At 65.2% G+C, this 53,241-nt stretch carries 65 protein-coding genes and 2 pseudogenes (2 of these 67 running past the window's edge); 43 read left to right on the top strand and 24 right to left on the bottom strand.

Going from position 1 to position 53,241, the window contains the following annotated elements; translation table 11 throughout:
* Both NXY83_RS17200 and NXY83_RS17205 read left to right on the top strand, forming a co-directional pair.
* Positions 1 to 109, top strand: the final stretch of a protein-coding gene (locus NXY83_RS17200) for a GAF and ANTAR domain-containing protein (RefSeq protein WP_258806312.1). Its footprint begins 635 nt before the window's first position; the window shows 109 of its 744 coding nt (coding positions 636-744); its start codon lies beyond the left edge, outside the window; it ends in the stop codon at positions 107 to 109.
* Between the two features lie 84 nt (positions 110 to 193).
* The gene (locus NXY83_RS17205) at positions 194 to 601 is read left to right on the top strand and encodes a response regulator transcription factor (protein ID WP_258803424.1); all 408 of its coding nucleotides are present in this window, start codon (positions 194 to 196) and stop codon (positions 599 to 601) included.
* Between the two features lie 124 nt (positions 602 to 725).
* Here NXY83_RS17205 and NXY83_RS17210 read toward each other — a convergent pair whose 3' ends face one another.
* From NXY83_RS17210 to NXY83_RS17230, 5 genes are all read right to left on the bottom strand, one after another.
* A complete protein-coding gene (locus NXY83_RS17210) occupies positions 726 to 1,562 on the bottom strand; it encodes an alpha/beta fold hydrolase (RefSeq protein ID WP_258803425.1) in 837 nt (278 codons plus the stop codon).
* 100 nt (positions 1,563 to 1,662) lie between these two features.
* Positions 1,663 to 1,860, bottom strand: coding sequence for a hypothetical protein (locus NXY83_RS17215; RefSeq protein ID WP_258803426.1), 198 nt, complete (start codon positions 1,858 to 1,860; stop codon positions 1,663 to 1,665).
* 210 nt (positions 1,861 to 2,070) lie between these two features.
* Complete coding sequence (locus NXY83_RS17220) at positions 2,071 to 3,240, bottom strand: fatty acid desaturase family protein (RefSeq protein ID WP_258803427.1); 1,170 nt, start codon at positions 3,238 to 3,240, stop codon at positions 2,071 to 2,073.
* 13 nt (positions 3,241 to 3,253) lie between these two features.
* Positions 3,254 to 4,351 (bottom strand): ferredoxin reductase, encoded by a 1,098-nt coding sequence (locus NXY83_RS17225; RefSeq protein WP_258803428.1) that lies wholly within the window; start codon positions 4,349 to 4,351, stop codon positions 3,254 to 3,256.
* Between the two features lie 223 nt (positions 4,352 to 4,574).
* Entirely contained in the window at positions 4,575 to 5,609 is a 1,035-nt protein-coding gene (locus NXY83_RS17230; protein ID WP_258806313.1) for an LLM class flavin-dependent oxidoreductase, read from the bottom strand.
* A 75-nt stretch (positions 5,610 to 5,684) separates the two neighbouring features.
* Between NXY83_RS17230 and NXY83_RS17235 the strand changes: the two genes are divergently transcribed.
* From NXY83_RS17235 to NXY83_RS17245, 3 genes are read left to right on the top strand one after another with little or no spacing between them, the layout of a single operon-like run.
* Positions 5,685 to 6,023 carry a YnfA family protein gene (locus NXY83_RS17235; protein WP_258806315.1) on the top strand — a complete coding sequence of 113 codons (339 nt, stop codon included), beginning with the start codon at positions 5,685 to 5,687 and terminating at the stop codon, positions 6,021 to 6,023.
* 55 nt (positions 6,024 to 6,078) lie between these two features.
* Complete coding sequence (locus tag NXY83_RS17240) at positions 6,079 to 6,483, top strand: YidH family protein (RefSeq protein ID WP_258803429.1); 405 nt, start codon at positions 6,079 to 6,081, stop codon at positions 6,481 to 6,483.
* Between the two features lie 3 nt (positions 6,484 to 6,486).
* Positions 6,487 to 6,825 (top strand): DUF202 domain-containing protein, encoded by a 339-nt coding sequence (locus NXY83_RS17245; RefSeq protein ID WP_258803430.1) that lies wholly within the window; start codon positions 6,487 to 6,489, stop codon positions 6,823 to 6,825.
* 37 nt (positions 6,826 to 6,862) lie between these two features.
* On the opposite strand, the gene NXY83_RS17250 is transcribed toward NXY83_RS17245, so the two are convergent.
* On the bottom strand, positions 6,863 to 7,261 hold the full coding sequence (locus NXY83_RS17250) for a hypothetical protein (RefSeq protein ID WP_258803431.1): 399 nt from the start codon (positions 7,259 to 7,261) through the stop codon (positions 6,863 to 6,865).
* 93 nt (positions 7,262 to 7,354) lie between these two features.
* Between NXY83_RS17250 and NXY83_RS17255 the strand changes: the two genes are divergently transcribed.
* From NXY83_RS17255 to NXY83_RS17265, 3 genes and pseudogenes are all read left to right on the top strand, one after another.
* Positions 7,355 to 7,591: a DUF2630 family protein gene (locus NXY83_RS17255; RefSeq protein WP_258803432.1), complete on the top strand. Its 237-nt coding sequence runs from the start codon at positions 7,355 to 7,357 to the stop codon at positions 7,589 to 7,591.
* 127 nt (positions 7,592 to 7,718) lie between these two features.
* A complete protein-coding gene (locus tag NXY83_RS17260; RefSeq protein ID WP_258803433.1) occupies positions 7,719 to 8,513 on the top strand; it encodes a carbon-nitrogen hydrolase family protein in 795 nt (264 codons plus the stop codon).
* A 260-nt stretch (positions 8,514 to 8,773) separates the two neighbouring features.
* Positions 8,774 to 9,312, top strand: a pseudogene (locus NXY83_RS17265) (ammonium transporter); the annotation flags it as partial.
* A gap of 27 nt (positions 9,313 to 9,339) precedes the next feature.
* On the opposite strand, the gene NXY83_RS17270 reads toward NXY83_RS17265, so the two are convergent.
* The gene (locus NXY83_RS17270) at positions 9,340 to 9,954 is read right to left on the bottom strand and encodes a PadR family transcriptional regulator (protein ID WP_258803434.1); all 615 of its coding nucleotides are present in this window, start codon (positions 9,952 to 9,954) and stop codon (positions 9,340 to 9,342) included.
* Positions 9,955 to 10,136: 182 nt separating this feature from the next.
* On the opposite strand from NXY83_RS17270, the gene NXY83_RS17275 reads away from it, so the two are divergent.
* Entirely contained in the window at positions 10,137 to 12,305 is a 2,169-nt protein-coding gene (locus tag NXY83_RS17275; protein ID WP_258803435.1) for a transglycosylase domain-containing protein, read from the top strand.
* 25 nt (positions 12,306 to 12,330) lie between these two features.
* Here NXY83_RS17275 and NXY83_RS17280 read toward each other — a convergent pair whose 3' ends face one another.
* Positions 12,331 to 13,320, bottom strand: coding sequence for an HNH endonuclease (locus NXY83_RS17280; protein ID WP_258803436.1), 990 nt, complete (start codon positions 13,318 to 13,320; stop codon positions 12,331 to 12,333).
* A gap of 80 nt (positions 13,321 to 13,400) precedes the next feature.
* On the opposite strand from NXY83_RS17280, the gene NXY83_RS17285 reads away from it, so the two are divergent.
* Positions 13,401 to 13,946: a GNAT family N-acetyltransferase gene (locus NXY83_RS17285; RefSeq protein WP_309484145.1), complete on the top strand. Its 546-nt coding sequence runs from the start codon at positions 13,401 to 13,403 to the stop codon at positions 13,944 to 13,946.
* Between the two features lie 61 nt (positions 13,947 to 14,007).
* Here NXY83_RS17285 and NXY83_RS17290 read toward each other — a convergent pair whose 3' ends face one another.
* Positions 14,008 to 14,616: a DUF1992 domain-containing protein gene (locus NXY83_RS17290; protein ID WP_258803438.1), complete on the bottom strand. Its 609-nt coding sequence runs from the start codon at positions 14,614 to 14,616 to the stop codon at positions 14,008 to 14,010.
* 177 nt (positions 14,617 to 14,793) lie between these two features.
* On the opposite strand from NXY83_RS17290, the gene NXY83_RS17295 reads away from it, so the two are divergent.
* Positions 14,794 to 17,109, top strand: a complete 2,316-nt coding sequence (locus tag NXY83_RS17295) for a beta-galactosidase (RefSeq protein WP_258803439.1) — start codon at positions 14,794 to 14,796, stop codon at positions 17,107 to 17,109.
* Positions 17,110 to 17,187: 78 nt separating this feature from the next.
* Here the strand turns inward: NXY83_RS17295 and NXY83_RS17300 are convergent, their stop codons facing one another.
* Both NXY83_RS17300 and NXY83_RS17305 read right to left on the bottom strand, forming a co-directional pair.
* A complete protein-coding gene (locus tag NXY83_RS17300; protein WP_258803440.1) occupies positions 17,188 to 17,685 on the bottom strand; it encodes an SRPBCC family protein in 498 nt (165 codons plus the stop codon).
* A gap of 14 nt (positions 17,686 to 17,699) precedes the next feature.
* The gene (locus NXY83_RS17305) at positions 17,700 to 18,032 is read right to left on the bottom strand and encodes an ArsR/SmtB family transcription factor (protein ID WP_115523877.1); all 333 of its coding nucleotides are present in this window, start codon (positions 18,030 to 18,032) and stop codon (positions 17,700 to 17,702) included.
* A 101-nt stretch (positions 18,033 to 18,133) separates the two neighbouring features.
* Here NXY83_RS17305 and NXY83_RS17310 point away from each other — a divergent pair, with 101 nt between their 5' ends.
* Positions 18,134 to 18,880 (top strand): Type 1 glutamine amidotransferase-like domain-containing protein, encoded by a 747-nt coding sequence (locus NXY83_RS17310; RefSeq protein ID WP_258803441.1) that lies wholly within the window; start codon positions 18,134 to 18,136, stop codon positions 18,878 to 18,880.
* A gap of 58 nt (positions 18,881 to 18,938) precedes the next feature.
* Here the strand turns inward: NXY83_RS17310 and NXY83_RS17315 are convergent, their stop codons facing one another.
* On the bottom strand, positions 18,939 to 19,673 hold the full coding sequence (locus NXY83_RS17315) for a GAF and ANTAR domain-containing protein (RefSeq protein ID WP_258803442.1): 735 nt from the start codon (positions 19,671 to 19,673) through the stop codon (positions 18,939 to 18,941).
* A gap of 64 nt (positions 19,674 to 19,737) precedes the next feature.
* Between NXY83_RS17315 and NXY83_RS17320 the strand changes: the two genes are divergently transcribed.
* The 16 genes from NXY83_RS17320 (at position 19,738) to NXY83_RS17395 (ending at position 31,061) form a co-directional block, all read left to right on the top strand.
* The gene (locus NXY83_RS17320; RefSeq protein WP_258803444.1) at positions 19,738 to 20,187 is read left to right on the top strand and encodes a GAF domain-containing protein; all 450 of its coding nucleotides are present in this window, start codon (positions 19,738 to 19,740) and stop codon (positions 20,185 to 20,187) included.
* On the top strand, positions 20,184 to 20,456 hold the full coding sequence (locus NXY83_RS17325) for an ANTAR domain-containing protein (protein WP_258803445.1): 273 nt from the start codon (positions 20,184 to 20,186) through the stop codon (positions 20,454 to 20,456). Before NXY83_RS17320 ends, NXY83_RS17325 begins: the two co-directional genes overlap by 4 nt.
* A 9-nt stretch (positions 20,457 to 20,465) precedes the next feature.
* On the top strand, positions 20,466 to 20,801 hold the full coding sequence (locus NXY83_RS17330) for a hypothetical protein (RefSeq protein ID WP_258803446.1): 336 nt from the start codon (positions 20,466 to 20,468) through the stop codon (positions 20,799 to 20,801).
* Positions 20,802 to 20,984: 183 nt separating this feature from the next.
* A complete protein-coding gene (locus tag NXY83_RS17335) occupies positions 20,985 to 21,713 on the top strand; it encodes a GAF and ANTAR domain-containing protein (RefSeq protein ID WP_258803447.1) in 729 nt (242 codons plus the stop codon).
* A 2-nt stretch (positions 21,714 to 21,715) separates the two neighbouring features.
* The gene (locus tag NXY83_RS17340) at positions 21,716 to 21,967 is read left to right on the top strand and encodes a hypothetical protein (protein ID WP_258803448.1); all 252 of its coding nucleotides are present in this window, start codon (positions 21,716 to 21,718) and stop codon (positions 21,965 to 21,967) included.
* Positions 21,964 to 22,731: a GAF and ANTAR domain-containing protein gene (locus NXY83_RS17345; protein ID WP_258803449.1), complete on the top strand. Its 768-nt coding sequence runs from the start codon at positions 21,964 to 21,966 to the stop codon at positions 22,729 to 22,731. The genes NXY83_RS17340 and NXY83_RS17345 overlap by 4 nt, the downstream gene beginning before the upstream one ends.
* A gap of 289 nt (positions 22,732 to 23,020) precedes the next feature.
* Positions 23,021 to 23,203: a hypothetical protein gene (locus tag NXY83_RS17350; protein ID WP_258803450.1), complete on the top strand. Its 183-nt coding sequence runs from the start codon at positions 23,021 to 23,023 to the stop codon at positions 23,201 to 23,203.
* Positions 23,204 to 23,401: 198 nt separating this feature from the next.
* Entirely contained in the window at positions 23,402 to 23,599 is a 198-nt protein-coding gene (locus NXY83_RS17355) for a hypothetical protein (RefSeq protein ID WP_258803451.1), read from the top strand.
* Between the two features lie 91 nt (positions 23,600 to 23,690).
* Positions 23,691 to 24,635 (top strand): tetratricopeptide repeat protein, encoded by a 945-nt coding sequence (locus NXY83_RS17360; RefSeq protein WP_258803452.1) that lies wholly within the window; start codon positions 23,691 to 23,693, stop codon positions 24,633 to 24,635.
* Between the two features lie 87 nt (positions 24,636 to 24,722).
* Positions 24,723 to 25,568, top strand: a complete 846-nt coding sequence (locus tag NXY83_RS17365; RefSeq protein WP_258806316.1) for a CPBP family intramembrane glutamic endopeptidase — start codon at positions 24,723 to 24,725, stop codon at positions 25,566 to 25,568.
* A 91-nt stretch (positions 25,569 to 25,659) separates the two neighbouring features.
* The gene (locus tag NXY83_RS17370; RefSeq protein ID WP_258803453.1) at positions 25,660 to 26,688 is read left to right on the top strand and encodes a LacI family DNA-binding transcriptional regulator; all 1,029 of its coding nucleotides are present in this window, start codon (positions 25,660 to 25,662) and stop codon (positions 26,686 to 26,688) included.
* 186 nt (positions 26,689 to 26,874) lie between these two features.
* Positions 26,875 to 27,417: a TetR/AcrR family transcriptional regulator gene (locus NXY83_RS17375; protein ID WP_258803454.1), complete on the top strand. Its 543-nt coding sequence runs from the start codon at positions 26,875 to 26,877 to the stop codon at positions 27,415 to 27,417.
* A gap of 111 nt (positions 27,418 to 27,528) precedes the next feature.
* Complete coding sequence (locus NXY83_RS17380; protein ID WP_258803455.1) at positions 27,529 to 28,008, top strand: carboxymuconolactone decarboxylase family protein; 480 nt, start codon at positions 27,529 to 27,531, stop codon at positions 28,006 to 28,008.
* A 73-nt stretch (positions 28,009 to 28,081) separates the two neighbouring features.
* Positions 28,082 to 28,246, top strand: a complete 165-nt coding sequence (locus tag NXY83_RS17385) for a nitronate monooxygenase (RefSeq protein ID WP_397427508.1) — start codon at positions 28,082 to 28,084, stop codon at positions 28,244 to 28,246.
* Between the two features lie 105 nt (positions 28,247 to 28,351).
* Positions 28,352 to 30,484 carry a penicillin acylase family protein gene (locus NXY83_RS17390; protein ID WP_258803456.1) on the top strand — a complete coding sequence of 711 codons (2,133 nt, stop codon included), beginning with the start codon at positions 28,352 to 28,354 and terminating at the stop codon, positions 30,482 to 30,484.
* Entirely contained in the window at positions 30,471 to 31,061 is a 591-nt protein-coding gene (locus tag NXY83_RS17395; RefSeq protein WP_258803457.1) for a GNAT family N-acetyltransferase, read from the top strand. Before NXY83_RS17390 ends, NXY83_RS17395 begins: the two co-directional genes overlap by 14 nt.
* A 13-nt stretch (positions 31,062 to 31,074) precedes the next feature.
* Here NXY83_RS17395 and NXY83_RS17400 read toward each other — a convergent pair whose 3' ends face one another.
* From NXY83_RS17400 to NXY83_RS17410, 3 genes and pseudogenes are all read right to left on the bottom strand, one after another.
* Positions 31,075 to 31,254 (bottom strand): hypothetical protein, encoded by a 180-nt coding sequence (locus NXY83_RS17400; protein ID WP_258803459.1) that lies wholly within the window; start codon positions 31,252 to 31,254, stop codon positions 31,075 to 31,077.
* 49 nt (positions 31,255 to 31,303) lie between these two features.
* On the bottom strand, positions 31,304 to 31,819 hold the full coding sequence (locus NXY83_RS17405) for a hypothetical protein (protein WP_309484092.1): 516 nt from the start codon (positions 31,817 to 31,819) through the stop codon (positions 31,304 to 31,306).
* A gap of 411 nt (positions 31,820 to 32,230) precedes the next feature.
* Positions 32,231 to 32,371: pseudogene (locus NXY83_RS17410) on the bottom strand (alcohol dehydrogenase); the annotation flags it as partial.
* Positions 32,372 to 32,536: 165 nt separating this feature from the next.
* Here NXY83_RS17410 and NXY83_RS17415 point away from each other — a divergent pair.
* From NXY83_RS17415 to NXY83_RS17440, 6 genes are all read left to right on the top strand, one after another.
* Complete coding sequence (locus tag NXY83_RS17415; RefSeq protein ID WP_258803461.1) at positions 32,537 to 32,929, top strand: cupredoxin domain-containing protein; 393 nt, start codon at positions 32,537 to 32,539, stop codon at positions 32,927 to 32,929.
* A gap of 11 nt (positions 32,930 to 32,940) precedes the next feature.
* Positions 32,941 to 33,399: a hypothetical protein gene (locus tag NXY83_RS17420; protein ID WP_258803462.1), complete on the top strand. Its 459-nt coding sequence runs from the start codon at positions 32,941 to 32,943 to the stop codon at positions 33,397 to 33,399.
* Positions 33,400 to 33,542: 143 nt separating this feature from the next.
* Entirely contained in the window at positions 33,543 to 34,313 is a 771-nt protein-coding gene (locus tag NXY83_RS17425; RefSeq protein ID WP_258803208.1) for a CHRD domain-containing protein, read from the top strand.
* A 24-nt stretch (positions 34,314 to 34,337) separates the two neighbouring features.
* The gene (locus NXY83_RS17430) at positions 34,338 to 35,045 is read left to right on the top strand and encodes a class F sortase (RefSeq protein ID WP_258803463.1); all 708 of its coding nucleotides are present in this window, start codon (positions 34,338 to 34,340) and stop codon (positions 35,043 to 35,045) included.
* Positions 35,046 to 35,093: 48 nt separating this feature from the next.
* Entirely contained in the window at positions 35,094 to 35,717 is a 624-nt protein-coding gene (locus NXY83_RS17435) for a hypothetical protein (protein ID WP_258803464.1), read from the top strand.
* Between the two features lie 61 nt (positions 35,718 to 35,778).
* Positions 35,779 to 36,231, top strand: coding sequence for a cupredoxin domain-containing protein (locus NXY83_RS17440; RefSeq protein WP_258803465.1), 453 nt, complete (start codon positions 35,779 to 35,781; stop codon positions 36,229 to 36,231).
* A gap of 29 nt (positions 36,232 to 36,260) precedes the next feature.
* Here the strand turns inward: NXY83_RS17440 and NXY83_RS17445 are convergent, their stop codons facing one another.
* Positions 36,261 to 36,614, bottom strand: coding sequence for a sigma factor-like helix-turn-helix DNA-binding protein (locus tag NXY83_RS17445; RefSeq protein WP_258803466.1), 354 nt, complete (start codon positions 36,612 to 36,614; stop codon positions 36,261 to 36,263).
* A gap of 121 nt (positions 36,615 to 36,735) precedes the next feature.
* Here NXY83_RS17445 and NXY83_RS17450 point away from each other — a divergent pair, with 121 nt between their 5' ends.
* From NXY83_RS17450 to NXY83_RS20940, 5 genes are all read left to right on the top strand, one after another.
* A complete protein-coding gene (locus NXY83_RS17450) occupies positions 36,736 to 38,058 on the top strand; it encodes an ISL3 family transposase (RefSeq protein WP_425327178.1) in 1,323 nt (440 codons plus the stop codon).
* A gap of 493 nt (positions 38,059 to 38,551) precedes the next feature.
* Positions 38,552 to 38,752, top strand: coding sequence for a hypothetical protein (locus NXY83_RS17455; RefSeq protein WP_258803468.1), 201 nt, complete (start codon positions 38,552 to 38,554; stop codon positions 38,750 to 38,752).
* The gene (locus tag NXY83_RS17460) at positions 38,749 to 40,377 is read left to right on the top strand and encodes an urea amidolyase family protein (protein ID WP_258803469.1); all 1,629 of its coding nucleotides are present in this window, start codon (positions 38,749 to 38,751) and stop codon (positions 40,375 to 40,377) included. Before NXY83_RS17455 ends, NXY83_RS17460 begins: the two co-directional genes overlap by 4 nt.
* Before the next feature lie 11 nt (positions 40,378 to 40,388).
* Positions 40,389 to 42,164, top strand: coding sequence for an acetyl/propionyl/methylcrotonyl-CoA carboxylase subunit alpha (locus NXY83_RS17465; RefSeq protein WP_258803471.1), 1,776 nt, complete (start codon positions 40,389 to 40,391; stop codon positions 42,162 to 42,164).
* Positions 42,165 to 42,221: 57 nt separating this feature from the next.
* Positions 42,222 to 42,359 carry a GntR family transcriptional regulator gene (locus NXY83_RS20940; protein WP_309484093.1) on the top strand — a complete coding sequence of 46 codons (138 nt, stop codon included), beginning with the start codon at positions 42,222 to 42,224 and terminating at the stop codon, positions 42,357 to 42,359.
* 267 nt (positions 42,360 to 42,626) lie between these two features.
* On the opposite strand, the gene NXY83_RS17475 is transcribed toward NXY83_RS20940, so the two are convergent.
* The 4 genes from NXY83_RS17475 to NXY83_RS17490 all read right to left on the bottom strand — a co-directional run bounded on the left by NXY83_RS17475 (position 42,627) and on the right by NXY83_RS17490 (position 47,266).
* Positions 42,627 to 43,769, bottom strand: a complete 1,143-nt coding sequence (locus NXY83_RS17475; protein WP_258803472.1) for a PQQ-dependent sugar dehydrogenase — start codon at positions 43,767 to 43,769, stop codon at positions 42,627 to 42,629.
* An 83-nt stretch (positions 43,770 to 43,852) separates the two neighbouring features.
* Positions 43,853 to 44,875, bottom strand: coding sequence for a DUF808 domain-containing protein (locus tag NXY83_RS17480; protein WP_258803473.1), 1,023 nt, complete (start codon positions 44,873 to 44,875; stop codon positions 43,853 to 43,855).
* 98 nt (positions 44,876 to 44,973) lie between these two features.
* The gene (locus NXY83_RS17485) at positions 44,974 to 45,792 is read right to left on the bottom strand and encodes an oxygenase MpaB family protein (RefSeq protein ID WP_258803475.1); all 819 of its coding nucleotides are present in this window, start codon (positions 45,790 to 45,792) and stop codon (positions 44,974 to 44,976) included.
* Between the two features lie 115 nt (positions 45,793 to 45,907).
* On the bottom strand, positions 45,908 to 47,266 hold the full coding sequence (locus NXY83_RS17490) for an MFS transporter (protein WP_258803476.1): 1,359 nt from the start codon (positions 47,264 to 47,266) through the stop codon (positions 45,908 to 45,910).
* Positions 47,267 to 47,546: 280 nt separating this feature from the next.
* Here NXY83_RS17490 and NXY83_RS17495 point away from each other — a divergent pair, with 280 nt between their 5' ends.
* Positions 47,547 to 47,972 (top strand): universal stress protein, encoded by a 426-nt coding sequence (locus tag NXY83_RS17495; protein WP_258803477.1) that lies wholly within the window; start codon positions 47,547 to 47,549, stop codon positions 47,970 to 47,972.
* 289 nt (positions 47,973 to 48,261) lie between these two features.
* Positions 48,262 to 48,591 (top strand): hypothetical protein, encoded by a 330-nt coding sequence (locus NXY83_RS17500; protein ID WP_258803479.1) that lies wholly within the window; start codon positions 48,262 to 48,264, stop codon positions 48,589 to 48,591.
* 76 nt (positions 48,592 to 48,667) lie between these two features.
* Here the strand turns inward: NXY83_RS17500 and NXY83_RS17505 are convergent, their stop codons facing one another.
* A complete protein-coding gene (locus tag NXY83_RS17505) occupies positions 48,668 to 48,970 on the bottom strand; it encodes a helix-turn-helix domain-containing protein (protein WP_258803480.1) in 303 nt (100 codons plus the stop codon).
* 63 nt (positions 48,971 to 49,033) lie between these two features.
* Here NXY83_RS17505 and map point away from each other — a divergent pair, with 63 nt between their 5' ends.
* A complete protein-coding gene (gene map, locus NXY83_RS17510; RefSeq protein ID WP_258803481.1) occupies positions 49,034 to 49,816 on the top strand; it encodes a type I methionyl aminopeptidase in 783 nt (260 codons plus the stop codon).
* A gap of 3 nt (positions 49,817 to 49,819) precedes the next feature.
* Here map and NXY83_RS17515 read toward each other — a convergent pair whose 3' ends face one another.
* The 3 genes from NXY83_RS17515 to NXY83_RS17525 form a co-directional block, all read right to left on the bottom strand.
* Positions 49,820 to 50,056 carry a hypothetical protein gene (locus NXY83_RS17515; RefSeq protein ID WP_258803482.1) on the bottom strand — a complete coding sequence of 79 codons (237 nt, stop codon included), beginning with the start codon at positions 50,054 to 50,056 and terminating at the stop codon, positions 49,820 to 49,822.
* 163 nt (positions 50,057 to 50,219) lie between these two features.
* Positions 50,220 to 51,167, bottom strand: coding sequence for a polysaccharide deacetylase family protein (locus NXY83_RS17520; protein WP_258803483.1), 948 nt, complete (start codon positions 51,165 to 51,167; stop codon positions 50,220 to 50,222).
* Positions 51,168 to 51,235: 68 nt separating this feature from the next.
* Entirely contained in the window at positions 51,236 to 52,774 is a 1,539-nt protein-coding gene (locus tag NXY83_RS17525; protein ID WP_258803484.1) for a purine-cytosine permease family protein, read from the bottom strand.
* A 108-nt stretch (positions 52,775 to 52,882) separates the two neighbouring features.
* On the opposite strand from NXY83_RS17525, the gene NXY83_RS17530 reads away from it, so the two are divergent.
* Positions 52,883 to 53,241, top strand: partial view of a PucR family transcriptional regulator gene (locus NXY83_RS17530; RefSeq protein ID WP_258803485.1) — the 5' end (the start) only. It continues 1,210 nt past the right edge of the window; 359 of the gene's 1,569 nt are visible here — the first part of the coding sequence; the start codon lies at positions 52,883 to 52,885; its stop codon lies off the right edge, out of view.

Below are 53,241 nucleotides of genomic sequence, written 5' to 3' on the forward strand. Positions count from 1 at the left end.
GATCCTGAAGACAGCGTCCAGCACCCGCAATTCGAAGCTGCACGATGTGGCCGCCGCCGTAGTGAACTCCCTGGGCCAGGGTCCGGCACGCACGCACTACGACGGCTAGCACGTTTCGGCTGCACTGTTACGGTGCCACGGCCAAAAAAGCCTGTCAGCGGTAGACTTAGGCAACTGTGGCCGGGGGGCTTTGATGGAAAAGAAAAGTGTTTGCCTCGTCGTGGAAGACGACAGTGATATCCAGGGACTCATTACCGTTGTCCTGTCGCGAGCAGGATTCGAAGTAAAGGCAGTCTCAACCGGGGCCGAAGGAATCGCCGCTGCGGCTGATCCCGCCGTTGCCCTGGTCACCCTGGACCTTGGCCTGCCGGACATGGACGGGCATGTGGTGGCCCGGGCCATCCGTGAGCTGACCACGGCTCCCATGCTTTTCCTGACGGCCCGGTCCGAACCAGACGACCTCCTGGCCGGGGTGGCGTCAGGAGCCGCGGCCTACCTCACCAAGCCCTTCCGCCCCACGGAGCTCCGGGAGCTGGCCATGCAGCTGTGCCCCGGAGACGGGGCACAGGCCCCGCACACATCCGGCAAGTCCTTCTGCTAAGTAAGCCCGGCGGCCCCCGCTGGTAACCCTGGACGCTCTCTCACATCCTGCAGGCGAAACCCCAACGCCCGCGCATTTCCGGCGACGGCGGAATCCCGCCGTCGCCGGAAGTTTTTGTTGACCCCTACTTGGCGAGGAAGCGCAGCAGCGCTTCGTTGACCTCGGCGGCGTGGGTCCACAACAGGCCGTGCGGAGCACCCTCGATTTCCACGTATTCCGCGCCCGGCAGGGCCTTGGCGAACAGCCTGGCAGTGGAATCGATGGGAAGGATGTTGTCGGCGGTGCCGTGGAGGATCAGCGCAGGAACGTCGATCTTGGGAATGTCTTGCCGGAAGTCCGTGAGCCAGGTGGGCTGGGCAGCCACAGAAGCCGTGGCACCGGCGCCGGCTGCCAGGTTCCAGCTGGCGTTGACGGCCTCCTGGCTGAGGCGGGGGGTGCCGAGGAACGTGTCCGCATTATAGAAGTTCTTGAAGAACTCGGTGAAGAAAGCATACCGGTCTGCCGTGACTGCCTGGGTCAGCCCGTCGAAGACCTCCTGCGGGACACCGTCCGGGTTGTCGTCGGTCTTGAGCAGGAAGGGTTGCAGGGACCCGAGGAAGGCAGCCCGGGCCACGCGGGTTGAACCGTAGTTGGACAGGTAGCGTGCAACCTCACCGGTGCCCATTGAGAAACCGACCAGCACCACGTCGCTCAGGTTCAACGTGGTCAGTACGGTATTGAGATCGGCAGCGAAGGTGTCGTAGTCGTAGCCTTCGGTTGTCTTGCTCGACTTGCCGAAGCCCCGGCGGTCGTAGGTGATGACGCGGTACCCGGCCGCCAGGAGGGCGGCGCTCTGCTTTTCCCAGGAGGACGCGTCAAGGGGGTAGCCATGTATCAGGACGACGGGCTGGCCCGAACCGTTGTCCTCGTAGTAGAGCTCGATGTCGGTGCTGTTTTCATTTCCAACGGTAATGAAAGCCATCGCGGCAATTCCTTTCGAGACTGATCGGAGCGGGCGGACGACATGCCGAGCCCGCGCACTCCCTACTCTAGGGTGGTCCGCTGCTGAGCACAGGCCCCCGCTACTGGGACGGTTGCGGAAGCTCACAGGAGATTTGGGGATTGGCTCCCATGTAATTCAAGGGACCTGCGACGATGGTGATCGCTACGGTTCCCGCCTGCGCACAGTTCCCCGGCGCTGCGCCGAAGTAGCCCCGCTGCCAAGCGGCAATACCGCCGATGATCAGCCAGATAACAACGAGTACTCCAAGAATCCGCATGATTCCTCCATTGGCCGCGGCGGCTGTGGGATCAATTATGCGGCGTCATTTGCAGGAAGTGCGAGAGGGTCGTCGGAAAGTGAGAGAGCGTCGCCGGAAAGTCTGCGGAAAGTGAGAGAGCGTCCGGAGGATGGCGGCAAGAAAAGCGCCTCCGGTTCCGGGATGATCCCGGAACCGGAGGCGCTTTTCTATGTGGTTATAGGTCCTTCATCAGGCCTTGGCGGCCTTGCCCGGGAGGGCCAGCTTGAAGACCTTGGCCCAGGAGGAGCCCACCTGCTTCAGCAGCGGCCCTGTGGTGTACTTCAGGCCGTAGCGCTGGCAGATCTCGCGGACCCTGGGAGCCACCTCTGCGTACCGGCTGGAGGGCAGGTCCGGGAACAGGTGGTGCTCGATCTGGTGCGACAGGTTTCCGGTCATCAGGTGCATGAACTTGGAACCCGAGATGTTGGCCGAGCCAATCATCTGGCGGACGTACCAGTCACCGCGGGTCTCCCCCTCAACCATTTCCTCAGTGAAGGTGTCGGTGCCTTCGGGGAAGTGGCCGCAGAAGATGACGGCGTGGGCCCAGACGTTGCGGACGGCGTTGGCAGTGAGGGTGCCGTAGAGCGCCTGCTTGCCGGAACCGGTGAGCATGGCAACGGCCGGGGTGGCGGCGTAGTCCTTGGTGAACTGGGTGACAACCTTCTTGCCCAGGGCCTTGAGGTCCTTGAGCAGGGCCTCCTTGGACTTGGTGCCTTCCTTGTACTCGGTCAGCTCAAGGTCGTAGATGGCGATGCCCCACTCGAAGACGGGAGCGAGGATGGCGTTGAACAGCGGGTTGGCCAGGTTGATGGGCTTCCACGGCTGGTTCTCGTCCATGCGCAGGAGGTTGTATCCGACGTCGTTGTCCTTGCCCACCACGTTGGTCCAGCGGTGGTGCAGGTCATTGTGGGTGTGCTGCCAGGAGCGCGAGGGGGTGACGAAGTCCCATTCCCAGGTGGTGGAGTGGATGTCCGGATCACGCATCCAGTCCCACTGGCCGTGCAGGATGTTGTGGCCCAGTTCCATGTTTTCCAGGATCTTGGCCAGGCTCAGGAGGGTGGTGCCGGTGACCCAGGCAGCCTTGTTCTTGCTGACCAGCAGGGCGGCACGGCCGGAAATCTCAAGCCCGCGCTGGATCTTGATCATTCGGCGGATGTAGGCCGCATCCTCGGCGCCGCGCTTGGCCAGGATCTCGTCACGGATGGCATCGAGTTCGCGTCCGAGTTCGGCTACCTGCTCGTCGCTGAGGTGGGCGGCGGCCGGCGGACGCACCGTGGGGCTGCCGGATTCGGCAAGCTTTCCTGGGCGCGTTCTCGCACTTCCGGACTGAGTGGCCTTGCTGGGTGATATTACAGACATACCGTGGTGCTCCTCAGATTTCGAGGTTGACGGGTCCGGCGGCTGCCGAGACACACGTTTGGATCAGTTGACCGGGTTCGCCGTGGACTTCCCCTGTGCGGAGGTCCCTGACTTGTCCGGCCAGGAGTGGCGTAAGGCAACTGTGGCAGATACCCATCCTGCAGCCGCTGGGCATGAGCAGCCCGGCGTCCTCGCCGACGTCCAGAATGGGCGTGTCGCCGTCGGCCTGGACCTCACGGTCGGACGTTTCAAAGGTGACCAGGCCGCCGTCATGCCCGACGCCGGCCTCGAACGTGGTGTTGAAGCGTTCGATCATGAGGTTGCCGGCGCCGCCGGCCACGGCGATCTCCGTACCCGGCGCTGCCGTTGTGAGCGCGGCACGCTTCCACAGCGCCTCCGCGTCGTCCAGGAAGCTGTCCGGGCCGCAGGCGTAGGCCGCGCGTTCCTTCCAGTCCGGGCAGATCTCGTCCAACTGGGTGGTGTTGGTGAGGTCCATCCGGCCCTGCTCACCGGTGAACCAGTGGGCGAGCCGGAAGTTGGGGAACTGGTCGGCAAGCTCGGCGAGTTCCTCGCGGAAGAGGCTGTCACCTGGCGTGCGGGCTGAGTGGACCAGCACGACGTCGGCATCGGGACGCCGCGGAACAAGGGTGCGGATCATGGACATCACCGGGGTGATGCCGCTGCCCGCCGTCACCATCAGCAGCGGCCGGGGGTGCTCGGGAAGTACGAAATCACCCTGCGGGGGTGCGAGGAAGAGGACATCGCCGGGTTTAGTGGTGCGCACCAGCGTGCCGGAGACAGCTCCGACGTCGGTGACTGTGATGGCCGGGTCCTTACCGGCCGGAGTACTCAAGGAGTAGGACCGCCAGTGGCGGACGCCGTCGAGTTCGACGCCGATGCGCGCCCACTGCCCTGCCAGGTGGGCATGCCAGCCGCGGCCGGGGCGGAAGAAGATAGTGGCCGATTGCGCCGTTTCCTGCACCACGCGCGTTACCACGCCGCGGAGCTGCCGCGCCGAGTAGACCGGGTTGAACAGGGCGAGGATATCCTCCGGCGCCAAGGGCGTCGTGAGTACAGAGGCCGCCTGGGCCAGCTGTCGTAGCCGGATCATGCGATTAAGCCTAGAGCGGCGCGAGCCATAGTTCTCTCTCTCCGTCATATGACCGTTCCGCAGTCACTCTGTAAATGGGCGCTAAGCCCCCAAGCCGCACTTAAAGAGTAACGCTTGCGGTACCCGGATCATTCCTCCACATTTCAGTAAGCATGCTGAGTATATCGCTGGTGCATGCCTGGGCGCACAATTTTTCGTTCATGACCGAACACGTTACGGCTGGTCAAGGGCGGGACTGGCTCCAGCCGAGGGCGGGGGCCACGTGGTGGACTACGGTGCCGAGGAGCTTTGCATTGAATTCAACACCGAGCTGGTTGGGCACGGTCAGAAGCAGGGTGTCCGCGGCCTGGACAGCAGTATCGGCGGCGAGTTGCCCGGCCAGCTGGTCCGGCTCACCGACGTAGCTCTTGCCAAACCTGGCTGTCAGCCCGTCGATGATGCCCACCTGGTCCCTGCTGTCACGCAGGGCGCTGCCGGCAAAATAGCGGCTGTCCTCGGCATCCACGATGGGAAGTACGCTGCGGCTGACCGAAACCCGGGGTACGTGGGCATGCCCGGCAGCGGACCAGGCGTCCCGGAACAACTGGATCTGCTCCGCCTGCAGTTCATGGAACGGCACTCCGGTGTCCTCGGTCAGCAGTGTGGAACTCATCAGGTTCATGCCCAGTTCAGCAGCCCAGACCGCCGTTTTGCGGGTCCCGGCTCCCCACCAGATCCGGTCGGCAAGGCCGGGTGACTGGGGCTGTACGGGCAGGAGCCCGGTGGCGCCGCCGGCATACCGCGGATCGGCTTCAGCAACCCCGGCCCCGCTGATCGCCTTCCGGAAGAGGGCAGTGTGCCTGCGGGCCATATCGGCGTCGGTCTCTCCCGGCTGGGGAACGTATCCGAACGCTGCCGCGCCCTGCCGGGCGGGCTCGGGTGATCCGCGGCTGATGCCCAGCTGCAGCCTGCCGCCGCTGATCAGGTCAGCTGCTGCGGCTTCTTCAGCCATGTACAGGGGGTTTTCGTACCTCATGTCGATGACGCCGGTGCCGATTTCGATCCGGCTGGTGCGGGCAGCAATGGCGGAGAGCAGCGGGAACGGGGAGGCCTGCTGGCGGGCGAAGTGGTGGACGCGGAAAAACGCCCCATCCACCCCCAGTTCCTCAGCCGCCACCGCAAGCTCGATGCCCTGCAGCAGTGCTTCGCCGGCGGTCCTGGTGCGGGAGCCCTGGCCGGGGCCCCAATGGCCGAATGAAAGGAATCCGATGCGCTCCATACCTGCCCCAACCTTTGTGGCGCTGCCCGCATTCCCGGCTGGCATGATGGCTGCGTGGCTACTCCTGTTGAAACACTGACCATCGGCAAAATCGTCCTGCTGTTCGCGCTGGCGGCAGCGGCGGAAATAGGTGGTGCCTGGCTGGTGTGGCAGTCCGTGCGCGAAGGCAAGGACTGGTGGTGGGCCGGGCTGGGTGTCATTGCCCTGGGCGCTTACGGCTTCGTTGCCACGCTCCAGCCCGACGCGCACTTCGGCCGGATCCTGGCAGCCTATGGTGGCGTGTTTGTGGCAGGTTCGCTGGCCTGGGGCATGATCTTCGACGGTTTCCGCCCCGACCGCTGGGATCTGGCCGGATCCCTCATCTGCCTCCTGGGCGTGGCAGTCATCATGTTCGCCCCGCGGAGCGGCAGTTAGGAATGGAGAAGGACCTACGGAACAGGGGCAGCGCCGCTCCAACTAAACTGGCACCGTGACGAACAGCCAGCAAGCGCCCAGGGAACCCATGCCGCCGTCGCGCGGAAAACTGGCTGAGCTCCTGCTGCCGGGCGGGGAAGAGCCTGACCCGCGGTTCACCCTGGCCAACGAGCGCACATTCCTGGCCTGGATCCGAACTTCCCTTGCACTGCTGGCCGGCGGCATCGCCATTGAGGCGTTTACCGCGGACCTGTTCCTGGAGCCGGTCCGCAAAGGACTGGCCGTGGTCCTCCTGCTGCTCGGCATGCTGCTCAGCGCCGGTGCAGCGGTGCGGTGGCTCCGGGTGGAACGCAGCATGCGCAACAGGGCGCCCCTGCCGCTGCCGCTCATTGTGCCGCTGCTTGCCGGGGCAGGCGCGCTGGCCGCCGCCGTCGTCCTGGTCTTTATCCTCTGGCGCTGACGCATGGGACCTTCCCCCCGCCCTGCCGGCCCGCACAGTGATCCCGGCCTGCAGCCGGAGCGGACCACCCTGGCCTGGGGCCGGACCATGATGGCACTGGCGACGGTAAGCGCCATCTTCCTGCGCTGGCTCCCGGCGCACGGGCTTCCCATCCTGCTGCTCTTCGCCGTTTCCTCATGCGCAGCGCTGGCCATCTACCTCACCCAGCGCAGGCGCTACAGCGCCAGCTCCCGCGGCATCTCCCGGGAAAACGTCGACGCCGACATCCCCGCGGTGCTGTGGACCGCCTTCGCCGGGGTGGCCCTGGGAATCCTGGGAATCGGCGTCGTCCTTACAGGCTAGGGGCAGGCCAGCGGCATGGCGCTGGTGGCCTCCCGGCCTAAATCATGGGCAGGACAAAGCCTGCCAACAGCGCCACTGCGCCGATGCCGGTCAGGGTCCGGCCCAGAACAGAGGCCGTCCTGCCCGCTTCCTCCGGCACGGCCGTCTGCCACTGTGTGGGGCGCTTGGGGTGATAGTAGATGGGGAGGGTGTCCCCCACGGCCAGGTCCTTGATGTCATGGGGAGACATGGGGGCATGGTGCACCTGGTATTTCCGGTCGAACCAGCGGAAGCCCACGCCGGACGTGTCGGAGTAGACCACTGCTTCAGCCACGGCCCACGGGTGCACAAAGCGGCGGAGGAATCCTGTGTAGAACAGCAGGCCAAGCCCCGCGGGCAGGCACAACCAGGTCAGCATTTCCAGAATTGGACCTGCCATATCAAGCACAGTGGGCATGGACTTGATGGTACAGCGCAGGGGTGGTGCCTTCAGCGGCTGCTACGTACCCTAGGGGGACCAGACCGACCGGTCTGAAGTAAGGGGAAAACCATGAACGATCAGGATATTCTGGCGCGCATCCAGGCGCTCGTGGAGGAGGAACATTTGCTCCGCGAAGTCCCCGCCGACGGCCAGGTGCCGGACCAGGCCCGGCTCAAGCAGGTGGAGGAAAGCCTGGACCAATGCTGGGACCTGTTGCGCCAGCGCAGGGCCAAGGCCGAATCCGGAGAGAACCCCAACGATGCCGAGGCCCGTCCGGTCAGCGAGGTGGAGAGCTACAAGCAGTAGCTGAACCCCGGCAATCCCTGCCCGGTTCCGCCGCCAGGCCGCGGGACCGGGCGCGTTGTGCCGGCTGGACGCAGTCGTGGCCGAAATTTCCGGATACATTATGGATAAAACAGAGCGGGGTTCTTCCATGCGTCTTGCAGTCGCCCAAATCATCAGCAGCGCAGATCCGGCATCAAACCTGGAACTGATCCGGGACTACGCCACGCAGGCCAAGGCGGCCGGCGCCGGGCTCGTCGTCTTCCCCGAAGCCGCCATGCGCGCTTTCGGCCATTCCCTCACCGGTATCGCGGAACCGCTTGACGGCCCGTGGGCGGAGAAGGTCCGCGGCATCGCCATGGAGCTGGACATTGCAGTCGTAGCGGGGATGTTCACTCCCGGGAAGGACGGGCGGGTCCGCAACACCCTGCTGGTCACGGGCCCCGGCGTGGACACGTCCTACGACAAGGTGCACCTCTTCGACGCCTTCGGCTTCACGGAGTCGAAAACCGTGGACGCGGGAGAAAAACCCGTGACCTTCGAGGTCAACGGGACGGTCTTTGGCCTGGCCACGTGCTACGACGTCCGGTTCCCGGCTCTTTTCACGGCCAATGCCAAGGCAGGTGCGCAGGTCAATATTGTGTGTGCTTCCTGGGGCGCAGGTGAGGGCAAGGCGGAACAGTGGGACCTTCTGGTCCGGGCACGCGCACTTGACAGCACCACTTTCGTGGTGGCCTGCGGGCAGGGCGACCCCGAGACCATAGGGGCGGGACCGGCCGGATCTGCCCCCACGGGAATCGGGCACAGCGCGGTCATCTCTCCGCTGGGATCCGCCCTGGCGTCCTTGGATGGAAAACCGGGGCTGGCCGTCGTGGACATCGATCCCTCGCTGGTGGAGGAAGTGCGTACCAAGCTTCCGGTGCTGGCTAACGCCCGCCAGTTCTAAGCCCTTTTTGGTTCACGCCTCCCTCTTTTTATCCGGCAGAGCGCAGGAAGCTGTGGAGGGCTTGCACCCAGTCTTCAAACGAATCCAGGTGCGCATCGTGTGACGCGCCGGGCAGATCCATCCTGCGGACGTTGTGTCCACGCCTCACGAACTCGTCCTTCAGCTCCGGCTGGAACATCCCCTCTCCGGCAAAGACGGCCAGCACGGGGATCCGCAGGGATTCCCACTCAGCCCACCGGGCTTTGGCCAGGCCAGCGGCTGCCGCAATCGGCCTGGGCCTGGTGGCCGGCGCCGCGTGTGCCGTCTTCGTGGACCTCAAGTACCGCTTTGGACTGGATGACTCCCTGGACGTACTGGGCGTCCACCTGGGAGCCGGCCTCATCGGGACCCTGGCACTGGGATTCATCGCCCTCCCCGAGGATGGCCAGGGCGGCGGGCTTTTCTACGGCGGCGGGGTGCAGCAGCTCATCGCCCAGACCGCGGCGGTGGTCATCACCCTGTTGCTGTCCGGCCTCGGGACTCTAGTATCGGACGGAACATCAACAGGACCATCGGGTTCCGGGTCAGCCACGAGGCTGAGACGGCCGGCGTGGACCTGTCCGAGCATGCTGAGAGCGCCTATTCCTTCGGTGAAACAGGAACAGGATTTAGCCCCTCCCGTCCGGTTGTTGTCCCTGTCCCGGCTCCCGTTGTTCCCGCCACTGCTGCCCCTGCCACCGCCAAGGAACCCGCCACCACCGCCGCTGCCACCGCCAAGGATCCGGCTGCACCGCATGCCAAGGAAGACTCCTGCGCATAGCGTGCTGCGCTGACGGGTTTCAAAAACCTAGTCCGCCAGGATTTTGTACAGGGCACGCCTGGTCTCATCCAGCTTTTCGAGGGCGGCCGCCCGCTGCTCCTCGGTGACGCCGCTGCGAAACTGGTGGATTACGCCCATCAACTTCCCGATGCTCTGGTGGAAGTCCCGGTCGGAGCTGTCCGGACCGGCGTTCCACGCGTTTTCCAACTCCTCGGCGCGCTCGGCCACGTAGGCCCTGCCGGAGTCACTGAGCGCAAACTCCGTGCCGCGGCCTTCGCTCAATGGCGTTATCAAATCCTCATCCACGAGTTGTTGGAGGGTGGGATAGATGGATCCTGGGCTGGGCCGCCAGGCGCCGCCGGTCTTTTCGGCAATGGTCTTGATCAACCCGTAACCGTTCGACGGTGATTCGGCCAGGAGCGAGAGAATGGCGGCGCGGACATCACCGCGATTGGCCCGCCTTGAGCCACGTCCGAATCCGGGACCAAAGCCGGCCCCGAACCCCGAGCCAAAACCAGGGCCAAAACCGGGCCCAAAGCCGCCTCCGCGGTGTCCGTGCGGGCCCCTGCGGCCTCTTCCCCGCTCGAACCGGCCCCTATTGAACTCCGGGCCGGGAAATTTTTGGTCAGAAAAGCCTTTCATGCCGGCATCGTCCTTTCAAAGATGATGGTTACGCAGACTCGTTCAGCGATAGTTTACGATATATCGTTAACTATCGCTTGGGTCAAGGCTAAAAGCTTGATCAAATCATGACCTTCCGGACTAGGGATCAACCGGGCAGCGGCGTATTCTCAATTCACACCTCCAATCTTGAGGGCTGATGAATGGCGAAGAAAAGGAAGCGCAGGCGCGGTTTCGGCGCCGCCCTGGGACGATTCCTGGGGTTCCTGGCCGCGAGTGTAATGTGCGGAGTTCTGGCTGCCAGCCTGGTGGTTCCGGCGGTGGCAGCAGCAGGGTTCGGAGTCAGCAGTTCCATCGGCTTCTTCGAAAAGCTGCCCGAGGAACTGACCGTGCAGCCGCCGTCGCAATCCACCAAAGTCCTGACCGCTGACGGCCAGCCCATTGCTACTTTCTATGCCGAGAACCGGGTCAGGATTCCCCTCGACCAGATGTCGCCGTACATCAAGGACGCGGTCATCGCTATCGAAGACAGCCGGTTCTACGAACACGCCGGCATTGACCCGCAGGGGATCGTGCGTGCGGTGGTGTCCAACCTGTCCAAGGGTGACAAACAGGGCGCCTCCACCATCACCCAGCAATACGTCACCAATGTGATCAACGAGGCACGGCTCTCGCAGGACCGGCCGGACGAGGTGATCCTTTCCGGACAGAAGGACGTTGGCGACAAACTGCGGGAGATGAAACTGGCCATTGCCCTGGAGAAGAAGTTCAGCAAGGAGCAGATCCTCGAGGGCTACCTGAACATCGTCTTCTTCAACAGCGACGCCTATGGTGTTGAGGCCGCTGCGCGCTACTTCTTCAGCACCACAGCCAAGGACCTCACCCTGCCGCAGGCAGCCCTGTTGGCGGGGCTCGTGAACAGCCCCACGTTCTACAACCCGGCGCTTAACCCGGACAAATCCATCGTGCGCCGCGACCAGGTGCTCGGTGAGATGCTCCGCATCGACAAGATCACCCAAGCCCAGCACGACGAGGCAGTGGCCACCCCGGTCGAACTCAAGATCAACCCTGAGCGGCAAGGCTGTGCCAACGCCACCATGGCCCCGTACTTCTGCGATTACATCTCGCACCTCATCCTCAACGACCCCGCATATGGGCCGAACGAGGCTGAACGCCAGCGCAAGCTGTACCGCGGCGGGCTCACTATCGTCACCACGCTGGACAGCAGGCTTCAGGCTGCAGCACAGACCCAGGTGGACGGTACCGCCGGGCCCAATCCCGACAGGTGGGGCGCAGCCCTGGTATCGGTGCAGCCTGGAACCGGCAAGATCCTGGCCATGGCGCAGAACACGGTGTTCCTCCCGGAGCCGGGCAAATTCGACACCCACCTGAACTTCAATGTGGATGCCAAGGACCCGCAGGGCAACAACTTGAACGGGGCCGGCGGATTCCAGACTGGATCCACCATGAAGCCGTTCACCTTTGCCCAGTGGCTGAACGAGGGCAAGCCCCTGACGGCCGAGGTGGACGCCTCACGCCGCGTGTACCCTCTGGGGTTCCCGTGGAAGTCAACCTGCGGCAAGGTGCTGGGCGCCTACAGCACCGCGCAGAACAACCCGGAACTTGGTGCTGCCGATGACCTGCAGAACGCCGAAGAAGGCTTCTACCGGAAGATGCCCATCAACTACGGCCTGTACAACTCCATCAACACCGCCACTTTCGCTTCGGCTACGCAGCTTGATTTCTGCGGGATCCAGAAGATGGTGGATGCGGTGGGACTGCACAACGGCTTGGACGGCTCCCCTATCAATATGCACCAACTGGGCAACCTGCTGGGGGCCACTAACGTGGCGCCGCTGCACATGGCAAACGCCTTTGCGACCTTCGCCAACGACGGCCGCTTCTGCACCCCCGTCGCCCTGGTGGACGTCACCGACGCCAACGGCGGGAAACTTCCCGTGCCGCCCGTGCAATGCCGGGATGCCGTGAAGCCTGAAGTTGCCCGTGGTGTGAACTCCGTGCTGCAGGATGTGATGAAGGTTGGGTCCGGCGTCTGGATCAACCCTAAGGTCCATGACAAGGTACCTGTCGCGGCAAAGACCGGCACGTCCAACAACAACGGTGCAACCTGGGTAGTGGGCCACACCACCGGGCTGGCCACGGCGTCCTTCTTCGGAGACGCACTTGAGGGCCAGAAGCGGGCCGGCCAGAACGTCACCATCAACGGAACGTTCTACCCCCGGCTGGACGGCTTCATGATTGCCGGGCCGCAGTGGGCCAACTACATGGTGAATGTCGCGCCACTCTACCCGGCCGCTCCATTCCCGGGGCCGCCCCCGTCGATGATCGGCCCAAACCCGCCCAAGCCCTAGGTTTTGAGCACCAGCGGTTCGCGGATCACCAGTTTCCTCTGCAAAGGGGGCGCGGCCAACGTGGGCAGAGGTAACGGCGGCGCGGTCCCGGGTAGCGGGGGTGGGGTGGAGTGGTAGGTGTGTCCGGTGGGGTGGAGTGGTAGGTGTGGCCGGTGGGGGTTCGGGTTTCGACCGTGTGCCGGCCGCCGGAGAGAGGTTTTGCATGCCAGCGGGGGTTTTCTTTGGTGTGGTTGCAGGCTTCGCAGAGTCCTTGGCCGTTGCCGGCGGTGGTTGGGCCGTTGTTGTGCCGGGGGATGATGTGGTCGTGGTGCCGGATCGGTGCGTCGCAGTAGGGGGTGCGGCAGGTGTCGTCCCGGATCTGGAGGAACCGGCGGAGCCCGGGCGGGAAGATCCTGGCTTTTGAGTCCATTGCGACGAGTTCGCCGGTGCCCGGGGCGGTGTAGAGCCGGCGCAGCCAGACGGACAACCTGGCATTTTCAGCTGGACCGGTTTCGGCGCCCGTTGACCCGTTCAGAACTGTTTCCCGTGCCCATTGGGCCGGGACGGTGCCGTAGCCGGGGAGCCGGGCGGGTTTGCTGTCGCCCTGGAGGAGGGTGCGGTCGGTCATGACGAGCTGGATCTCGATGCCGGTGATCCCGGCCGGGGTTCCGGTGAGGCGTTCGACCAGGGCGTCGGCCATGATCTGGCCCCTGGTGCGTTCATCGCCGGTGGAGCGGAGGGTGTCGGCGTGCCGGGTCAGGGCGGCGTGGGCGGCGACGCCCGCGCCCAGCCCAGCGGCAGGAACCCCCGCCGCAGCCTGGGCCCGGCGCTGGGACAGGTCAAAGGCCACAGCGATCTGCGCCTGCTTGGCGGCCGCGGCAGACTTCAAATCCTCAAGCTCCCGCAACTGCCCAATCATCCCCGCACCGTCAGCACAAACACGGACAGCAGACAGGCCCTCCAGGACACCCGCAACCGACGGAACAGCAGGGTTTCCCGCTGTTCCTGCCCTTGCCAGTGCCCCCACCGCTTCCATAACCAAAGTCTTCCAGCAGGGAAAACTGCCGCGAAGAACCCTATGTGGAAAACCGGGGATCACCGCAGCTCTCTGCCACAATGAACCGCGTGAAGACCCTCGAAACGGAGCGGCTGATCCTCCGGCAGTGGGAGCCGGCGGACGCCGACTTCGTGCTGGACCTCTACTCCCGGTGGGAGGTGCAGCGGTTCATCGGGAACCCGCCGCAGGTGATGACGGACCGCGCCCAGGCCGAGGAACGCATCCTCGCGTGGCGGGCTATGGATCACCCCGTCCACGCCGTGTGGGCGGTCCAGGTAAGAGCCAGCGGGGAACTCGCCGGAACGCTGCTCCTCAAGTCCATTCCTGCCTCAGGCGGTTCACTCCCCCTGCAGCCCTCCGGGGACACTGAGATCGGCTGGCATTTCCACCCCGACCACTGGGGGCACGGTTACGCGACGGAGGCTGCGGCAGCTGTCCTGGCATACGCGTTCGAGGGCGGCCTGCCGAAGGTGGTAGCCGTGACGGCCCCGGCCAACACCGCGTCACAGAACGTGTGCACCCGGATCGGGCTGGTCCACCAAGGCCAGACCGGACGCTACTACAACACGCTCTGCGAGCTTTTTGAACTGCCTGTGCACCCCTGAAACGCGGGACGACGACGGCGGGAAGCGCCGGCGTCGTCCGCTCGCCTGGTAAGGGGCCCGGCTAGCCAGCGCCGGCCTGGTCCGTCCCCTTCCAGATCCGCTGCCACCACGAGCGCGGCGGTTCAGGCTCCGGCTGTTCCTCGGCGGTTCGGGAGGCGCGGCGCTGGCGCCAGCGCTCCACCTCCTGCTCCACGTCGCGGGTCTTGGTGATGACGGGCGGGCCGCCCTGGAGCTGCCGCCGGGCGTCGACGACGCGCCGGTTGAAGTCCTGCAGGATGTCCCGGACCTGCTGCTCCATGTACTGGTCATCGATCTTGGCATCCAGTTCTGCGTCCTCGGTCCGCAACAGGATGGCCGGCGGGCCCAGACCACTGATGTTTTCCCGCTGGAGAAGGCCCTTGACCCACCAGTCGGGGTCGTACGACTCACCCAGGCCCGGAATCGGCTTGCCGGCATATTTGAGGTTGTCGAACTTCCCCTGCGCCATGGCATCCCGGACCAGGTACTCCGCCCGGGCGGCGTCGCTCACCTTGCGGCGCTTCTCGCGTTCCTTCTCGTCGAGGGCATCGAGTGCGGCTTCCTCCTCCGCGCTGATCCCGGCTCCCCGGTAGGAACGGAGCTCGGCGGCCCGCTCCAGCCGCTTCCGGATATCCCCCGGCCCACTGCTCATTCCACCCACCGCCTCACCTCGGTTTGCTGCCTCTCTTCAAGTATTTCGAAGCCTTCCGCGCCGTTCAACGCTTGCCCCCACACACCCACGGAAAGCGCTTCCCGGATATGCAATACTCGGTCCTATGCCCAACCCGGCCAATAGTTCCACTGCTGCCCTCCGCGCCATTCACCAGCCATGGGATTCGCCGCTGACCTCGCCGGCCATGAGCAACACGCTGGACCGGCACGAAAGGTTCCGCGTGACCAACCGGTACGTGGAGACGGCGGGAAGCCGCGAATTCCAGTCTCCGGCGAATTGCATTTCAGCAGGCTTCCCCGCTCGCGCTGGGAAGAGCGGCTGCGGCTGATGAAGGCCGGTGGCATCACGGTGGTGGCGTCCTACGTTTTTTGGATCCACCACGAACGCACCGAGGGCAAGGTCAGTTTCCACGGCGGCCTGGACGTTGCCACGTTCGTCCGGACGTGTGCGGAGGCAGGACTGGACGTAGTGCTGCGCATCGGTCCCTGGTGCCACGGCGAGGTCCGGAACGGCGGCTTCCCGGACTGGGTGCAGGCTGCCCCTGTCAAGCACCGCACCAATGATCCCGCCTATCTTGAACTGGTGAAGCGCTGGTTCGGTTACCTGGGGCAGGAGCTGGACGGGCTGACGGGCAGCAGCAGCAAGGTTATTGGCATCCAGCTCGAAAATGAGCTGTACAACCAACCCGGGCACATCGCCGAACTCAAGCAACTTGCGCGGGACGCCGGCCTGTCCGCGCCCATCTGGACGGCAACCGCGTGGGGCGGCGCGGAACTTCCCGGCGGCGAGGTCCTTCCCCTCTTCGGCGGTTACGGTGACGGATTCTGGGTCGATGCAGGCGCTCCATGGGACCCCACCTTCCGCGAGCACTATTTCTTCAGCCACGCCTGGGATGATCCCGGCATCGGCGCGGATCTTCGGGAGCATCTCGGAAACAACACCTGGGCACCTGCGCCACGTACGCCGTCGGCCCTGTTCCCGCCTGCCACCTGCGAGCTCGCGGGCGGCATGGCCACCGCCTACCAGCGCCGGCCGTGGCCGCGGGGGCTGGATGTGGCAGCGGTGGCGCACAACAAGATCGGCAACGGTTCAGCGTGGCAGGGCTATTACATGTTTGCCGGCGGCATGAACCCGGCTGACGGGCTGCAGGAGTCCCAGGCCACGGGCTACCCGAATGACCTGCCCCGGTTCGATTACGATTTCCATGCCCCGATCGGAGCATCAGGCCGCCTGGCGTCCAGCTTTGCAGCCCTGCGGAAACAGCACGCATTCCTGGCGGCTTTCGGCGAGCGCCTGGCGGAGATGCCGTCCACCCTGCCCGAGGTGCTGCCGGAGGGCATCGACGACACCGCTACCCTGCGCTGGGCGCTCCGCAGTGACGGATTATCAGGCTTTGTTTTCGTCACCTGGCACCAGCCGCATATCCCGCTTGGCACCTATCACGGTGCCCAGTTTGAGGTAACGCTCGACGGCGGCCCGGTCACCTTTCCCGAGGTTCCCGTCGATGTGCCGGCGGGAACCATCGCCCACTGGCCGGTGAACCTGCAGGTGGCCGGCGTGATCCTGGAGTGGGCCACTGCCTCCCCGTTGACCGTGCTCGAGCCGGCTGCGGGGACGCCGGATGCTGTGCCCACCTTGGTCCTGGCCGCCGGGTCCGGCATTCCGGTGGAGCTCCGTTTCGCCAGGGGCACCGAGGTCAGCGGGGCGGGCTGGGTACCGGGCCGCACCCAACGGCTGACCGTCAACGAACCGACAGTGCTTACAGCCCAGTCAGGGGCCGCCGTCGTCGATATCCTCGTCCTCCCCGCTGAAGACGCGGACCGGACCTGGGTCCTCGACACCAGCCACGGCCGCGATCTGGTCCTCTCCACCGGGCCGCTGTGGCTGGACGGAGCAGGCCGCCTGGCAGGAAGCGCGCAGGGGGAACCAAAGGTGAGCCGCTACATCCCGGTGGCTCGCTCCTTCAGAGCCGTGCAGACCCGGCCGGCGGAGGGTCCACTGGGTACCCGGAGCGTCCAAGTGCAGCCGGTGCGCCAGGCCCTCCCCGTTCCCGCTTCAGACGGAGAAGTTGCGAACCGGGCCTCCGCACCTGCCCCGGAGGTGATCAACGAACTGGCACAGATGTATGCCCTGGAGCTCCCTGCCAATGTCTTCGCCACTGCCCACGCGGAGCTCGGGATCCAGTGGGCCGGCGACGTGGCCCGGATCCTGGTGGACGGCCTGCCCGTGGCGGACCGGTTCTGGGACGGCTCGCCGTGGTTCCTCAATATCTCCGACTGCGGGATCCGGTCCGGCGCCGAGGTAGCCCTGCAGATCCTCCCGCTTTCCCCGCAGGCCAAGGTGGGGCTGCCCGCGGAAGCACAGCAGCGGAGGGAAACGGCGCCCGGTGACCTGCTGGTGCTGGACGCTGTGACGCTGACCTGCTGGAGCGAATGGCAGGAGAGGACGGAGCAGACCGCACCCAAGGAATAGCGCACCAAAGGAATGCGGACGGCGACGGGAGGTCCCGCCGTCGTCCACATTTCCGCTTGCTGTGCCGCGGCCCGTGCGTCAGGCGTTGGCGTGCTCGGCCAGGATTGCGTCGATCTGGCCGACGGCCTCCTTCATGCCTTCCTCCATGCCCATCTGGACCATCTGTTCCATCTGCTCTTCGCTCTCGAAGGTGGACAGGAGGGTCATCCTCGTGCGGTCGCCGACGCCCTCGAGGTTGACGGAGGCGTGGGTGGTTCCCATTGCCTCCACGGGCTCGCCGTTGTCATCGGCAAATCCGTCGTCGAAGGCGAGCCTCTTGGGGCCTTCGATCGTGCTGAAGCGCCACCAGCCACGTGCCTTTTCGCCATCAGGACCGGTCATGTAGTAGCTGGCCTTCCCGCCCGGCCGGAAGTCGAACTCTTCGAAGGTGGCCGGCCAGGTGGGCGGACCCCACCAGCGTTCCAGCTGGCGGGGGTCTTCCCAGATCTGCCAGACCCGCTGGATGTCTGCGTCGAATTCTGCGATCAGTGTGAAGCTCAGCGCTTCAAGATTCTTGGTGGAACTGATGACGGTCATTGCAGGACCTTTCCTTATCCTTCAGCCAGAATGTCCGCGATCCGGTCGACGCGCTGCCGCCAGATCGCCTCGTACTCATCGAGCAGCCGCCGGGCTTTCTGCAGCCCTTCATGATTGCCCCGCACAATCTGCTCCCTTCCGCGTTTCTCCTTGGTGACCAGGGAGGCGCGCTCCAACACCGCCACATGCTTTTGGACTGCGGCGAAACTCATGGCATAGAGGGCCGCGAGACCGGAGACCGAGTACTCGCCGACCGTCACGCGCCGGACAATGTCCCGGCGGGTGGAATCGGCGAACGCCTGGAAGAGGCGGTCAAGTTCGGTTTCGCGGAGCTGATCTACAACCATTTGGTTGTACGATATCCCCGGGTGCCAGCGGGTGTCAATGACTTTTCCCCGCTCTTTATGGTTAGCGGATAAAAGCGGGGCGCGCCGCTATCTTGAAGGCCATGAGCATTTTCCTTGTTGGTGCCGGGCCGGACTATGTGGCTTTTCCTGAAGTCTTTGACCGCTTCGCGGAGGAGGTCTCCCGGCATGTGCGGCCGGAAGGGCCGGTCCGGGTGGCCGTGGTGGTCCACGACCGGGGCGGAAACCCGGCGGCCCGCCTGCCGGAGTATGCCGAACCCTTGAACGCGCGTAATTCCTGTGACGTAGTGCCGGTGCTGCTCGGCCGGGAAGAGGCGGTGAACCCTGCAGTCTTCGACGGCGTCGACGCGGTGGTTGTGGGCGGCGGACTGACGCCTGCCTATTGGGAAGCCCTGAAGGGCGCAGCGGCCGCAATTCTCCGCCGGGTGGCGGACGGGGCTCCCTACCTGGGCTTTTCCGCCGGCGCAATGATCACCCCGGAAAGCGCACTGATCGGCGGGTACCGGGTGGACGGGAGGGAAGTGTGCGGCGAGGAGTGCTCCGAGGGTTTGGACGACGTCGCGATCCGTGACGGCCTGGGCCTGGCCCCGTTCGCGGTGGACGTCCATGCCGCGCAGACCGGGACACTGAGCCGGGCGGTAGGCGCTGTGGCGGCGGGACTGGCAGCGAGGGCAGTGGCCATTGACGAGAACACCGCCATCGTCCTGCCCGCAGCCGGCTCCGCAGACTTCCAGGTGATTGGAACAGGCAACTGCTGGGATATCCGCACACTGCCCGGCGGCCCGGAAGGCTCCTCCGCCGTCACCGTCACTGTCCTGGGTGCCACCTGATTTCCGGCGCCAGGTGACTGCCCCAGCGAGCTGACTGCGGCGCCGGCCCTAAAGGCAGTTACGCGTCGAAGTGGGTCTGGATGCCGCTGCCGGTCAGCTGTTCGATCAGCTCCCGGGCAACATCGCGCAGCTTGCGGTTGCGGTTGCTGGACACCTTCGTGAGGATTTCCATCGCTTCCGCCTGCGAGCAACGGTTCTGCGCCATGATCACGCCGCAGGCCAAATTGATGGCGGTCCGGCTTTCGAGCGCTGCTTCCAGGTCTTCCGCCCGGTTTTCGGCCGTTTTGATCCGGACGGACAGGTGGAGCGTGCTGTGGGCGGCGGCGGCGAATCCAACGGCCTTCTCGTAGACATCAGCGGTAAAGACCCGGGGCTTGGTGGCGAAGAAGTTGAGTGCGGCGCTGGCGGCGCCGCTGATCTCGAGCGGCACGCCCAGGGTGCTGTGCACATTCCGCTCGGCGAGCGCCTGGTTATACGCAGGCCAGCGGGGATCGCTGGCGACGTCGTCAATCATCACTGCTGACATCTCACGCAATGCCTTGACACAGGGCCCATCACCGATTGCCTGCTCCACGTGGTCAAGCTGCACCGCCCGTTCGCTGCTGCCGGCAGCGGTAGCGGGTCTGCGCCTCAGCTTCAGGGTGACTGCGCATTCGATCCGGTCGTTGGCGGCTTCGGAAACTGCCGCGGCAGCCAGGCCCGAGAGCCCGGAGAGGAATTCCACCACGTTCTCGGCGCCCACCAGGATCTCCTGGAGCTGAAGTACCGACTCTTTATCCGCAGAACTCGACATGGGCTCATCTTACTGTTGCTCCCGCAGCGGGGGCGGGGGAAGACGGTGGCATATGCTTGGGCATATGTCGCAGCACCTTCCCCTTGACGAGCTGAGCACCGTTATTGCTCGAATCCAGGGGCTGCTGCTCACCGAGGAAAAAGTCACAACGGCGGTGCGCCTCCTGGCCCAGGCTGCTAAGGAGTCGGTGCCCGGAACCATTGGAGCGGGCGTTTCCCTCCTGGACCCCCGCGGCCGCCGCACCAGCAGCGGCTACACGGACGGAATCGTGGAACAGGCCGACGCCGCCCAGTACGAACATGGCGAGGGCCCATGCCTCACGGCGTGGGCCGCGGAGAAGCCAGTCCTCATCGACGACCTCCTGGTTGACGGGCGGTGGCCTGCGTGGCGGCATGCCGTAAGGCAGTTGCCCATCCGTTCAGTGGTCAGCGCTCCGCTGCTCGCCAGCAAGGAAGCCATCGGCGCCCTGAAACTTTATGCCGCCGCCCCCACTCCTACGACGCGTCCAGCATGAAGTTGCTCCAACTCTTCGCTGTGCCTGCCGCAACCCTGCTCGCGCATATCCAGGCCAGCGAGGCCCCACAGAAGATGACTGAAGGACTGCAGTCATCCCTGCACAGCAGGGACATCGTTAACCGCGCTTGCGGTGTCCTGATGGAACGCCTGCATGTCCCGCACGAGGACGCGCTTCAACAGCTGATGAAGCAGGCCAGGGACAACGGCACCACCCTGCAACACGTCAGCGAATCCGTCCTGGCCCGGACGCCGGCATCCGGGAACTAGGCGCTACCCATGGGCTTCGATCCAAACGAACCGGAACAAAGGCGACGGCTCCGCGCCGCAATCAGGGCGGCCGACGTCCCAGTATCCGAGCTCTGGTTAAAGTACTTCAGCTTGTCGGGAGACGCCGGCGAGTACGAGGTGGAAGCTTACCTCCAGGGACTTCTCTCCTTGCCGCCGGTCCAGCGTGACTTGCTGGCTCTTGCGGCGAACGAACTGATCGATGGGCTCCCCCGGCCACGCGCCCCATACTCTGACGATTTTGGCTCCGGCCGCGTGGAATCCGAAAGCCGGGACGGCCACAGTGGCGGCAGCGCTGACGGGCGCAGCGCCGGGCGGGACGAATAGGACCTGCTTCCGGGCACAGCTCCTCCTGCTGTATCGGAAACCCCTGCAGGGGCGTAGTGTCGAAAGTAGGAGATTTCGGGATGACAACGGGATCCAGGGGTTGAATATACGGGCCATACTGCACCGAGAGCAGGGCCGAAAGCCAAAGGCCATAGCCTTGGCGCAATTTGGGATCGAGGCCTCATGGCCGGGAACGATGCACTCACCACCTCCGATGGATATCAGGACCTGCTGCTCGAAAGTGCCGGATTTGCTGACTTCCTCCTGGGCCTTGCCACCATTTCCGCATCGTTACTGAACGCCTGCACGGGTACCATGCTCTGCACCATCACCGTAGAGCGGGACGGTGCCCCGTCCACCGTTGCCAGCAGCAGTGAACGGGGCCGGCGGCTGGATGAAGCACAATATGCGGCCGGCGCCGGACCTTGCCTTACGGCAACCCGGCAGCAGAGGGCCGTGTTGGTTGAGGACATGGCCAATGACCAGCGGTGGGGCAAGTATCCGCAGGTCGCCCTTGATGCAGGCGTGAAATCAATGCTTGCTGTCCCCATTCCTGCCGGTTCCTCGTCCAAGGCAGCGTTGAACTGCTATGCGCAGGAGGCACACGCATTCGACCAAGACTCCATGGGCATTATTGAAGAGCACGCGGCGTCCTTGTCCCGTATCCTCCGGCTGGCCCTTCGGGTGCACGCGCCGGGAGCCTATCCGGATCACCTGCGGGATGCGTTGAAATCCCGTGCCGTGGTGGACGGGGCTGTCTCCCTCATCATGCTCCAGCACCGAGGGGGACGGGACGGTGCCCTGGAGCTGCTCCAACTGGCTGCCAAGTCCAGCAACCGCAGGATTCATGAAATAGCGAACGAAATTATGGACGGAGGCACCTTCTCCGCCGCCGGTTTGAATGGAGGGTAGGCATGAATTCGGATGGGACCGGGGGGCCGGAACAACTGGATGAGGCCGCCGAACAACGCCGGGGAGCAGCCCAACGATTCCGGGAGACTGAACTTCCGCTGGTCAAGCTGTGGACGTACTACTACGGGATCGGCGGGGACATCGACGAGGTATCCCTGGATGCATACCTCAACGAAGCCCTGGACCTGCCGGCCGCCCAGGTCGGACTCATCACCACAGCGATGATGGAAATGACGGAAGGCGATACGCAATGAAGGACCACGACAGATCTTCGGACCGGTCCCAAGCCACGGACCCCTTGGCCAACAGTGACCTGACGCTGCAGGAAATGGTCCTGCACAGCGGTGCGATAGGGGATTTCCTGGCCGAACTGGCGGTGCTGGCCGCAACCAGGATCTCCGTGCCGGGCAACGCCATCCACAGCGGCGTAACGGTCCTTCGCCGGAAGAGGCCGGAGGCGGTTGCCTCCAGTGATGAGACAGCCCACGCCCTGGACGAAATACAGAACGGGTTTGGTGATGGCCCCTGCCTCACCGCCCTGCGGAGCAAAACCACGGTGATGGTGCCCGATCTCGCCGAGGAACACCGATGGACACCATATGTCCGGGCAGCCGCGGAGAAGGGAGTTTCATCCATCCTTGCCGTTCCCCTGGATCTTGCGGGCGAGGCAGAAGCAGTCCTGAATCTCTACTCCGGGCACAGCAACGGATTTTCCCCAGAGGACATTGCCATGGTGGAAGCCTTCACTGGCCAGGCGGCAAGCTCGCTGCGGCTGGTGCTGCGCATTGCCCAGCTCAGTGAGGCCAGGAACGACTTGGCCACGGCAATGCAGTCCCGCACGGTGATTGACATGGCGGTGGGGGCCATCATGGCGGAGAACAGGTGCAACCGGGAAACCGCCTTCAAGATCCTCACCAAGGCCTCCAGCACCCGAAACGTAAAACTGCGCGAGGTGGCAGCGGCGGTGATGGCCTCCATTTCCGGAGAAAAGCACATTACTGCCCATTTCGACGCCTGAAGCCCACGCGCCCGCAAGGCCGGCTCCGGGCTTACCGGCACCCGGATTGTGAAACATGGGGTCCAGCTCACATGTGATGAGATTCACTCGCAACAATAGGCATTTTGGTTGAGGGCGCTCTTTCGGTTTGGGCACCATGGATGGATAGGGCAGGAGCACCTCCGGCCCCATCCATACCTGGTGACGCAATGAGGCCCACCGGTGTGCCCTCGGGCCGCCGACGCCGCAGTGCGCGAGCAGGCCGTTCCCCGGCTTCCACGGCCGGACCGAAACAAGGAAGCACTGAACAATGACGTTTGAAACTGCCGACTCCGTGACGCTTAAGATCTGGGACCGCTCCACCGTGCACCACACACTGGACGCGATGGTTGAGGATCTTTGCACCCGCCACAACACCACCAAGGGCAGCATCGCCGTGACCTGCAGCGGCCCGAACACCTTCACGCTCAGCCTCAACTCCGCCACTGCGTAGCAGCCCTCCTTCAGCCAGGACCGGGCAGGGCCATCACCGGTGTGCTTGGTCACATCGTCCGGGAACTGGTTGCCAACCACCCCAGCAGCATGCACCATTGAATTACGGGAATGCGCTTTCCCACTTTGCTTGTCCTCATCGACGAGGACACGGCCGGATATACCGGGCCGCTACGCCGCAAGAAATGGAAGTTGAATAATGACGTTCGATGCCACTGATTCCGTGACCCTGAAAATCTGGGACAAGGCCGCCCTGCACCACACGCTCGATTCCGCAGTCAGCGATCTCTCGGCCCGCCACAACACCACCACGTGCCGGATTGCCGTCACCTGCAGCGGCCCCAACACGTTCACCCTCAGCCTGCGCGGCGAGGACCGGGTGCTGACCAACGCCTAGGCGGCAACCCCTTCTTAACGGAAGCGGACGACGGCGGAACATCCCGCCGTCGTCCGCTTCCGTTAAGGCCGTCCACGCGCATACTTGACACGTGACGGTAAGCAAGTGGCCGGGGTTCAAAAGGCAACGCGGACCCCGCGAGGTGTGGTCCGAGTGGACAGCCGCAGATGAGTCAGGAGAGGCGGAAAGGGCAGCGATCCTTGCCGCCGAGATGCTGCAGATGGCCCCGGGTTCCTTCGACGCCTGGTTCCATGCCGGACTCCTGTCAAAAGCACTGGGCGAGTGGGGCCAAAGCATGGAACGCAATGCGCGCGCACTCGAGCTCTTTACCCCCGAGGCCGCCGAAGAGTTCGACGGCGTCAATCCGGCCGCGTGGAACCTGGGAATTGCAGCAACAGCGCTGGGTGACTGGGCAACGGCCAGGAGGGCGTGGGAAGCCTACGGCGTCCAAGGCATCGGGGGTGGGTCCGGACCCATCGATTCCGATTTCGGCGTCGTGCCAATCCGGCTTAATCCGGACCAGCCTTCCCTTCCCCATCAGGTGCCTCCGTCAGCCGGGGCCACCGAGGTGGTCTGGTGCTGGCGAAGGAGTCCGGCCCATGCCGTCATAGCGAACGTTCCGCTCCCGGAATCCAGGCACAGGTTCAAGGACGTCGTCCTGCACGATGGCGAGCCGAAGGGGTTCCGCAGGCTCGGCGCACAAGCTGTTCCCGTATTCGACCAACTCCAGCGCCTGGAGGATTCAGGCCTGCCCACGTGGGAGGCCCGGATCACGGGAGCCGCGCCGGACGACATACGGGAGCTGTCCAGCCACTTGGAACAGCGGGGACTGGGCCTGGACGACTGGTCCGGTATCCGGGTGATGTGCTCACAGTGCTCGCACGGCACTCCCGACCACGCCCACCATCACGAACCCGCACCGTCCGACGTGGCACGGCTTGGACTCGCCGGCCACGAAGGTGAGCTGAACCGGATATTGGAGGCCTGGATGGGCTCCAGGCCTGCGGTGGACCTGGATCTGACACTGCTCGGCTGATGGAGCGGGTCCTCCCTCGTTTCGCTTCCGGTAAGTAAGTAAACTGTCTGGCATCCACCGGAAGCGCCACTGAAGCATAGGGACGTGATGAGGCAGCAATCCCAGGCGCAAGCCGAACTCCACGGAGCGGAAACAGGAAAACCGGCCCGCACAACACTGGCCGTCATTCCGGCAGCCCTTGTATCGGCGTCGGGGTTCCTGCTGTTTGCGCGGCAGGACCGGCTCTCCGGGTTCCTCCTCCTGGCTGCGGCACTTGTCCTCGCAGGCTTCATCAGCAGGCGCCTGCTGATTGACCTGGCGCTTATCGGGGTGGGCTTGACAGCCATGAGCCTGGTCCCCATCACCACGGACATCAGCACCGAACATATGGCCGTGATGGGAACGGCGATGATCCTGGCCGTGGGCATGCCGTACGCCGTGTCGCGCTTCATCACCAAGGACCACGCCATCCGTTTCCCCATCAGGACCGGACAACCGTGGACCCGGGCGGAGAAGTGGTACCTGCCGGCCGTCCTGGTGATCGGCTACGCGCTGATGCCGGTCTACATGATCCGCACCGGCGTCTATAACAACTGGCCGGCCGTCAACGACGTGGACGGCATTGCCCGGCTCTTCCTGGGAACCAACGCGCTCGGCATCTGGGATGAGCTGTTCTTCATCTGCACCGCGTTCACCCTGCTCCGCCGGCACCTGCCCGACTGGCAGGCCAACCTGCTGCAGGCCGTACTCTTCACGTCGTTCCTGTGGGAGCTCGGTTTCCATGCCTGGGCGCCCTTCTTCATCTTCCCGTTTGCCCTGCTGCAGGCGCGGCTGTTCACGGTGACCAAGTCCCTCTCCTACATCGTCAGCGTCCACCTGCTGTTCGATTTCGTGCTGTTCCTGGTGCTGATCCACGCCCACAACCGTGAATGGATCAACATTTTCCTTTACTGATCCCCGTCTTCAGGAGGGTTTAGGCTGAAGCGGATCCCTCCCGCGGCTGCAAAAACATTACCGGGGCCGCCACAACCAAGGCAGGAAGCAGATGGTGCAGGAAGCAGTTGAGCGCGGCAGGCCCAAGGCCGCCACGATTTACGACGTCGCTGCGCTGGCCGGGGTGTCGCACCAGACCGTGTCCCGCTACCTGAAGGACAAAAGCGCGCTGAAGCCGAGCACCCTGGAACGGGTGGAAAAGGCGCTCTTGGCACTGAACTACAGCCCCAACCTGGCTGCCCGGTCGCTGCGGTCCCGGGAACTGTACCGCGTGGTTGTCGTGGTTCCTGAAGCGTCCTTGTACTTCCCGGCGCGGATGCTCAACGGCGCCGCGGCTGCGGCCCATGCGGCCGGCTACCGGGTGGACGTTGTGGCGATGGAGGGAACGGCTGATGCCCGCGGCCAGCAGCTGAATACCTTGCTGGCGGCCGAGGACATTGCGGGAATCCTTTCCTTTGTCCCCCAGCCGGGGTCCGCAACTGCCGGGCAGTCCGGCACTGCCGCTTTGGTGGTGGCCGGTGAATATGACAACCAGATGCGTGCCCTGGGCAGCATTGCGGACGGATCACCCGCGGCAAGCATCGTCCAGCACCTGGCGTCCCTGGGGCATCGGAACTTTTTCCATGTGGCAGGCCCCCCGGGCTGGCCGTCTGCACATAACCGCCGCAAAGTTTATGAGGATACCGTCACGGCACTGGGGTTGAATTCACTGGGCATCAGGGCCGGCGACTGGTCGGCCTCGTCCGGCTATGAGGCCGGACTCGAAGTGGCCGCCGCGAAGGACGTCACCGCTGTGGTCGTAGCGAACGACCAGATGGCCATCGGCGTCATCCGCGCCCTGCACGATCACGGAATCTCCGTACCCGGCCAGGTGAGTGTGTTCGGCTGGGACGACACGCCGGAATCGAAGTTCCACATCCCGTCCCTGTCCACCGTGCACATGGACCTTGAAGCACTGGGGGCCCGGAGCATGGCCGAGCTGATAGCCCGGATGCGCGGCGGGGAGTCCCGGGCGAAGCCCCTGGCGCTTCCGCCCATGGAACTGCTGTACCGGGAATCAACGGGGCCGGTTCGCAGCTGACATTGGTGTGAAGGCAAAGGACGACGCCGGAGGTGCCATGGGTGCGGCAGGAGACAGCGCGGGCGGTGCCGGGGGGTGCGGCAGGAGTTGCCGGTTGCGCGGCGCAGGGCCGCTGATCCCGCCCGTCCTCCGGCCGGTTCACGCGGGTCGGAGGTCCGCCTGCGGGTTTTGAAGGCGGTCAGTGAGTTGATTGACCGCCTCAGCTACGACGATGTCACCATCGATGCGGTTGCCCGGGCGTCCGGCGTCAGCAAATCCACCCTTTACCGTCATTGGCCCTCGCGCCAGGTCCTGGTGCTGGAGGCCTTCACCTACAAAACCAACCTGCTGACCCACATCGAGGACACGGGTGACGTTGGTCGGGATCTGCACTCCTACCTGGTGGCGCTGACCCGGTGCCTGGACGAAGGACAAACGGCTTCCACCGTGGCCAACCTGCTTTCGGAAGCCATCCGCAGCAGCGGGTTCGCAGGCCTGTACCGGCAGACGCTGCTGCGGGACCGCCGCGACGGCTTCCTCACGGTTCTGCGGCGGGGGCGCGAACGTGGGCAGATCCGCCAGGACGCCGACCTCGAAACGGTGGTCGATGCCTTATACGGAGCGATCTACCACCGGCTCGTGGCCAGCGGGGAGTCCATTGATGGCCCCTTCCTTCGCCATCTGAATGGACTGGCAGTCCGAAGCTGCGCCACACCCGCCTACTTCCAGAAGCTGGCCGGACAAGGATGAGACGTTGAGTGCCACTTCGTTCCACTTCCTCGCCCCTGGTATCCGGCCCGAACCATAGTTGAAGCAGCGCCGCTCCAGGCGCTGCAAGACTCAACAGAAGGATCGAAAGCCATGACCATCACCACAACTCCGGTGCGAACAAACGTCGGCACCAGGCACCCGGAGCTTTACAACACCCTCGCCGCCATGGCCCAGGCGTCGGACCAGGCGGCCCTCACCGAGGGCATCTCCCCGCTCCTGCTCGAACTTGTCAAGATCCGGGTGTCCCAGATCAACGGCTGCGCCTACTGCCTGCGGATCCACCCGGCTGACTCATTGGCCAAGGGTGAGACACCCGAACGCCTGGCCGTCCTGCCGGCATGGCGGGAAACAAGGTACTTCGACGGGCAGGAGCGCGCCGCCCTGGCACTGGCCGAATACGTCGCCGGGATCAAGGACTTCCACGGGGACGCCGGCCTGTACGAATCCACCGTCGAGCACCTCACCCCGGGACAGGTGTCAGCCCTCACCTGGGTGGCCATGTCCATCAATTCCTTCAACCGCGTTGCCATCAGCAGCGCCTACAAGGTGGCACCCGGCAGGCAGCGGTGAGCCTACGCTACCTTGGCATGCGCCCTGCAGACCGGCGTAGCGTTCGCCTGGCACCAGCTGGAAACGCGGACCGATGAACAAAGCGCCCGGTGGCAACCACAGCTTCGATATCGCCTCCCTGCCCGTGCCGGTCATCCAGGCTCCCATGGCCGGCGGACCCTGCACCCCACAGCTTGCGGCAGCCGTCAGCGACGCGGGCGGGCCGGGCTTCCTGATCCTGGCGCTGCTCAAGCCATAGGTAACGTGTTTTTGGGGAAGCCGGAACCGGCCCGTACCCTTACTTAGGATTACCTAAGAAGAAGGAACCCTACCGTGCCCTCCACCTCCCCGGCCTACCCAGACCATGCCCGCTGAGACTTTCCGCGACCCCTGGGGCATTCCGCACCTCCGCGCAGGCTCGGTACATGAGCTGGCGTTTTTGCAGGGGCAGAACGCCGCAACGGACCGGTCCTGGCAGATCGAATTGGAGCGCTGGCGGTCGGAGGGCAGGACGGCCGGGCAACTGGGGCCCGAAGGCGTGCTGTGGGACCGCTTCGCGCGGCAGGCCCGCATCAATGACACTGCCCGCTTATGCTTCGGGAACCTTGACCCGGCCACGCAGCAGTGGTGTACCGCCTACGTGGACGGCGTTAACCAGGCCCTGAGCTCCGGCCGCCGGGACGCACGGGAGTTCAGGGACACAGCCACGGCACCCGCTGCCTGGGAGCCGTGGACTCCGCTGGGCGTGTTTTTGGTCCACCACATCCTGTTCAGCACCTTTCCCAACAAGCTCTGGCGGGAGCAGGTGGCGCAGGTTCTCGGTCCGGATGCCGTGGGGCTGTTCAGCATTGAGGCGCCGGTCTGGGCCGGCAGCAACGCGTGGGCTGTTTCAGGTGGCCTGACTGCCACGGGTTCGCCCCTGGTTGCCGGCGACCCGCACCGGCTCATGGAATTGCCCGGCGTGTACCAGCAGGTGCGGCTCGCCTGTCCGGAGTTCGACGTCGTCGGGCTGGCTTTTCCCGGCGTGCCCGGCCTCCCCCACTTCGGCCATGCAGGATCAGCGGCCTGGGCCGTCACCAATGCCATGGCGGACTACCAGGACCTGTACAGCGAGCAGCTGCGGCAGGAGGACTCCGCCCTGTTGGCGATGGGACCCGACGGGTGGGAGCCGGTTGTTGCGAACCATGAGGAGGAGATCCTGGTGCGCGGCGCCGCCGCAGAGACGGTCACCGTCATCGAGACCCGGCGCGGGCCAGTCATTTCCGGAGGGGCCGACGGCGGCGCGCTGAGTCTGCGGACCCCGTCCCGGGCTGCGGGACGGCTGGGTTTCGAGGCCCTCCTGCCGCTCCTTCGGAGCCGCTCCGCCGCTGACGTCGAGTCAGCCCTGCAAGCCTGGGTGGAGCCCGTCAACTGCGTGCTGGCCGCGGATTCCAGCGGTGACGTCCGGCAATTGGTGGCAGGGAGGGTTCCCAAACGCAATCCCGGGAACCGCGTCCGCCCCGTTCCCGCGGAATCTCCGGACCAACAGTGGTCCGGAGATTGGGTGGACTTGCCAAAGTCCTCCGTGGACAGGCTGGCCGTGAACGCCAACGACCGTGATTCCGGCGGCGGAGACCTCACGGGACTCGAATTCGCCCCGGCCCACAGGGCACGCCGGATCCGGCGGCTTTTGGAGGAAGCCGGCCCCGGGCGGAACAGCGACACTGGCCTGGACAGTGACTCCAAACTCAACAGTGACGACATGCAGCGCATCCATATGGACACCCAGCTCGGATCGTGGCCGCTGCTGTGTAATGTGCTGCAAGAGCTGGAGGAACCTGCCGTCCACCTGTCTGCCGATGCCAGGGATCTGCGGGAGCGTTTGCTGGGCTGGAACGGAGTTATGGACGCCGGCAGTGGAGAAGCCGCAACCTTCGCGTCCTGGCGTTCGGAGCTGGTCCTGGCACTGGCCGGCACTCCCCTGCTGGCACCGCTCGCGGCCCCTGCCCGGCACTCTCCCCTGTTCACGCCATGGCTGAACCCCGTGGCAAGGGTGGGTTTCGCGCTCGAAACCATCCTTGCCAAAGGTGCCGCCTTCGGCATCGATGTTGCCGCAGCGGTGTGCAAGGCACTCGAGGCGGCGGCAGCGTCGCCGTCGTCCGCCACCTGGGGCGAACACCATACTGTCCTGCCGCTGCATGCGGTGGCTGACTACCCGGCAACGGGCGCCGCTTCGCTTTCCGTCCCGCCGACCGCCCTGTCCGGCGACACCGGCTGCGTGCTCTCAACGGAGAGCCTGCCGGGCGTCACCGACGCATCATTCCGTGGGCCGGTGGCCCGCTACGTATGGGACCTTTCAGACCGGGCGAAGAGCCGGTGGATCGTGCCGTTCGGTTCCTCCGGCAATCCGGACAGCAAAGACTTCGCCAGCCAGCTGCCGCTCTGGGCCGCCGGCCAACTTCTCCCTGTCGTCACCGACTGGGACCAGCTCATTAAGGAGACGCATGAACAGCGCTGACGCCGCATTCGAGGCCAGGGACGCCTTATACGAGGAAGACCTGCCGGGCCTGGGCAAGCTGCGGCTGCTTCGCCTCGCGCCGGACGGGGACGCCGACCTGGTTCACGGCTGGGTGAAGGAGGAACGCGCGCGGTTCTGGGGCATGAACGGCATGGGCCGGGACGAAGTCAGGGATATCTACCTGTTCCTGGACAGCCTGGACACGCACCACGGGTACCTGATGACGGTGGCGGGGCAGCCGGCCGGTATCTTCCAGACCTACGAACCCCGGCAGGACCCCGTGGCTGATGCCTACCCTGCACGGGCCGAAGATACCGGCATGCATCTGCTGCTCGCCCCGGCCACGCAACCGGTACCCAACTTCACGACCACCCTGCTCTCCGGCCTGGTCCGGTTCCTGCTGTCGGATCCGGCCAAGGACCGGGTGGTGGCTGAACCGGATGCCCGGAACAACAAGGCTATTGCCCGCTTCACAGGGTTTGGGTTCGAGGCCGGTCCGAAGGTGCAGCTGGCAGGGAAGGAAGCCCAGCTCGTGTTCCTGAGCAGGGAAAAGTTCGAATCACGGCCGGCCGGGTAGGGTAAGGCGCGCCCTACTCTTCGCCGGTGTCCTGGGCTTCCAGATATTTCGCCATCGCCTCGCAGGCCTGCTTCCAGCGGGCGTCCAGCGCGTGCCGGTTCAACGGCGAAAACATGCCGTCGAGGACTTTTTCCACTGCGTCGTATGCGGCGTCCTTGGCTCGTTCCTGCGCCGCCGGGGTGTAGTAGTTCATGACAGTAATTCGTTGTGGCCTTGGACTCGGATGGCGGAAACTGTTGGGATTAACCGGCTGGCCGGAGCGAAGTGATCATCCGCCTGATGTTCTGGTACTCGGTGGTGTCCATGTACTTCCGGGCCTGTTCCAGGTACGGCAGGGACTCGCCCCCTGGCGTCCTGTTGTTGTCCGGGCTGTAGAAGGCACCAAACATGGCGGCAGTGGGCGGCCACGTGAAGAAGTGGAAGATGGGGCAGGCTGAATCACCGGGGGGAGCTTCAACGGTGGTGATGCCGTAGGCCGCAGCCGGGGTATCAGCGGGGCCGGGAGTGGAGGCATCGCCGCGGGTTTCAAACACGTACCGGGGCACGTCGCCGTTCCGGGCCAGCGCCGGGAGTTCCTGCGACTCAAACTCCGAGAAGGGATACTTCTCCGTGCAGATGGACCCGGTTGCCATGTTGGTCCTCAGCGTGGCCAGCGGCCTGCCGGCCTCGTTGGTGACCTCCGCAAATGCCCCGCCGCCCTCGGGCAGTTCCCCTGCCGGGTCCTGCACGCTCCAGGCGGAAGGATAATCGAAGGCCAAGTCTCCATCCGCCGTCGTAAATGTTGTCCAGGCCGCCTTTGTGGCGGGAGGGGCAGGCGCCGTGGTCGCCGTCGTAGTGCCTGGGGCGGCAGGCGCCGGCGACGCGGCGGAAGGGCTGGGGGCCGTCGTTGCCGGCGAGGTGGCAGAGGGCGGGGCTGCCTGGGGTCCGCACCCCGCAACCGCAACACCAACCAGAACCAATGCGGGAAGCAGTCCGCGCAGTCTTCTCATCACACCCTCCCAGGGCACGAAAAACCTGACCCTCCCATTGTGGAACCGCCAAGGCTTTCCGTACCGGGACAGTCCTGATTGCCGTCGAACCGTTGCGGTGGATAACAAAACTGCTCCCGGCCTTCCACGCACGGCGGGCCGGTCCCACAAGGGAACCGGCCCGCCGCCGCTATTCCTGCGTTACAGGGTGGCGACGCCGATCACGAAGCGGTACCGGACGTCCGGGAACAGGACGCGCTCGTAGGCGTCGTTGATCATTTTCGGCAGGGTCACCTCGATCTCCGCTCCGATGCCGTGCCCTGTGCAGAAGTCCGGCATCTTGGGTTCCACGGATGCTGCTGCTTCCGGTTGCCCGAGCCTCTTGGCCAGATTCATGAGTCGATCGGCCGTCCGTGGAAGCGGGGGTGACGAATAGCATGTGGGGTAGTTTCCTGATGGGCGCGCCGTCCGGTGTGTGCAGGACAACATCCCTTGAAAGGGATTGTCATGAAAAGGATCAACCGGAGTCTGACCCTGGTCACCGCCGTGTCGTTGGTGGCCATCACCGGGTGCGCGGCTCAGGGCGGGGACTCGTCAGCCCCGCCTGCGGCCAGCTCCGCTGCCCCGTCAGCGAATGGATCAGACCAGGCCGCCGCACCGGTCATCACCATTAAGGATTTCAAGTATGAGGTTCCGGGCTCGGTGAAGCCGGGGTCAATGGTAACGGTGACGAACGCTGACAGCGCCCCACACACCGTCACTGCCAAGGACGAGGGCGGGTTCGATGTGGAAGTCCCGGGAGGCGGAACGGCGATCGTCCAGGCGCCTGATGCCCCGGGTGAGTACGAGATCATCTGCACCTTCCATCCGCAGATGACCGGGTCGCTGGTCGTGAAATGAACCACCCTGGAGTGAAAGCGCATGACCGGTCCCTGTGGGTGTTGCGTGCCGGTGTCGCGGCGGGTCTGGTGGTCAGCGCCGTGATCCATGTCCAGCTCGCCCCGGGCTACCAGCAGGCGGCCCCCGGTGGCGTCGGCCAGGGCACCTTGTTTTTGGTCCAGGCCGGAGCCGCTGCCCTGGCAGCCGTGTTCGTGCTGCTCAAAGGCTCCCGTACGGCTTTCGCCGCCGCTGCTCTGGTGGCGTTGTCATCGCTGGCCGCGGTCATCCTTTACCGGTATGTCCAGGTTCCCGCTATCGGCCCGTTGCCTTCGATGTATGAACCGGTCTGGTACACGGCCAAGGTCATCACTGCCGTCGCCGAAGCGGCCGCCGGGGCCCTGGCAGTGGCCGGGTACGCCCTGCTGCACAAGAGCCGGGCTGGATCAGGGCGGGTTGCCCGGAATCGGCAACGCGGCACCTCAGCTGCCTGACCCTTCGTCTGGTGGCGTGCAGGAAATATTGTGAACCCGGCCACATCCGCACCCATCCTTTTCCGGAGCGGGTGCGAAGTACTGTATGTCCCCTACTGGGGGCATCAACATCACACGCGCGTGTATGAGGAGACTGCTTTCCGATGAACAAGACACTCCGCTTTATGGCTGTTCCCACTCTCGCTTTGGGCGTCCTTGCCCTTTCCGGTTCCCCGGCCATGGCCGCCGACCAGTCCTACCAGACCACCCTGGGCCAGCTCAACGGCAGCTCAGCGTCTGGCACCGTCACCGTTGACGTCACGGGCAACCAGGCCCACGTTGTCCTGAATGTTTCCGGCCTGCCGGCAACGTTCATGGACGCCCCGTACCCGCACGTCCAGCACATCCACGGCGGCAAGCAGGGCACCTGCCCGGACCCGTCCGCTGACAAGGACGGTGACGGCGTCATCAACACCACCGAGGGTGACCCGGCCTACGGCCCCATCCTCACCACGCTCTCCACGAGCGGGGACACCAGCCCGGCAGCCGGTACGGACCTCAAGCTCGCCGGCCAGGGCGCTGCCTACACCGTTGACCGGACGTTCGAACTGAACGCCGAGACCAAGGCTTCCCTGGAAGCAGGCACCGCAGTAGTGGTTGTCCACGGCCTTGACCCGGCCACGTTGAGCCCTGCCGCGCAGGCGGCGAAGAGCGACATCGTTCCGAGCCTTCCGCTTGCCGCCACCTCCCCCGCCCTGTGCGGGACCTTGACGGCCGGGCAGATGAAAATGCCCGCAGGCGGCGCAGCAACCGGTATCCCCACCGAAACCGGCACCGACACCGGAGCCCTCGCCATCGGATCGGGCCTGGCCCTGATCGCCCTCGCCGGCGGAGCCTACGTCGTCCGCCGCCGCAGCACCACATCAGCAGCGTAACGACAGGCTGAACGGATCACTACAGTGACAACCAAGAACCCCGGCCACCGCAGAGGCCCCCGTGCCTTCGCGGCGGCCGGGCTTCTGCTCGCTTTGGCCCTGGGCGGGTGTGGCGCCGGCAGTACAGGAACGCCCGACGCCGGCTCATCGCCTTCTGCTTCCGCCGCACCAACCGCAGCGGCTGCCTCGCCCGCAGCCAGTCCAACAGCTGCGCCTGCGCCCCCTTCTTCAACTCCCGCGGCCCCGGCAGCGCCGCCCGCCGCGTCCACATTCCTGTCCAGGTCCGAACCGGTAACCCTCGAGATCCCGGCCATCGGCGTCCGCAGCGATCTGCTCCACCTGGGACTGGAACAGAACGGCTCCCTTCAGGTGCCCCAGGACGACGGCAACGGCGCCCCGGCCAGCTGGTACAATGGCTCCCCCACACCCGGGGAACCCGGACCCTCAGTGCTGCTGGGCCACGTCAACTCACCAAACGGGCGCGGCGGCGTTTTTGCGGACCTGCGCAAACTCACCCCCGGCGCCGAAATCAGCGTTTCCAGGGCCGACGGCAGCACCGCCGTGTTCACCGTTGACCGCGGCGCCCTCTACCCCAAAGACCAGTTCCCCACCCTCGAGGTCTACGGCAACACCGCTGGCCCCGAACTGCGGCTCATCACCTGCGACGGCTACGACGCCGCCACCGGGGAATTTGATGACAACTACGTCATCTACGCAACACTCAAAGCCTGACAAGCGGCCGCAGAAACCTGAAAGGGCAGCGGCCAGGACGGAAGAGCCATGAAAAACCGCACTCCCCTGCTGGCGTCCCTGGCACTCTCGGCCCTGCTGCTCGCCGGCTGCGCCGCTGCGGTGGGAGCCCCGGGAACGGCCGGGCCGCCGTCGTCCGCGCCAACCTCGTCACAGGGCGGCGGCCACGGCGGAGGGCATCACGACGGCGGCACCTCTTCCCCGCGCCCCAATGCCGACGGTCCCAGCGAAGCCGCAAAGATGGTCTGCGGTGACCAGCCCAAGGACCGCCTCACCGCGATCCTGGACCTAAAGCAGGCCCCGCACACCATCAACGACTGGGCGGACAGCACCTTCACCTGCACCTACCACCTGGACGAAGGGGACCTGGTCATCTCCGTCAAGGAAGCCAAGAACAAGGCCACGGCACTGACCTACTTCGATGCGATGCAGGCCCTCGCAAAGGACGCCACACCCATCGAAGGCCTCGCCAACCTCGGCTTCCCCGCCTACGAAACCGCCGACGGATCAGCAGTCTTCCAAAAGGACAGCTTCGTGCTCCAGGTAGACGCTTCAGGCCTTCCCGCGACCATCGGCCCGGACGCTGTGACCCGAAACGCCCTGGCGTACCAGCTCTCCACCACCATCCTTGCCTGCTGGATCGAACACCCCTGAGATACCGGCTCCCGCCCACCAGCGCAGCCCGCCCGCCGCAGTCCCCTTGAGAGGTCCAGCCATGAAAGCAAACACCAGAACCGGCAGCGCATTTGGACTCGCGGCAGCAGCAGTGGTGCTGGTCCTGTCCGGCTGCGGGAACCCTGGCACGTCCGGGTCCGGCACCACAGCGGCCCCCACCGTGACGGAACAATTCCCCTCAGCTCCTCCCGCCACCATAGAACCTGCTCCTACAGCTTCGGGTACGGGCTCAACATCTGCGGCGGCCCCAGCCGAAATACTGATCAAGGGCTTCAAATACCAGGGTGCGGAAACTGTCAGCCCCGGAGCGGAGATCACCGTCACCAATGAAGACAGCGAACCCCACACCGTCACCGCTGATACGGGTAACGCCTTCGATGTCACCATCAAAGGCGGCAGCACCGCCACGTTCACCGCCCCGACTGAGCCCGGGACCTACCCCTACCACTGCAACTTCCACGGCAACATGAAAGGCGCCCTCACGGTGAAATAACACCTTGGGGATAACCGTCACGGTTACTCTTATCCGGCACCTGCCGGGCCAAGGCACTGGCGCAGGTTGCGTAAGCCGTCCGGGATGCGGGACTTGACTGCCGGCAGACTCAGGGTCAGCATCCCGGCCACCTCCGTGTACGTCTGCCCCTCCAAATATGCCAGGGTGATCGCTTCGGACTGGGCGCGACTTAGCGTGGATAAGCTGCCGAGAATTTTCTCATTCTCCATCCTGTGCAGTATGAGCTCTTCGACAGAATTCTGGCCCAGCGCCGTTGTCTCGTGGTGGTGCCAAAACGTCAATGAAATCTTCAGCAAATGACAAAGAATACGGCAAGTTGTAACAGCGGAAGCAAGGGAAACCGGCTCTTCGCAGATGAGCATGGGTAGGGCGGTCTGAGGCTGGCGCTCGTACGTTGGCTGCGGCGTGGTGCAGGGGGAATGAGGTCAGGGCCTCTTTGAATTGGTAGCGACCAAGCAAACCAATACACAAAGAGACCCTTACATGAATAACTCTATGTCTTGTTCCGGCGGGCGCTGGTGCATGCGGGCAGATGCCTTGCTCGATGTCGAGGGCGTCCACATCAGTGCCGTCACTGCAACCGTGACGGGCTTGCTTCTGCACGTCGAGACCGGCGAGGACCTCACCGGGTGCCCTGACTGCGGCGTCGTCGCTGTGGGGCACGGCCGCCGCCAGGTCCGCCTCCATGACATTCCGTGTTTCGGCCGGCCAGTGCAGCTGCTATGGGCCAAGCGCGTCTGGCGATGCCCCGACAATGACTGTCCGCGAACGACGTTCACCGAGGAGCATCAGTTGGCCGGACCTAGGGCGAAGCTCACGGCCAGGGCCGCCAGATGGGCAACCGATGGGCTGCAGCGTTTCGATACGTCTGTCTCTGCCCTGGCCCATCAGCTCGGCGTTTCGTGGCATACAGCGTGGGACGCCATCAGGACAGAAGCCACACGGCGCATCGCTATCACCGAGCGGCTGTCCGGGGTGAACGCGCTTGGTGTTGACGAACATGTCTGGTCCCACACAGGTCCGCCGGGGTCCGGCATGGTCACCGGGATCGTGGACCACACCCGTGACGCCCACGGTCGAGTTCATGCCCGGTTGCTGGACCTCGTCCCGGGCCGGTCCGGGAAGGCCTACGCCGACTGGCTTAAAGACCGCGGCGAGGAATTCACCGCCGGCATCAAGACCGCGGCGCTGGACCCGTTCCGCGGCTACGCCAACGCCATCCGCGACGAGCTGCCCGAAGCGATCACCGTCCTGGACGCCTTCCACGTCGTGAAACTGGGATCGGCCATGGTCGACGAGGTCCGCCGCAGGGTCCAGCAGGAGACCCTGGGCCACCGGGGCCGCAAGGGAGATCCGCTCTACGGTATCCGGCGGACTCTGCAGACCGGCGCGGAACATCTGACCGAGAAGCAGGCCGCCAGGCTCGATGCGAAACTCACCGCCGGGGACCACGGCCACGAAGTCACCCTGGCCTGGCAGTGCTATCAGAAGCTACGGAACATCTACCACTCCCGCCCGGAACGCGGCAGGGGGCTCGTCAACGAGGTCATCGCATCGTTCCCGTCCTGTCCGATCCCGGAAGTCGCCCGGCTCGGCAGGACACTCAAACAATGGAAGGCCGCGATCCTGGCCTACTTCGACACCCGCGGCGCCTCCAACGGCCCCACAGAAGCAATCAACGGCGTCATCGAAACCACCCGCCGTATCGCCCGTGGGTTCCGTAATTTCCCCAACTACAGACTCAGATGCCTACTTGCCGCCGGCGGCCACCGACCCTACCGAATCAAACAGACGAACCATGCCTAAATGCGAAGACCCGGGAAACCCTGCCGTCCTCTCATAACGAGCAGGGACTAGCTCATGGCCAGTCTGCACGCCTGAATTGCACGGGTTGTCGAAGCAGCAGTGTCGAGTCGCTCATCCACTCAGCAGGTGAGCGCTGGCCCGCCTCAGGTGATTCCGGACCGGCGGGCTCCTGGAAATCCTTCCGCCCGGCTTCCCCTGTCTGTGCTTCTGGTTTTTTCATTGTTCCCCCTGGACGAGCTTGGAGAAACCCACATTAGGGACCGGCACACGATCGAGGGAAGAGCTTTTATCAAGCGACGTTACTTATTGTGCGAATCTTGAGAAAACAGGAACTTGACCGCAAGTGGCTTTGAGCCTTTACCCGTTTTAGGCCGAGCCCCGGACAGGGCAGGTTTCCGCAGTTGGACAACACCAGCACGCCGCCGCTGCTGGTTCGAGTCGGCGTGTGGAAACAAACCCGCATACATTGTCGAACAATCCTTGAATCTCATTCATGCTGAAGGGGACACCTAAACGAGACGAGATCACTATGGCGTTCATCGACCTCAACAGCGACGTCGGCGCAGTCCTTCACGATGAGGACGCCGTCGCCGCTAACATGGCCCGTCCCGCCACCGAAGGTGCGGTAGTGATGTCCGCAGCGGTCCGCCGTGAACTGGACGCTGCCGGCGTCGGCATCCGGAGCTTCGTGTGAGCCCTGGTATCCCTCGTGACGACGTCCGATGGGCCGGGCCCCGCGCCCTGCTCATCGAGGTGGAGTCGCTCGACGCCGTCCTCACCCTGCACGCCCAACTGGTGGATCACCCGCTGACCGGGCAGGTCGAGGTGATAGCAGCTGCCCGGACCATCCTGGCCGTCTTCGACTCCCGCACGAATGCCCGTGCGGCCCGCACCGCCCTCGCAACCCTGGAGGCCACGCCGTCCAAAGGCCGGCTGGTCTCCGGCGATCCAGTCCGGATTGAGGTGGTGTACGACGGCGAGGACCTGGCCGAAGTAGGCCGACTTACGGGTTTGGGCGTCGAAGGCGTGGTCGAAGCCCACAGCGGGCAGCTATGGACGGCGGCTTTTGGGGGCTTCGCGCCGGGGTTTGCCTACCTGGTGGGCGAAAACGAGGTGCTCAATGTGCCCCGCCGCACCAGCCCACGCACCGCGGTGCCCGCCGGATCGGTCGCGCTGGCCGGCAACTTCTCTGCCGTCTATCCGCGGCGATCCCCTGGCGGCTGGCAACTGATCGGCCGCACGGCCGCGCGCATGTGGGACCTCGGGCGTGAGCAGCCTGCCCTCCTCCGCCCCGGAATGACAGTGCAGTACGTGCCCGTGCGCGAGCTGATCGAGCTCAACGAACAACGCGGTGACAGTGCCGTTTCACCGGACGCCGCAGCGGGCCCGTCACTTGAAATTGTCACGCCGGGACCGCAGTCACTGATCCAGGACCTCGGGCGGCCCGGGCTCGGCGACCTCGGCGTCTCCGCGTCCGGCGCGGCCGACACCACGAGCGCCCGCCAGGCGAACCGCTTGGTCGGCAATGAGCCGGGAGACGCCGTCATCGAAACCGTCCTTGGGGGGCTGTCCGTCCGGGCCCGTGGTGAACTAACCGGCGCCCTCACAGGTGCGGCGGCGCCGGCGCTCATCGAAGGACCGCGCGGCAATCGCCCCGCCCCGATGTGCGCGCCCTTTGCCCTGCACGACGGCGAAAGCCTCCACCTCGACCTGCCCTACGCCGGACAGCGCACCTACCTCGCGGTCCGCGGCGGGATTGATGTTGACCCAGTGCTCGGCAGCCGCGCAACCGACCTGATGTCCGGCATCGGCCCCGCCATCCTCGAGCGGGGCACCATACTGCGCGTCCAGGAGGTGGAGCATGGACGGGTAGTCGGCGCCGCAGAACCTTCCACGCTGCCTCCGGCCGTCCTGCAAGGCGACGGAACAGCTGTCCTCCGGATTACCGCCGGCCCGCGCCAGGACTGGTTCGCGCCTGAATCCCGCGCAGCGCTCACAGAACAGGCCTGGACCGTCACCGCCGATTCCAACCGCATCGGCGTCCGGCTCGCAACCGGCGACGGCGGCCAGCCCCTGGAACGGGCACGGTCCGAGGAACTGCCCAGCGAAGGCGTGGTGGCAGGCTCGCTGCAGGTGCCGCCGTCGGGGCTTCCCGTCCTGTTCCTGGCCGACCATCCGGTAACCGGCGGGTACCCGGTGATCGGCGTCGTCGTACCCGAAGACCTTCCGGCCGCCGCGCAGCTTCCCCCGGGTATCGCCATCCGTTTCGTCGAGGTGGATCCTGAAACGTTCCAGCCGGCCGCTACCCAAAGATGGTGAAGGAACCAGCCATGAAGAAGGTCCTGATTGCCAACCGCGGCGAGATTGCCGTTCGAATTGTGCGCGCCTGCGCTGACTCTGGGTTGGTATCCGTGGCGGTGTACTCGGATCCCGACGCCGATGCGCTGCACGTGCGCCTCAGCGACGAGGCGTATACCCTAAGTGGTTCCGCCAGCTCTGATACCTACCTGAACACAGACAAGCTGCTCAACGTCGCTGCCCGCGCCGGCGCCGACGCAGTGCACCCAGGCTACGGCTTCCTGTCCGAGAACGCGGCTTTTGCCCAGGCGGTGCTCGACGCCGGTCTCACCTGGATCGGTCCTTCGCCAGAGGCCATCCGCAGTCTGGGGAACAAGGTCACAGCCCGCGGGATCGCAGTCCGCGCGGGCGCTCCCCTGGTTCCCGGGTCAGACGGTCCGGTGGCCGACGCCGAGGAGGTCCGCGCCTTCGCCCAGCAGTACGGCGTCCCGGTCGCCATCAAGGCCGCCTTCGGTGGTGGCGGCCGGGGGCTCAAAATTGCCTACCGCTTTGAGGACATCGACGACGCCTTCGACTCCGCGGTACGCGAGGCGACCCTTGCGTTTGGGCGGGGCGAGTGTTTTGTGGAGCGCTTCCTGGACCGCCCCCGGCATGTTGAGGCGCAGGTGCTGGCGGATATCCACGGGAACGTCGTCGTCGCCGGAACGCGCGACTGTTCGCTGCAGCGGCGCAACCAGAAGCTTGTCGAGGAGGCTCCCGCACCGTTCCTGACCGATGAGCAGCGCCACCTCATCCATGAATCGGCCCGGGCAATCTGCCGCGAGGCCGGTTACGCCGGTGCGGGCACGGTCGAATACCTCGTGGCACCCGACGGGGTCATTTCCTTCCTTGAGGTTAATACACGCCTGCAGGTCGAGCACCCGGTGACCGAGGAAACGTCCGGCCTCGACCTGGTACGCGAGCAGTTTCGCATCGCCGCCGGACTGCCCCTGTCCGTCACGGAAGACCCGGTTCCCCACGGCCACGCCATCGAGTTCCGCATCAACGCCGAAGACGCGGGCCGCGGGTTCCTGCCCTCTCCGGGGCCGGTCGACGTCTTCGAGGCACCCACCGGGGCGGGAATCCGAGTCGATACGGGTGTCCGATCCGGGTCAACCATCCCGGCCGAGTATGACTCCCTCATGGCCAAACTGATCGTGCACGGCGAGGACCGGGCGCAGGCACTGCGCCGCGCACGCATCGCCCTGGACGAACTCCGGGTCGAGGGCGTGCCCACTGTCGTCCCATTCCACCGTGCGGTCGTACGGGATTCGGACTTCACCCAGCCCGACCGGCTCCGTGTCCACACCACCTGGATCGAGTCCGAGTTCGCCGAACGCCTCGCCGTCTCGCTTGAGAGCGGGCTCACCGGTCCCGTCGCGCGACGGGAGACCCTCACCGTGGAGTTGGACGGCAAGGCCGTCCAACTCGGGCTGCCCGCCCAAGTATTCGCGGCGCTCATGAACGGCGGGAGTGCTGCCGTCATACCGGCTTCCGGCGGGGATACGGAAGCCGACCGCGCTGCAGCAGATGGCAGGATCACCGCCCCGATGGGTGGGAACCTGGTGAAATGGCTGGCCGAAGACGGCGCCCAGGTGGCCGCTAACCAGCCCGTCGCAGTGCTGGAGGCGATGAAGATGGAAACAGTCGTGTCCGCATCGTCAGCCGGCGCTTTTCGCCGGGGCAACCAAACCCCGGGCGCCGCCGTCGCACGCGGCGAGGTCCTCGGCGACGTGGTCAGTCCCGTTGGCTGGCATCGCAGGCCATGAATACAGCATTGGACGAAGCAGGGCCGGCTAAGCACGCGCACGGCGTGGATTGCGTCCGTGCTGCGGGCGCGGATCGCGGCGGGCCAGCTGATGCCGGGGTCGAAGCTGTCGGAGCAGTTGCTGTCGGCGGCGCTCGGTGTTTCGCGGAACACCCTGCGGCAGGCGTTCACCACGCTCACCGGGGATCGATTGTGACCCGGATCCCGAACCGGGAGGTTTTCGTGGCGTCCCCCGGGGTCGAAGAGGTGCGCGAGATCTACCGGATCCGAAGGACGATCGAGCCCTCAGCCGTGCTGTGGTCGGAGCCTCAGCCGAGGATCTTGACGCGCTGGAGGCTATTGGAAGACGAGCCGCATCTCGGCGAGCACCCGCTCCATCAGCTCCCGCAACGAATCGCTCCTGGTGAGAGAGTTGCTGAAGCACCTCAGCGGCGACGCCTCCTGATGCGTCAACACTGTCGGGTCATCCCTCCGTAAGGGGGACTGCGAGGATCCGGTCATCCCCGGGCCGCGGATCACCACGGCCGTCGGTGTTGTTGGTCATGAACCACAGCTGACCGTCCGGCGACAGTGCCACGTCACGGATCCGGCCGTACTCGCGCCTGTAATGCTCCGTGGACGTTGAGGGGTCAGAGACGGGTACTGACAGCAAAACCTGTCCCCGGAGGTTGGCGATGAACAGCGTCCCGCCTGCATGGGCCATTCCGCTGGGACTTGCCGCTCCGGGTTGCCATTGCTGCACGGGATCCACGAGACCTTCCCTGCCCGCAATCCCCTCCACCGTGGGCCAGCCGTAGTTGGCGCCGGGCGTGATGACGTTCAGCTCGTCCCAGGTGTTTTGCCCGAATTCGGTGGCGAAGAGGGTTCCGTCGTCAGTCCATGCCAGGCCCTGGGGATTCCGGTGCCCGTAGCTGTAGACGAAGGAGCCCGGGAAGGGGTTGTCTGCCGGGACGCCGCCGTCGGGAGTCATGCGCAGGATTTTGCCGCCGAGGGAGTCCGGGTCCTGGGCGCTGTTGCGCTGGCCCGCATCGCCGGTCGTCACGTACAGCATGCCGTCCGGCCCAAAGGCGATCCGGCCGCCGTCGTGGATGTTCGCTGCCGGGATCCGGTCAAGGAGGGTGTCGGGCTGTCCAAGGGACAGGGATCCTGGCGTGCCGGTCACGGGGAACCTCTGGACCCGGTTGCCGTCCGACGCCGTCGAATAAACGTACAGGTCACCGCCGCTGCCCACCGCGAGGCCCAGCAGGCCTGCCTCTCCCCGGTCATCCACGCCCTCAACGGTTCCGATAGGACGAGAGGAGCCATTCGGCGCGAGTTCGAGAATGCGCGCGCTGTTCCGCTCGCTGACCAGGGGAGTTCCGTCCCGGAACACTATGGACCATGGGGCGGCAAGGTCCGTTGCAACAGGCTGCGGGGTGCCGGCGATGGTGGCAGGGCCTGTCCGGGTGGGCTCACCGGCCGGGCCGGAAGTGGCCGGGGCGGAAGTAACCGGAGCCGAGGACGCCGGCGCAGGGAACGTGGAAGTGGACGGTGGAGCCGGTGCCGTGCACGCTGCGAGCAGGGTGCACGTGCCGGCGGCAACCGCTGTTTGAATCCAACGGCGCATGCGCTTCTCCATCACCCACTTCCTCAATGGAGGCTTTCCCGGACGGATCATCATCGCCTTGCCTTCCCCCAACGGGTAATGAGCTAGGAAGCGGAATCCCCGTCATGTTTCCCCGGCCGGTAGCCGGCAAGTTCGGCGCGGATGTCGCCTTCTTCGTGCCCGCCCTTCTTTTTGCCGATCGGCAGCGCTTTGAGCAGCGGGCCCACGATAGCCATGATGAGGAGGCCCCAGGCGAGTCCGAGGATGGCCGAGCACAGGGTGTTCACCAGCCAGGCCAGGAGGCCGCCCACCACTGCGATCCCGGCGAAGGGTTTCTCGAGGACATGGACCAGGTCATAGGGCGCGTGCCAGCCGAGGTCGTATGCTCCCTGCAGCATGATGTGGCCGCCAACCCACAGCATGGCGATGGTCCCGATAAAGGTGATCCCGGCCAGGACGGCGGGCATCCCCTTGACGAGCAGTTCGCCGAAGCGCTGGGAGCGCGCGGAGTTCTTGGTGGTCAGGTGCAGGCCGATGTCGTCCATCTTGACGATGAGTGCGACGGCGCCATACACGGCCACCGTGATCACGAGAGCCACCACGACCAGGATGACAGCCCGGGACCAGATGGAATCGCCGGCCACCTCGTTCATCGAGATGACCATGATCTCGCAGGACAGGATGAAGTCGGTGGTGATGGCGCCCTTGATGACCTTGGCCTCCGCCTCCGGACCCCGCTCGACCGCCGGCGCCTTTTCCTCCGCGTGGTGGCCGCGGAGCTTGTGCCAGACCTTCTCGGCGCCCTCGTAGCAGAGGTAGGTGCCGCCCAGCATGAGGATGAACGGGATGACCCCCGGGATGAAGGCGCTGATGAGCAGCAGTGCCGGGAGGATGATCAACAGCTTGTTCCGCAGCGAGCCCCAGAAGATCTTCTTGATCATCGGCAGTTCGCGGGACGGGTCCGCGCCGGACATGTACTGCGGGGTAACGGCGGCGTCGTCGATCACCACGCCGGCGGCCTTTGCGCCCGCCTTGGCGGCGCCGGCAGCGACGTCGTCCACCGAAGCGGCCGCTATGCGGGCCAGGGCTGCGACGTCGTCCAGCAGGGCGACGAGACCGCCGCTCACAGACCGCTCCCGCGCTGCTCGGGGACGGACTGCTGGGCGTGGAAGCCTCGGTTGAGGCGCGTAATCGGCATGCTCAGATTATACGGTGGCGGGTGGAACTACTGACTGACTCCCTGCTCCTGGGCGGGCTGGCGGTTCCTGCGAAGGTCGGTATCCAGGCTGTTCAGGCAGTAATCCTTGAACCAGTGCCGGATCCGCCGCGGGAGCCTGGGGTAGGCCACGGCCAGGATCCGCATGGTGCGGTCGAAACGGCGCTCGTGGCGGTCGCTCCACGGGAGGCCAAAGTCCTTCCGGAGCTGATCGGGAAGGAGGCCGGCGGTGAGGAACCGGGCGGACGGCATGATGGCGCGGTACCAGATCGCCGTGTGCTTTGGGAACAACAGGCCGCGGCCCACGCGCACCCCGGCGCCTTCCGCCCGCAGGTTGGAGATGCGCTTGTTCCAGTAGCGCCTGAACGCTGCCCGGTCCGCCGGCCACATGTCCGCCGGGAGCTGCAGGGCGGTCCCGAGCCTGGCGTAGTCGCGGTACATGGTGTCAGCGGACTCGTCGTCGAGCGGGCCGTAGATTTTCTCGATGATGGTTAGGGCCGTGTCGTAGAGCGTTGCTGTCACCCACAGCTGCAGTTCGGGGTTGTAGGCGTTGTACCCCTTGGAGGTCCCGTTGTCGTCCCGGTGGACTGGGCCATGCGCCCGGTTCACCCGACGCTGGACCTCTTTGACCTGTTCGTCCGTCCCGTAGGTTACGGCGTACACGTAAGTGAGGGTGCCCTTCAGCCTGTTGACCGGACGGCCTACGAACGTGCTGTGCTCCGCGACGCCGTGGCCCACTGCGGGGTCGGCAAGCTGCAGCAGAATGGCCCGTCCCGCCCCTGCCAGCAGGATGCCTTCCGCACCAAAGTCGCCCATTCCTCGTGCCATCTCAACAGGGTACCGGAGGTGCCAAAGAACGGACGACGGCGGCGGCCCCGTCAGTCCGCTGCTTAACACGCAGCCGGCCGCGCCTGCCCATCAGGGAGGCGCGGCCGGCTGGTCGCTATCCGGCCTTGTGTACTTCGAGGTCTTCCAGTGACTTGCCCTTCGTGTCGGAGGACAGGAAGGTAGCCACCGCCGCCACGACGCAAATCCCGAACGTGATCAGCCCGATCACCACCGGAACGTTTGCAGACCCTGGAGGAGCTACCGCTGTGAAGATGCTCGGGAAGAATGACGCGATCATGAGGCCGACGTTCTGCGACACCGCGAATCCGGTCACACGGATCCGCATGGGGAACTGCTCCTGGAAGAACGTGGCAAAGGTTGCGTTCCACATCTGGAAGAAGATTCCCTGCACGATCACGACAAAGACAAAGACCAGGAACAGGCTCTTCTGGTCGATGGCCCACAAGTAGCCCCCGGACATGAGGCCGCCGCCGATTCCGCCGGCCACCATCAGCGTTCGCCGGCCAATCCGGTCGGACAGGGCGCCGAACACCGGGATCGTCGCTACTGCAGCCAGGTTCGCCACGAGGGTTACCCACAGGAACTCGCTGCTGGAGAAGCCGATGCCGTAGCCCTCCTGGGTTGCATAGGAGACGCCAAAAATGAGGGTGGCCATGCCCACCACATTGGTGAACGTCATGATGACGCAAAGGATCATGACGCGCGGGTGCGTGCGCAGGAGGTCGAGGATCGGGAACCGGCGCTTCGCTGTACCGGTTTCCGACTGTGCCAGGTAGGCCGGCGGCTCCTGGACCCGACGGCGGATGATGTATCCGGCAAGGATCACGAAGGCGCTGAGCAGGAACGGAACGCGCCAACCCCAGCTCTGGAATTGGTCGGCGGGGAGAAGGGCCGCCAGCGGAAGCAGGACGCCGGTGGCCAGGATGGATCCCACCTGCGTGCCCTGAAGGCTGAAGCTTGCGAAGAAGCCGCGCCGGGCGTCAGGTGAGTGCTCCACGATCATGGCGCTGGCGCCGCCGAGTTCGCCTGCCACCGCAAACCCCTGGATGAGGCGGAGGATCACCAGAAGGACGGGGGCGAGGATACCGACCTGCCCGTATGTGGGCAGGAGCCCTACGGCGAAAGTTGCAAAGCCCATAAGCAGCATCGCCAGGACAAGCACGTTCTTGCGCCCGTGCCTGTCACCGTATGCACCCAGGACAATAGCGCCGACGGGACGGGAGACGTAACCCACCGCATACGTCGCCAGCGACGCGATGATCGCGACTGTGGGGTTTTCGGACGGGAAGAAGATGGCGGGGAAGACGAGCGTCGCGGCCAGGCCGTACAAGGCGAAGTCGTAGTACTCGAGCGCGCCGCCGATCCAGCCGCTCATGGCGGCTTTCTTCGGATCCCTGCCTCCGATGCCTGCTTTGAGGCCGGGTTGGGCATTCCCGGTAGTCGTAATGCTCATGGGCTGATTCCTTCGTCGTCGTTGGCAAGGAGTGGAGGTGTCCCGTTCCGGATCGTCATATTGACTGCGGCCCGCCGGCGGAGCTGCCTGGCTACGTCGCGGGAAAGGACACACACCGCCCTTTGAATCGTTTCATAAAAGTATAGACAGTGCCGTCCATCACGTCAAAGCCTCCGGAAGCCCAACCCGCGGCCATCCGGAACATCACGGGAGTTCGGGCCGAAGTTCCCTAGACTGGCCACTGGGGACTAAGCCACGGACTAGAGCAGAGGAGCAAATGATGGGCGGAGTAGTCGTTGTAGGAGTGGACGGCAGCGAGTCGGCAAGGAAGGCGGCGGAAACCGCACGGGGCCTCGCGGAATCCCTGGGAGCTTCGCTTCACGTTGTGACCGCCTTCGAAACCGAGCGCGCCGAGACTTACGGTGTCGGATCGGACCAGGTGAGGATCTCGAATGCCGACAGCGCCGAGATTGTCGCGAAGTTGCTGGCCAATTCATCGGGACAGGGACTGGAAATAACCCACTCGGCCGCCCGCGGCAAACCAGCTGATGCCCTGATCAAGGAAGCCATGCGCCTGGATGCCCGGCTGATCGTGGTGGGCAACCGCAGGATGCGCGGCATCGGCCGGCTCCTCGGCAGCGTCGCCAACAGCGTGGCGCACAACGCCCCTTGCGATGTGTACATCGCCAACACGTACGACGACTAGCAGCTAAGCCAGCGAGCGGCCGGCGCCGGGACCTCCCGCCGTCGGCCGCTCGTCTTTTAAGCCCTGGGACGTGACGCGGGCCTGCGGCCCGTCCAGAGGCAGAGGCGCGGGCCACCTGGATCATTGGTATTACTCCGGGGAGCCATGCGCCCAACACGGCCAGCGCACTAACCCAGGTTGTTCCCTGCCGTTTCGGACCCGCACCTCGTACCGCTTGAATACTATGCAGGCATCCTCTTTGACACCCTTTTATCCGCCAGTATTTGTGACTTGTACTGTACGGAAAGCATTGCTGTTCCTTATCGCCGGGACGCTGGATACTGAGACGCAGACCACTTTTCCCCGAAAGGCCGGCATGTTCCGCATCTACTTCCCAGCAATGCTCCTGCTTGTAGTGGCCGGCATTGCGCTCGCTGCCTCCGCCACCGCCATGCCCGGCCTGGCAGCCGGGCTGGCCTTGCTCACGGTGGGCGCGGGCGGAGTTTCGGCTGGACTTGTGACACGCAATTCCAAGCGGCCGGCGCGCCATAGGCGCCTGACCGCCCGGCAGATCGAAGCAGCAGTCATGAAGAAACGAATCCCCCGCCCTGCAGCAGGAGCTTCCATTGACAACCTTTAGCCCCGCCCAGGACACCTGTGAAGACGGCTGCCACTTCTGCGAGGGGCCGGAAACGGACTAGCGGCGGAATCCAATCTCACGAGGCCAGCCGCTCGCCTGCCTTGCGCCCAGGGCGGGCAGGTCCGGCACCGCGTTCAGGCTGGTGGATTTCGGCCCACACCGCGTCCAGGGAGAGCCCGAGGACGTCGGCGAGCGCAGCGATGGTGGGGAAGGCGGGGGTCGCCACGCGGCCCGTCTCGATCTTGCGAAGGGTTTCCGGCGAGACACGCGCATCCAGGGCGACGTCGAGCATGGAGCGTCCTCCCCTGGCGCGGCGCAGCAGGGCGCCAAGACGCTGCCCGCGCTCGACTTCTTCGGGTGTAAGCGGCAATCTGACCATAAGTCCGATCTTACCGGGATAATATGGCCGGTATAGTTATTGGATGCTTGAGGAGGGAGCCGCATGATCGAGATCCTGAACCCCACCGAGCTTGCCCGGGCAAAGGAAACAGGCGCCCTGGTGGGTAACATCCTGCAGAGCCTGAAAAACCGCACCGCAGTAGGCACGAACCTCCTGGACATCGACCAGTGGGCCCAGGCCATGATCGCCGAGGCCGGAGCGGAGTCCTGCTACGTGGATTACGAGCCGTCGTTCGGGCGGGGGCCGTTCGGCCATTACATCTGCACGTCGGTCAACGACGGCGTGCTCCACGGACTCCCCCACGATTACGCGCTGGCTGACGGCGACCTGCTGACGCTGGACATCGCCGTCTCCCTTGGCGGAGTCGCTGCGGACTCTGCGATCAGCTTCATTGTTGGCGAGTCAAAACCCCAGGAAAGCGTCGCGATGATCAGCGCGACCGAACGTGCCTTGAAGGCAGGGATCGCCGCTGCCGGACCAGGGGCCCGGATCGGCGACATCTCCCATGCAATCGGCTCGGTCCTCAGCGAGGCGGGCTACCCGGTCAACACGCAGTTCGGCGGGCACGGCATCGGGTCGACCATGCACCAGGACCCGCACATTCCGAACACCGGGCGGCCGGGCCGGGGATACAAACTGCGCCCGGGGCTGCTGCTTGCACTGGAGCCGTGGGTCATGGCCGACACCGCCGAACTCATTACCGACGCGGACGGGTGGACGCTCCGCAGCGCGACAGGCTGCCGGACAGCACACAGTGAGCACACGATCGCCATCACCAAGGACGGCGCAGAAATCCTCACCCTGCCGACGCAGCCGCACCCCTAAGGCTCAGGTGGACACGTCCCGCTCGATTTCCTCAGCGAGTTCATCCACCTCTTCAGGACGCATGTCGATGCCCTCCTCCTCGAAACGTTCCTCGAGAACATGGCTTACATCGTCCTGGACATGGCCCAGGCGGATCTCGTCGCGGATCTCTTCCGCGATGCTTTCGGGAGTCTCAGTGTGGGAGGCCCCTTCTACGCTGTCGTCGAAGGGGACATCTGGGGTTTCATCTGACTCAGTCATACCCCATCGTCGCGGTGGTTCGCCGAACGGGTCAATAACCCGAGGCAAAACGGACGACGGCGGGACCTCCCGCCGTCGTCCGTTTGCCTATTTCCCTGGTTCAGCACGGCTCCTGGTTCAGCACGGCTCCTGGTTCAGCACGGCTCCTGGTTCAGCACGGCTCCTAGTTCAGCACGCCGTCCCGCACCAGGGCCGGCTCGAACTTTGCGCCGGCACCCGGGAAGGCGGGCACCTCGATCCGGGCGTGGGTGTGGATTTCGCTGACGGTTGCCTTGGTGTGTTCGGCGATCTTGTCCATGGTGGTCACCCACATGCCGTCCATGGCCTTTACCCGCTCGATCAGCTGCTCCAGGGCTACCGCCTTGGACGGCCGGCCGGAGATGAACGGGTGGTTGGTCAGGACGAAGCAGCTGCCCTGGGAGTGGTGTGCCTCGGCTTCGAGCGTCCACATCTCCAGCACCTTGGCCGGGCTTTCGATGACGCCGCTGCCCGTCACGCCGGGGTAGAACGCGTACTGCTCCCAGTCGTCCAGGGCCCAGTCCACGGGAATCTCCACGATGTCCCGTGGATCATTGTGGGCGACGGCAAAGCGGTAGGGGGCGTCGCCGTCGAGCAGGCTCGAATCGTAGAGGAACCCGCGGTCTGCCAGCAGGCCGGGCGAGTGCCAGTTCAGCTCCCACCACGGGGCGCGGTAGCCGACGGGGCGGATACCGGCCACCTTTGCCAGTGCCTCCAGGCCGCGGTCGATGTAGCCGGCCTCGGTGGTGGCATCGACCCCCTGCATCGGTTCGTGCAGGTAGCCGTGGTGCGCCACCTCATGCCCGCCGTCCACGATCCGCCGCACCACGTCCGGGTAGGATTCCGCAGTGAATCCAGGGATGAAGAAGGTGGCCAGAATGTCCTGCCGCTCCAGGATCTTCAGGAGCCGCGGCACCGCGACTTTGGGTCCGTAGGACTGGTGGCTCATCAGCGACATCCGGCGGGTGCTGGCGGGATCGTGGGCAATGGTGCAGGACTCGGCGTCCACATCGAAGGTGAAGGACGCGGCGGCTTTGACGCCGTCGGGCCAGGTGATCGGGTGCAGGAGGTCCGCGATGGCGGGCTGGTTCACGATAGATCCTTTCGGCGGGCGCAGGGCACCCGCCCGGGATAGCAGTGGTGTGTAAGTGAAGGGGCCGGTCAGGGGACCGGGATCACGGTGGTGCTGCCGGCGCTCTCGGGCTTGGGAACAACGGTATTCTTCAGGCCGAGGTACCGGACGTGGGCCCGTGGGCCGAGGACTGCGTAGACGCCGGCGCTGGTCAGGCCGCCTGCGAGCCAGGACAGGTCCCAGCCGCCCAGGGCCACGGCGATGGGGCCCTGCATGGCGGGGACGAGGCCGTACATAAACAGCCAGGTGGCGAAGATGCCGGCCAGGAGGGAGGTGACGCCCGCCCAGTTGATGCCGGGGAGCCGGTGCGTTCCGACGTCGTCGAACAGCCGCTCGGGATCGCCCGGCCAGCGCTTCTCCAGCCAGAAGTAGTGCACCAGCATGACCCCGCCCCAGGCGGCAACCCAGGCCACCAGGCCGATGAGCCAGGCATCCAGGACCGCCGCGAAGTCCTCCTGGAAGATGAAGAAGACGACGGCGATGAGCGAGAAGACGCCGACGAACAGGTTCAGCTTGCGGCGGCTGATGGAGATGTCCAGGGCCTGCGTGGCCACCGAGAAGGTGTAGATGTTCAGGATGTTGGTGGCGATGGGTCCGTGGAGCACCATGAGGAGCACCGGCAGCGCCAGGACGCCGAAGTTCTGCACAATGAGCTTGCCGGGATCCACCTCGCCGCTGTTCGTGGCCAGGCTGGCGCCCAGCACTCCGAGCCAGACCACGGGGATGAACTGCCCCAGGACGGAGGCGAGGTAGACCTTGCGCTTGGGCACTTCGGTGCTGACAAAACGGGAGTAGTCGGCGGCGTAGGTGAACCAGGTGATGCCCCAGCCGATGCCGATGGCTGTCATGACGGCGCTCATTGCGGCGATGCGCTCGGAGCCTTCCAGGATGTTGCCGGCGGGGCCGGCGTAGGTCCAGTTGATCTCCATGCCGAACCAGGCGACGGCGGACATGACGGCCAGGATGATGATGGTGGGCGGCACCGTCCACTTTTCAAAGGCGGCGATGGCTTTGTAGCCGAACCAGGCGATGGCAACCTGGGCTGCCATGATGGCCGTGGCCACGCCGATCTTCCAGGCATAGTTCTGCGCTTCCGGGTCCACCCAGCCGAGGGTTCCGAAGAGCGCCATCACCAGGTCCAGGATGATCCAGGTGTTGACCGCGCACCAGCCGATGACCAGGAGCGCCTGGATGGCGGCCGGCAGGTAGTTTCCGCGCCTGCCGAACGCGGCCCGGGCCAGGACCATGCCGGTGGCGCCGGTCTTTTGGCCGAGGAGGACGAAGCAGCCGAACAGGAGCATGCCGATCAGGTTGCCAAGGACCAGGACGGTTACCGTGTCGGCGAACCCGAGTCCGAGGTGGATGCCGAGTGCACCCAGCACCCAGTTGATGGGCGCCAGGTTGGCACCCGCCCAGATCCAGAACTGGCCGGAGACCTTGCGGGTCCGCGCTGACTCGGGGATGGGCTGCAGCCAGGCTTCGTGGTCTTCAGTGCTGTGCTCTTGTACGCCCTGGTTTCCTGCGGCAGCAGCGCGCCTTTGCGTTGCTGAAGAAAGCTTTTCTTGCATGGGGAGCCTCCAATGAGGTGATTGAGTACTCCAAGGTTATGTGGCCCTGATCACAAGCAACAAGATACGATGTGCCTAGCAAATAGCTCATGTACCGTACGGAGTGTCATGTCAGTCTCCCTCGGCGATATCCTCGCCCATCCCGTCGTCGCCGCAGCGGATCCCGTGGTGCATTCACCCGGCACCTCCGGGGAGCGGCTGGTCCGCTGGGTCCACTCCAGCGAGGTGCTGGACATCGCCCCACTGCTGCGCGGCGGCGAGCTGCTGCTCTGCGGCGGTATCACGCTGGCGTCCGCAACGCCGGAGAAGCGCGCCGCCTACGTCCGTGAGCTGGCCCAGCGCGGCATCGCTGCCCTGGCTGTCGAGACCGGCGGCGTCCTGCCGGAGATCCCGCAGGCCATGCTGGAGGCGGCGGAGGAGCACGGCCTGACCGTGGTGGAACTGCGCAAGGTGGTGCCGTTCGTCGG

The organism is Pseudarthrobacter sp. NS4 (assembly GCF_024758005.1).
Taxonomy (GTDB): Bacteria; Actinomycetota; Actinomycetes; order Actinomycetales; family Micrococcaceae; genus Arthrobacter.

Excerpts from the sequence above, each read along its gene's own strand:
- NXY83_RS17205 (WP_258803424.1), top strand. The coding sequence starts at position 194 with ATGGAAAAGAAAAGTGTTTGCCTCGTCGTGGAAGACGACAGTGATATC.
- NXY83_RS17210 (WP_258803425.1), bottom strand. The coding sequence starts at position 1,562 with ATGGCTTTCATTACCGTTGGAAATGAAAACAGCACCGACATCGAGCTC.
- NXY83_RS17215 (WP_258803426.1), bottom strand. The coding sequence starts at position 1,860 with ATGCGGATTCTTGGAGTACTCGTTGTTATCTGGCTGATCATCGGCGGT.
- NXY83_RS17220 (WP_258803427.1), bottom strand. The coding sequence starts at position 3,240 with ATGTCTGTAATATCACCCAGCAAGGCCACTCAGTCCGGAAGTGCGAGA.
- NXY83_RS17225 (WP_258803428.1), bottom strand. The coding sequence starts at position 4,351 with ATGATCCGGCTACGACAGCTGGCCCAGGCGGCCTCTGTACTCACGACG.
- NXY83_RS17230 (WP_258806313.1), bottom strand. The coding sequence starts at position 5,609 with ATGGAGCGCATCGGATTCCTTTCATTCGGCCATTGGGGCCCCGGCCAG.
- NXY83_RS17245 (WP_258803430.1), top strand. The coding sequence starts at position 6,487 with ATGGGACCTTCCCCCCGCCCTGCCGGCCCGCACAGTGATCCCGGCCTG.
- NXY83_RS17250 (WP_258803431.1), bottom strand. The coding sequence starts at position 7,261 with ATGCCCACTGTGCTTGATATGGCAGGTCCAATTCTGGAAATGCTGACC.
- NXY83_RS17255 (WP_258803432.1), top strand. The coding sequence starts at position 7,355 with ATGAACGATCAGGATATTCTGGCGCGCATCCAGGCGCTCGTGGAGGAG.
- NXY83_RS17260 (WP_258803433.1), top strand. The coding sequence starts at position 7,719 with ATGCGTCTTGCAGTCGCCCAAATCATCAGCAGCGCAGATCCGGCATCA.
- NXY83_RS17270 (WP_258803434.1), bottom strand. The coding sequence starts at position 9,954 with ATGAAAGGCTTTTCTGACCAAAAATTTCCCGGCCCGGAGTTCAATAGG.
- NXY83_RS17275 (WP_258803435.1), top strand. The coding sequence starts at position 10,137 with ATGGCGAAGAAAAGGAAGCGCAGGCGCGGTTTCGGCGCCGCCCTGGGA.
- NXY83_RS17280 (WP_258803436.1), bottom strand. The coding sequence starts at position 13,320 with ATGGAAGCGGTGGGGGCACTGGCAAGGGCAGGAACAGCGGGAAACCCT.
- NXY83_RS17285 (WP_309484145.1), top strand. The coding sequence starts at position 13,401 with ATGAACCGCGTGAAGACCCTCGAAACGGAGCGGCTGATCCTCCGGCAG.
- NXY83_RS17290 (WP_258803438.1), bottom strand. The coding sequence starts at position 14,616 with ATGAGCAGTGGGCCGGGGGATATCCGGAAGCGGCTGGAGCGGGCCGCC.
- NXY83_RS17295 (WP_258803439.1), top strand. The coding sequence starts at position 14,794 with ATGGGATTCGCCGCTGACCTCGCCGGCCATGAGCAACACGCTGGACCG.
- NXY83_RS17300 (WP_258803440.1), bottom strand. The coding sequence starts at position 17,685 with ATGACCGTCATCAGTTCCACCAAGAATCTTGAAGCGCTGAGCTTCACA.
- NXY83_RS17305 (WP_115523877.1), bottom strand. The coding sequence starts at position 18,032 with ATGGTTGTAGATCAGCTCCGCGAAACCGAACTTGACCGCCTCTTCCAG.
- NXY83_RS17310 (WP_258803441.1), top strand. The coding sequence starts at position 18,134 with ATGAGCATTTTCCTTGTTGGTGCCGGGCCGGACTATGTGGCTTTTCCT.
- NXY83_RS17315 (WP_258803442.1), bottom strand. The coding sequence starts at position 19,673 with ATGTCGAGTTCTGCGGATAAAGAGTCGGTACTTCAGCTCCAGGAGATC.
- NXY83_RS17320 (WP_258803444.1), top strand. The coding sequence starts at position 19,738 with ATGTCGCAGCACCTTCCCCTTGACGAGCTGAGCACCGTTATTGCTCGA.
- NXY83_RS17325 (WP_258803445.1), top strand. The coding sequence starts at position 20,184 with ATGAAGTTGCTCCAACTCTTCGCTGTGCCTGCCGCAACCCTGCTCGCG.
- NXY83_RS17330 (WP_258803446.1), top strand. The coding sequence starts at position 20,466 with ATGGGCTTCGATCCAAACGAACCGGAACAAAGGCGACGGCTCCGCGCC.
- NXY83_RS17335 (WP_258803447.1), top strand. The coding sequence starts at position 20,985 with ATGGCCGGGAACGATGCACTCACCACCTCCGATGGATATCAGGACCTG.
- NXY83_RS17340 (WP_258803448.1), top strand. The coding sequence starts at position 21,716 with ATGAATTCGGATGGGACCGGGGGGCCGGAACAACTGGATGAGGCCGCC.
- NXY83_RS17345 (WP_258803449.1), top strand. The coding sequence starts at position 21,964 with ATGAAGGACCACGACAGATCTTCGGACCGGTCCCAAGCCACGGACCCC.
- NXY83_RS17350 (WP_258803450.1), top strand. The coding sequence starts at position 23,021 with ATGACGTTTGAAACTGCCGACTCCGTGACGCTTAAGATCTGGGACCGC.
- NXY83_RS17355 (WP_258803451.1), top strand. The coding sequence starts at position 23,402 with ATGACGTTCGATGCCACTGATTCCGTGACCCTGAAAATCTGGGACAAG.
- NXY83_RS17365 (WP_258806316.1), top strand. The coding sequence starts at position 24,723 with ATGAGGCAGCAATCCCAGGCGCAAGCCGAACTCCACGGAGCGGAAACA.
- NXY83_RS17370 (WP_258803453.1), top strand. The coding sequence starts at position 25,660 with ATGGTGCAGGAAGCAGTTGAGCGCGGCAGGCCCAAGGCCGCCACGATT.
- NXY83_RS17380 (WP_258803455.1), top strand. The coding sequence starts at position 27,529 with ATGACCATCACCACAACTCCGGTGCGAACAAACGTCGGCACCAGGCAC.
- NXY83_RS17385 (WP_397427508.1), top strand. The coding sequence starts at position 28,082 with ATGAACAAAGCGCCCGGTGGCAACCACAGCTTCGATATCGCCTCCCTG.
- NXY83_RS17390 (WP_258803456.1), top strand. The coding sequence starts at position 28,352 with ATGCCCGCTGAGACTTTCCGCGACCCCTGGGGCATTCCGCACCTCCGC.
- NXY83_RS17395 (WP_258803457.1), top strand. The coding sequence starts at position 30,471 with ATGAACAGCGCTGACGCCGCATTCGAGGCCAGGGACGCCTTATACGAG.
- NXY83_RS17400 (WP_258803459.1), bottom strand. The coding sequence starts at position 31,254 with ATGAACTACTACACCCCGGCGGCGCAGGAACGAGCCAAGGACGCCGCA.
- NXY83_RS17415 (WP_258803461.1), top strand. The coding sequence starts at position 32,537 with ATGAAAAGGATCAACCGGAGTCTGACCCTGGTCACCGCCGTGTCGTTG.
- NXY83_RS17425 (WP_258803208.1), top strand. The coding sequence starts at position 33,543 with ATGAACAAGACACTCCGCTTTATGGCTGTTCCCACTCTCGCTTTGGGC.
- NXY83_RS17435 (WP_258803464.1), top strand. The coding sequence starts at position 35,094 with ATGAAAAACCGCACTCCCCTGCTGGCGTCCCTGGCACTCTCGGCCCTG.
- NXY83_RS17440 (WP_258803465.1), top strand. The coding sequence starts at position 35,779 with ATGAAAGCAAACACCAGAACCGGCAGCGCATTTGGACTCGCGGCAGCA.
- NXY83_RS17445 (WP_258803466.1), bottom strand. The coding sequence starts at position 36,614 with ATGCTCATCTGCGAAGAGCCGGTTTCCCTTGCTTCCGCTGTTACAACT.
- NXY83_RS17450 (WP_425327178.1), top strand. The coding sequence starts at position 36,736 with ATGAATAACTCTATGTCTTGTTCCGGCGGGCGCTGGTGCATGCGGGCA.
- NXY83_RS17455 (WP_258803468.1), top strand. The coding sequence starts at position 38,552 with ATGCTGAAGGGGACACCTAAACGAGACGAGATCACTATGGCGTTCATC.
- NXY83_RS17465 (WP_258803471.1), top strand. The coding sequence starts at position 40,389 with ATGAAGAAGGTCCTGATTGCCAACCGCGGCGAGATTGCCGTTCGAATT.
- NXY83_RS17475 (WP_258803472.1), bottom strand. The coding sequence starts at position 43,769 with ATGCGCCGTTGGATTCAAACAGCGGTTGCCGCCGGCACGTGCACCCTG.
- NXY83_RS17485 (WP_258803475.1), bottom strand. The coding sequence starts at position 45,792 with ATGGCACGAGGAATGGGCGACTTTGGTGCGGAAGGCATCCTGCTGGCA.
- NXY83_RS17490 (WP_258803476.1), bottom strand. The coding sequence starts at position 47,266 with ATGAGCATTACGACTACCGGGAATGCCCAACCCGGCCTCAAAGCAGGC.
- NXY83_RS17495 (WP_258803477.1), top strand. The coding sequence starts at position 47,547 with ATGGGCGGAGTAGTCGTTGTAGGAGTGGACGGCAGCGAGTCGGCAAGG.
- NXY83_RS17505 (WP_258803480.1), bottom strand. The coding sequence starts at position 48,970 with ATGGTCAGATTGCCGCTTACACCCGAAGAAGTCGAGCGCGGGCAGCGT.
- map (WP_258803481.1), top strand. The coding sequence starts at position 49,034 with ATGATCGAGATCCTGAACCCCACCGAGCTTGCCCGGGCAAAGGAAACA.
- NXY83_RS17515 (WP_258803482.1), bottom strand. The coding sequence starts at position 50,056 with ATGACTGAGTCAGATGAAACCCCAGATGTCCCCTTCGACGACAGCGTA.
- NXY83_RS17525 (WP_258803484.1), bottom strand. The coding sequence starts at position 52,774 with ATGCAAGAAAAGCTTTCTTCAGCAACGCAAAGGCGCGCTGCTGCCGCA.